This is a genomic window from Floridaenema aerugineum BLCC-F46, assembly GCF_041929345.1.
GTDB classification, from domain to species: Bacteria; Cyanobacteriota; Cyanobacteriia; order Cyanobacteriales; family Aerosakkonemataceae; genus Floridanema; species Floridanema aerugineum.
The window spans coordinates 112,300-165,795 of the sequence record NZ_JBHFNQ010000052.1; the positions used below are offsets into that span (position 1 = coordinate 112,300).

Consider the following 53,496-nt stretch of genomic DNA (forward strand, 5'->3'; position numbering starts at 1 on the left):
ATTGCTGCGATCGGGGCACGAAGTTCATGAGAAGCATTAGCTGTAAAACGTTGTAATTGCTCATAAGCATTTTGTAACTTTTGTTCAGCTGCTACTTGAGCTTCTAAAGCTGCTTCTAGTTTCACATTACTTGCTTGTAAATTCCCTCTTTCCCAAGCCAGTTCTCTTTCCAAGCGCGAGAATAAATGAACTGTTAAAAAACCACCAAGAATTCCGATTAATGTCAAGCTAAATAAAGTTATCCAACCTAGAGTTTGATAAAAAGCTAAATGTTGTTTTCTCACTCGTAATAAACGTTCTTCTTCCGCCTCAAATAAAGCAATTTTGTTTCTCGCTGCATCCATTAAAACTTTGCCTTCTGCTAACCAATCATACAATTCGCTGTAGGAAAAGCGCCCTTGCAAAGGAGATTGATAATATTCATCTTCATCAATTTCTTCTCGTTCTTTTTGTTCTCTACTTCTCCATCCTCCGGGTACAACTTTCGCATCCATTTGCGCTAACTTTCTGTCCATTAGCGTCAAATTTTGCTGAACTAAAACTTGAATTTCTTTAATTTCTTTGGATTGATGAGGATTATCAGAAACTAGTAATTGCAGCATTTTTAAGTTTTTGGGAATGTTAGCGATCGCCTGACTGTAAGGAGCTAAAAAATCTGGTCTTCCCGTCATTGCATAACCGCGCATTCCCGTTTCTGCATCGATTAAACCAGCAACTAAACGCTTAGTTTCTAAACGCACTCTTTGCGTATGTTTTACCCAAGCTTCATCTTCTACCAAGCTAATTTTTAACCAACCAAAAGTTACCAAAGTGGCAATTAAACAGCTAAAAGGAATAGAAATAATTAACAGTCCGCGTTGTTTAACTGGTATCTTTTTCCAAAGATGATAATATTTAATCATCATTGATTTGGCTGGAGACGATAACCCATTCCATACACCGTTTCTATCCATTCGGAAGCACCAATATTTTGCAGTCTTTGTCTTAGTCGTCGAATCAAAGTTGTTACAGCATTACTTTCTGGTTCTTCTCCCCATTGCCAAAGATTTTGTTCTATTTGATTGCGCGTTAAAATTTGATTTGGATGGCGCATTAAGTACTCTAACATTTGAAATTCTCGCACCGAAAGTTGTACAGTTTTTCCTCCCCGTTCTACTGTCAAATTAGTTAAATTTAGTTGTAAATCAGCTAATTTTAGTGTATCACCTGTCCACAAAGGCGATCGCCTCCCCAACGCCCGCACTCTCGCCAACAATTCAATCACATCTACAGGTTTTACCAAATAATCATCAGCGCCAGCGTCTAAACCTGTGACTTTATCTGCGATCGTATCTTTTGCTGTTAGCATTAACACTGGCGCAGTTTTCCCCATTTGGCGATAATAGCCACAAAGTTCTATACCGCTAATTACGGGTAACATCCAATCTAAAATTAGCAAATCATAGTCTTTTTCCGAAATTAACCACTTCGCAGTTTCACCATCTTCTACTCCATCAACTAAATGTCCAACTTGAGTTAATGCTACCGCTAGAGGTTCTAATTGTTCTGCATCATCCTCTACTAGTAAAATTCTCATTTTTCATCAAGACTTGTGCTATTCATTAGCAACTAATTCTTGCATATATTTGAGATAAACATCAGCTTTCTTCACCTGTTCTTTAACTTCGGGAACTAATGAATTAAGCGCTTGAATTAACTTAGTTTTAGCTTCAATAGAAAGCTGTTGGTCTACTTGCGCTTGTTTTAAACTATTGCGGTAGTTATTCAAGTAAGCATCTAAATCATTAAAAAAGTCATCAATCCTTTGCTGAAAATCTTCATCCAAATATTGACTGATTCCGTTTTTAATGTCATTAATTCTTTGGTCAATCAACTTGTTAATCTCATAAATTATTCCTTGCAAAGAAACAGTGTAAAAATTCTCGGTTTTATGGGGTCTTTTGACTTTCTCGGTAATTTCAAAAGGAACTAACCACAGGAAATGCAAAAACGATCGCTTCGTCCTGACTACTTCACTGTAACCTTGATCGATCGTCCGAGTATGGCGAATTACTAAAGGTTTATTTAAATCAATATAGTAATCCGAATGAAATCTGAGATTAGGCAAAGAAAGATTCAAATTAAAATTTTCATTCAATCTTTCCCTAGCTCGTTCTATAATTGGTCTGGTTTGCTCATCTAAGAAATTCATCATTTTTTGCCGAGCTTCATCAATTACTTGACCAGTATTTTCTTGCACTTTTTCTAATAATAAATCTACTCGGCGCTTGGCATAAGATACAGCTAAGGCGGCGAATTCTTCCGCTTCCCTTAAAGTAGTAAATTCCATTGAACTCAGTCGCTTCGACTCAGTTGCTACTTCTTGTTTTTGTTGCGATATCCAGTTAGCGAAAATCCTGCCAGTTGTGCCACCTTTCTGAACAAAATCACCAACTTGTTGCTCGTCTTCCAGCAGATATGTTTCTACACTCAATTTGCCTTCTTGTTGCAACTTTTCTAAAATACTATTCAATTGTTCCTGCAAATCACTTTTGATTTGTTCAATTTCTTGTAAACTGTTACGGCAGTTTTCAATGCTATCAATATCTTCATCTAATGCTGCCACTTCTAAACGCAGTTTATCCCCATCTTCATTAATCGCCCGACTGCGTAATTGTGTATCTTCTAAAAGTTCTAACAACCGACCTTTAGCGATTTTCAAAGAAGAAGTAATACATCTGGGTGCTGCTTCGGTCATTAAAGCATTGACTGCATTAGTTAAAAAGGCATCAAAGCCAGATTTATTCCACAGTTTTTCGGCTTTCTTTTTTAGTTGGGCGACTGTAGTTTCTTGTAATTCTTCTTCCCAGTCTAAAGGAAAAACATCTTGAGCTAGCGATCGCGCCGTCTTCAACTGCATCACATCCGCACCCGGATTTTGCTGCGCCTCTCCCAAAAAATTAGCCGCAGAAAACGCCCATCTTGCCGAAATTTCAAACACGCGATCGTTCTGTGCCCCTTCCCCAATCCCGAACTCAGCTGCTACAAATTGACGCACCTGTTCGGGAGTCATATCCCCCTCTTTCCGCTGATCGACCTTATTCACCAAAACATATAAATTATCCTTTCCCCGCAATTCAATTACCCGTTCTACATCCTTTTTAATCTCCTCTTCCGCCTTCGTATTTAACTCCGTAAAATTCAGCACAATTAAAATTACCGAACTCGCCTGTAATTGTTCGGCAACCACATTTACCAGCTTTAAATTTTCCCCCGCTTCATTCGGCCCCGGAGTATCCACAATTACCAATTTACCAGCAATATCTGCTTTTTCTGTAATTCCCGATCGATAAAAAGGAGTGTAAATTCTTGGTACATCCATCAGCGATTGCAAAGGATCGGAAAGCGGATCTAAAACACTACAAAGGCGAATAATATCATTCAAAGCCCGTAAACTATTAATAATCGACAACCGACCAGAAATTTTGCTATCAATAGCAATTCCTGTCATTCCCTGAATTTTTTCCGGCAACTTTGCTAAGTGCGGATATTGCGCCATTCTTTCCTGCACTCGGCTTAAACCTAACTCAGCAATTTTGCGCTGTAAAGCCGAAAAAGTATCACGAAAGATATCTTGAATTTGAGGAGTTAAAATTAAAACTGGCTCGGCTAACTGCGGATCGAAAATGATCTCCGTAGGCAAAGTCGTCATTGCTGCATTGCGACTCGGCAATAATTCTTGACCAACAATAGCGTTAATAATCGTAGATTTACCCGCTTTCATCGGCGCAACTATTGCCATTCTCAACTCCAAATCTGAAACATTCCGAGTCGCATCTGCGACTTCGCGTTGAAACTTAGCATACTTTTCACTAGCACTATCCGAACTCAGCGCCGTACTAACACGATGTAATAACGAACTAACTTGTCCTAACAGACCAACAGCATTTGTTTGCAAGCTCTGCATATTAGCTTTTTGTACGTAAGCAACCATGAGACTCACTCCCCCGAAAAATGTCTAACCGAAAGAAAACGTTCTGATTAAAGTTAGATTTTTTTATTTTGTCTGAAACTCAACTATATCTAAAAAAACTCCTGTTGTTATCATTAGTTGACGATCGTTTTGCTAAGATGACCCCGAAGAATATTATGTGGATGCAATCTGCCTCTGGCACAAATGAGGTAAGCACTGCGTCTTTCACAAAGACTAGCCTTCTATTAACCTAACAATAGAGGTGCGTGCCTGTGATCTCCAGTTGATTTCTCTGTAAAAACACCATGCGTAACCCTATCCTCAATTCCGATCGTTTTTCAGGTGCAACACCAACTTTCAGGAAACTCTTCGTTTCTAGCTTAGTTTTGGGCTTAATTGGTACATTTAGCACTAATCTTGATATTTTGCCATCAACAGCACAGCCAACAGCACAAACCAAACAAGCTACAAACCCCATTAACCAGAAATTGGTGGGAAGTTGGCAAAGCCGAGTTTCTTCCACTCAGAATCTTACTTTTATTTTTGGGCCTGATGGTAAATTGTTTATTGTCTTGCCTTCTAGCTCAGACAAAGCTCAAGCTTTACAACTGCGATACCGCGTTGCTTCCACAAGTAGCAAACCCATGCAATTGGATTTGACGACAAGTAACAATAAAACTGCACAAACGATTTTTGAGTTTACTTCTGACGGTAAACTGCGAATGGAACTACAAGGCATTGAAGCGGGAAAACCCAGACCAGCTGCTTTTGGTAAAGGGGCTTTGGTGTTTAATAAAGTTTCTGATAGCACTAATTTGCCTGCTAATGCCCAACTTAGACAAACTGATAACCCGAATAACGTCATGCCTAAGTAAGTTGTCACACTTCATTGCGGGCTCAGGGGGCAAGGGGCTCCAGAAGATAATTAGCTGTTCGCAATAACAGCCAAAAAATCCTGATTTTGACTGTAAATATGGGAAAGCTTGTCTGCCCAGATCCCCGACTTCTTGAAGAAGTCGGGGATCTACAGTACTTACTACTACAAATTTCAGCCTTAGCGCTGTTAAGATGTGGTTAATTTTGATGCTTGACTTCCATGACTGACACCGTTCTCGATGTTCGCAACTTGCAAGTTCAGTTCCTGGCCAAAGGTACAGGTAAAACGCCTGTAGTTACGAAAGCTGTTGATAATATTTCTTTTCAGGTGAAACCAGGGCAAACTCTGGGAATTGTCGGTGAGTCGGGGTCTGGTAAATCAGTCACTTCCTTAGCTGTCATGGGTTTGGTGCCGAGTCCAAGCAGGGTGTCAGGTGAAATTTGGTTTCAAGATTCAGTGGAAGGTGCCGAAGCTGTGAATCTGCTGCAATTGCCGGAAAGGAGAAAGCAGCAGTATCGAGGCGGTGAGATTGCCATGATCTTTCAAGAACCGATGAGTTCTTTGAATCCAGTTTATACTATTGGTTTTCAGATTACAGAAGCAATTCGATTGCACCAAAATGTTTCGCAGGCGCAATCAAGAAGACTGGCGGTTTCTCTGTTACAAGAGGTGAAGTTGCTTCCTAGTGATGAGGTGTTGCAGCAACGTTTTTTGGAAATTAAAAGACCAGAAAAATTTAATACTCCTGCGGCTGGAGAGTGGGCGGTTGATATTAGCGAAAGGGAAATTAATCAGTATATTAATCAGCAGAAATTGGCAATGCTCGATCGCTATCCCCACGAACTTTCCGGGGGTCAAATGCAGCGAGTTATGATTGCAATGGCGATTTCTTGCAATCCCAAAGTGTTGATTGCTGATGAACCGACTACTGCTTTAGATGTGACTGTTCAAGCAACTATTTTGGAACTGTTGCGGGAGTTATGCCGGAGTCGGGGAATGTCGATGATTTTTATTACTCACGACTTGGGCGTAATTGCCGAAATTGCTGATACTGTGGCTGTGATGTATCGGGGGAAAATAGTTGAGTATGGCCCAGTTTGGCAAATTTTTTCCGAGCCTAAACATCCTTATACCAAAGGTTTGTTAGCCTGTCGCCCCAGTTTGGAGCGCAATATGCGCTATCTGCCAACGGTTTCTGATTTTATGGAAGTGGTGGAAACTGCTAATGGGGAATGGAAAATTGCGGAGAAAAGCAAAGATTCAGATGCACAAATAGGAGTTTCACCAACTCCATTCCCAGTTTCTCGTCCTCCGTCACCAGTCCATACTTCTGACTCACCAATTTTATCGATCAAAAATCTTCAGGTGGGTTTTCCGGTGCGGGGAATGTTTGGCAAAACGAAACGCTATATTATGGCTGTAAATGGCATTTCGTTTGATGTTTATAAGAGTGAAACTTTGGGTTTGGTGGGAGAGTCCGGTTGCGGAAAAACTACTTTAGCCCGGACTTTGTTACGATTAATTGAACCAATAGGCGGTCAAGTTTTCTTTGAAGACCGCGATATTACGAATTTGCGTGGTACACCTTTACAAAAGTTGCGCCGGGAGATGCAAATTGTGTTCCAAAATCCCTTTAGTTCTCTCGATCCTCGGATGAAGATTGGGGATGCGGTAATGGAACCTTTGCGAATTCATGAAATAGGGAAAAATGATAAAGAAAGACGCGATCGCGCCGCTTATCTGTTAGAAAAAGTCGGTCTAAATCCTGACTGGATGAAGCGTTACCCGCACGAATTTTCTGGGGGACAAAGGCAAAGGATTTGTATTGCTAGGGCTTTGGCTTTAAATCCGAAGTTTATTATTTGTGATGAGTCTGTTTCGGCTTTGGATGTTTCTGTACAAGCGCAAGTGTTGAATTTGTTAAAGGAAATTCAGCATGAGTTTGGCTTGACTTACATTTTTATTTCCCACGATCTGAGTGTGGTCAAGTTTATGAGCGATCGCATCATGGTAATGAATAGCGGCAAAATTGAAGAAATTGATATTGCCGATATCATCTATCGCGAACCGAAAAAAGAATACACTCGTCAGTTAATTAATTCTATTCCCACAGGCAGTTTGGCAAGAATTAAACAGCGGCAACAACAGCGATCGATCGCAATGTAAAGGCAGAAGGCAGAAGAAAGCCTTGTAGAGACGTTGCATGCAACGTCTCTACAAGGCTTTTTGAACTAGCGAGTTTTCATCCAATCAACACACTTTTCCATCTGCTTTTGCATGGTTTCTTTGTCAGCATGATAGCGTCTACCATGTCCGGGCAATACCCATTCAAACTGATAATTTGCTAATTTTTCCATTGACTTAATTAGTTCTGTCCAAGAGTACCAACAATGCTCGCGGAAAGCATATAATTGGTTTAATGTTTCCGACCAAGCTAAGTGATCGCCTGTGAATAAAAAGCTGTTTTTGTAAAGTAAAACTGTGTGACCTTTGGTGTGTCCGGGAACGGGAATAATTAACAAATCTGGGGCAAATTCAATTGGATCGGTCCCAGAAATTTGAATTTCTACATCACGAGTTCCAGTGTTAATTTCATCTTGGTGTAAAATGCGATCGCAACCAAAATGTTCTTGAAACTTTTGATGATCTGCTACATCATCTCTGTGAGTTAAATACAAATAACGAATCCCACCCATTGCTTCAAAACGTTTGACAAGGGGCGGCGTAAACCGAGGGGAATCTATTAAGATATTCCCTTCGGGGCGAGTAATGAAATAACTGGCAGCAGCAAAGGATTTTTCGGAATGATAGCCGCAATGATAAACATTTTCGGCGACTAAAATCGGGAAGGTTTCTTGAACTTCTTTAATATCTGTTGGTTTTTCAACTGTGCCAATGGAAGCAGTGGGACAGGACAATAAAGCCTGCATTGCTTTGACTCTTTCGCTGAGATTGGCAGGTTGATGATAAACTGCTGATTGTTCTCCTGCTTCATAAAAAACTTCCGGTGCCATCCACCGACAAGTATCGCAGTCAATGCAGGTGCGATCGACATAAAAATCGCCGTTCACATTTTCGGAACGACGTTGGTGGAGATGTGCCATTTTGCAACGTCTTTATTTGCGAGAAAAATTGCTCAATAAAGCTTTCCAAGCAAACAGGGGTAAAGCTAACATTCGCCGCCAGCGCCAAGGTTCTTGGTAAAGCCGATATAGCCATTCTAGATGATTTTCTCGGAACCACGCGGGGGCACGAGTTTTCGTTCCTGCCCAAATATCTAAACTACCACCTACACCGATCCAAATTGCTTTAGGACAAAGGTGGCGATGTTTGGCGATCCAAAGTTCTTGGCGTGGTACTCCTAGCCCGACGAAAATTAAACTTGGTTGTTGTTCTTTTAAGGTTTGGTGTAGTTGTTTTTCTTCTTCAGCTGAGAGATAACCGTTTTGAGTGCCTGCGATCGCCAATTTTGGACATCTCTCCTGCCACATTTCGGCAGCTTTAGCTGCTACCCCCGGCGCACCACCAAAGAAAAATACAGGCATTGGTTTACTTAATTGTCCCGCATATAACAGCAGAGTTTCTGCTAACTCAATTCCTGGACAACGCTTCACTTTTTTACCTTTCAACCACAGGTAAAGGACGACTCCAGAACCATCAGGAATAACTAAATCTGCTTGCTTTATAATTTGGGCTAAAGTGGCGTTCTTTTCCGCCTGCATCGTCATTTCTGCATTTAACGTAATGACCTGCCCGCCTACTTGCTGGTGCAACTGCGCGATTAGCCAACCTGGGTAATCATCTAATAAGTGTACTGGCAGTCCCAGTACAGAAAAGCTAAGCGTGTTAGTAATGATTTGTTCTTGCACAAACTCTCCTCACGTTCTCTATGCAGCATAGTTTACCTTGACGCTGCATTGCTGTGTAGTTCTTCAAAAAATTAAAGTCTGTTTCCGTTACTTCTTCTTCAATGTTAATAGTTTAGTGACCTTCAGACCGCCTTTTTTACAGAACCATCAGCATAAAGTTCCAAAGGTACTAACTCCACTTTACCGTTAACTTTCACTTTCGAGTAAACAATTCGCAAAAAAGGAGAATTATTTTTATTGTATTTAGTACACATATCGCTCACCTGCTTTTTATTCTCGGTTGAACACTTTAACCATTTCTGGGGCTTGAATTGTTTTTGTTTCCTACTTATCTTCTACAAAACTGTCCTTTAAGTTACCGGAAATATCAGTTGATTTTTTAGAAAGATTATGCAAAAATTTAGCAAAATAGATTTAAAAGTATCCGCCCAATCCTTAGTAATTGAAAAACTCGGATAAACTAGTACCAGGAAAAAGGCTAAAAATTAAGCTATACCCATGAAATCCGGTGTGCTTCTACTCAATTTAACTTCAAGCCAAGGGGCAAATATTCCGCAAAAATCGCCAAAAATATGATGAAAAACCAGCTTTCTGAACTGCAAGCACGCTTAGATTATTACTATCAACAAATTCAGACTGTAATTCTCGATCGGCAAAATCCGATTACAGGTTTACTACCAGCCTCGACAGCCATAAATGCTCATGGAGATTATACAGATGCTTGGGTGAGAGACAATGTTTACAGTATTTTGGCGGTTTGGGGATTGGCATTAGGATATCGGAAGTTAAATGATGACTTTGGACGTAGTTATGAGTTAGAACAAAGCGTCGTGAAATTGATGCGGGGATTGTTATTTTGCATGATGCGTCAGTCTCACAAAGTCGAAAAATTTAAAGAAACTCAATCTCCTTTAGATGCTTTACACGCCAAATACAATACCAATACAGGTGATATTGTGGTTGGTGACGATCAGTGGGGACATTTACAGTTAGATGCAACTTCGCTGTTTCTCCTGATGTTGGCACAAATGACTGCTTCAGGATTACACATTATTTATACACTGGATGAGGTGAATTTTGTCCAGAATTTAGTTTATTATATCGGGCGGGCTTATCGCACACCAGACTACGGTTTATGGGAAAGAGGTAATAAAATTAATCACGGAAACCCAGAATTAAATGCTAGTTCTGTGGGAATGGCAAAAGCAGCTTTAGAAGCAATTAATGGGATAAATTTGTTCGGAATTAGGGGAAGTCAAGCTTCGGTAATTCACGTTTTACCAGATGAAATTGCTAGGGCTAGAATTACTTTAAAGTCGATTTTACCAAGGGAATCTAGCTCAAAGGAAGTGGATGCTGCTTTATTGAGTGTAATTAGTTTTCCGGCGTTTGCGGTTGAGAACGAACAGTTAGTGGAACGCACTAAAAAGAAAATTATCGACAAATTAGCAGGTCGTTACGGTTGTAAACGTTTCTTGAGAGATGGACATCAAACAACGATCGAAGATCATACCCGTTTACATTATGAACCTTGGGAATTAAAGCAGTTTGAAAATATAGAATGTGAATGGCCTTTGTTTTTCACTTATCTATTTTTAGATGGGTTGTTTCGCGGGGATAAGGAACAGGCGCAAGATTATAAAGAGAAGTTAGAAGGTTTGTTGGTAGAAAGGGAAAGTTTGCGGTTATTACCTGAACTTTATTATGTACCAAAGGATAAGATCGAGGCTGAGCGATCGCACCCTAAAACCCAAACTCGCCTACCTAACGAAAATGTTCCCTTAGTTTGGGCGCAAAGTCTGTATTATTTAGGACAGTTATTAAATGAAGGGTTAATTGCGATCGGAGATATCGATCCTTTAGGCAGACATTTGTGTAGAGGGAAAGAATCTAAACCTTTAGTTCAAATTGCCCTTTTAGCAGAAGATGAAGACTTACAAATTAAATTAGCAGATTACGGAATTCCTGCTCAAACACCCCGACAAGTAGAACCAATTCAAGTGCGCCAAGCAAGTGAATTATCCACAATTTACACGCAAATTGGACGTAATGATAAGTTAAGTTTAACAGGCCGTCCGGTGCGAAGATTACGGAGTTTAACTACTTCGAGAATTTTCCGAGTTCGCGGAGAAACAATCGTTTTCTTACCCGCATCTTTGGATAAACAACAGTTTTACTTGACCTTAGATTACCATTTTCTACTAGATCAAATTAGAAGCGAATTAGCTTATATTCAGCGCAACTGGATGGAGTTGGGAAGACCAACAATGACTTTGCTGTTAACTCATTCCATGCTGGAAACGGGAAGTGAAGCATTGTTGGCATTAATGCAAGAACTCAATTCTGGTTATTGCAATGGTGTGCAGATTAAATTGGGCAATTTGCAACAATTTCTGCAAACATCTGCTAAAGAAAGAATTGATTTTATCCATGATTTTGAATTCACTCAATCTCCGGTTCAAAATACAGCATCAGTTAAGTATTACTTGATTTACAACCCGGAAAAAAACTGGCCTTTGGGTCATACTCAGGAATTCAAGTTAGAGTATGAAACTGATACCAGATTTCTGATTAATTGTTTGCGAGATTCGCAAAATATTTACGAACAAGTTGAGTTACTGCAAACATTAACTCGGTTGAAAAGTGTAAATTTTGACACTGGTTTAGGAGGGCCAAAACATCCAGTCACCGTAGCAGATTTACTCAATGAAATTTACGAAAAAGCAGTCAGAGGTGTAGCGGATAAAACATTTAACCAGTCATCAATTCACTGGACGGTAATTCGTCGCGCCGCAGGTTTAAGGGGAATGGTGGATATTGGGTTATCGGATGCAGTGACAGATATTTTAGTACGACAAAAACAGATTTCTGTGGGTAAAGCTTATAGTGAAGCTTCCTTAATTACTCGACCAATGTCGCATCATGAAATTGACGAAAAGATTAAAGAGTTTTGTGGGGAAGATATTCGCGATCGCGTTCTCACCCAAGAAATTTTAATCTATATTGGTTTATTAATCAAGTCAGAACCAGACTTGTTTAACGGTTTGCTAACCTTAAGAGTTGGGTATTTAATTCTGTTAATCACCAGCGAATTAGCACAGGAATTAAAAATTACCCAAGACGAAGCGCACGAATATTTAATGACATTAAGCCCCTTTGAAGTAAAAAGCCGTGTGCGTGAAGTAATTGCTGGTTATGAAGGCATGAATCAGTTGTTACGACAACAAGAATCTTTGCACGTCAAACAATCAGAAACAGATATTGAATGGGTTGTACTTCCTGAAAAAGAAGAAGAATCACAAACTGATAAATGGTTGCAGAAACGCCAAAGAGATGGCGCTTTAAACCGAGTTCCAAAAGATTTTTATCCTCGCGTTTGGCAATTGTTGAAACATTGCAAAGGTTTAGTAATTGGGGATAAATTGGAGAGACGCAACCGTTTAGATAGTGAATGGTTGCTAGCAGAAATGACTCCGGGAGAAAAGAACTTTGCTTTGCAAATTGAGCATTTGTTGAATAAGATTGTTGCGCCAGAGTATCGCCAGGTTAATATTGAAACATTGATGGAATTATCGGCAATTGCGGAACGTAACCCGGATTTAAGAATAGAAGATTACATTGTTTTAGATGTGTTAATTGGTCATGCTGTCAGGTTAGCATTTTTGGATAAGTTTCCTGAAAAAGGCGATCGCTATGATGAGTATAAAGCAGCTGCTTGGCGGTCTTTTTATGAAACCTCTCCTTATACCTGTGCTACTTTTGTAGTGAAAGCGTTCCGCTTCTTAACTCAGTTTGGAAAAGCGAGTGCAGCATGAGTAAAACTTTGTACGAAACAGATTATTTGAAATGGATTGAAACCACCGTAGCGAAGTTGCGAATGGGGGATTATTCACACATTGATTGGGAAAATTTGATTGAAGAAATTGAGGACATGGGAAAAAGTGAACGCAGGAGTTTAGAAAGTAATCTAACAGTAATTATGACTCACTTACTGAAATGGCAATATCAGCCAGAATTCCGCAGTGGTAGCTGGAGAGGTAGTATTAATGAACATCGTAGACGCATTCGCAAAGCTTTGAAAGATTCGCCTAGTCTTAAACCTTTTTTAGCAGAGGTTTTTGCCGAATGTTATGCGGATGCAGTGGAACAGGCGATCGCAGAAACTGGACTTTCTGTGGAGGTGTTTCCCGAAATTTGTCCTTATAGTTCTGAGGAAATTTTGAGTAGTGAATTTTTGCCGGAGTGAGCGATCGCACTTAAATATCATGTACATAATGTAGAGACGTTATATATAACGTCTCTACAAGGTTTTGAGTTATACCTAATCTAGAGTAAACCTGTCTAATTTAGCTTGCTTAAGTTATTTACAAAAGTTGTGTCTTATTAAGAACTCACTTAGCAATCGTTCAGCTATTTCTATAGCTTTATTTAGGTAAGAGAGAACTTTCTTAATATTATCTGTCTCTTTTTGATTAGCTTGAGAATTGATGTTTAATTCAGATAACCTGTCTTCATAGGAACGAATAGAATTTCGGAGTTTTTGAATCAATTCTTTTGCTTCAGCTTTAATTTGTGTGCAAGGAACGTTTTTCTGAGCCAAAATAATATCATTGAAAGCTACTAGAAATTTAGCAGCTTCAGGTATTACTAACTCTGGCGATTGAGTGAAAAGCGCACCGACTCCAGTTCCCGCACCTACACCAAGAATTGCTCCACCACCTACAATCACGGCAACTCCACCTGCCATGCCAAAACCGCCTGCTGCGATCGCGCCTCCACCAAGCGCAGCAAGAACAGCAGAAATAGCCGCTGCTCCCGAAAGTCCAGGTGCAAGCAAAGGAGCAAGTACCGCAATAACCAGAGGCATAGCAACAGCAGCCGCTACAGCTACTACAACTGCTCCAATCAATCCGCCAAAAATAAGATTTAGGGGAAACTGTTGTTCTTGCAACTCACTCATAAATTTCTTGTAGCTGGATTTGAAAATTGTTACAAGATATTTTTCCACTTGTAAGATTTTGGCGTATGATTCTAGAGTCTGAACAATCCTAGAACGGAACTTATCGCTAAGTTTTAATTTTGCATATTGTTCGTCCTCTTCAACACCCAAAGGATGATAAATAACAAAAAGTGAAAGATTTAACAAAACCAGTTTTGGGATTTTCGGAGATTCTAGGTTAGATAACAGTTTTTCAACTTGGTTCTTAAGCTCAGTAAAGTCAGTAAAGATACGGAGTTCTTTTTCAGGTATTTTACTCTCCTGAACCTGACTCTGCAAAAAATTATTGATTGATTCTGTAAACTTACTCAACCAATGTTTCTTAAAGATTTTCTGTGCCGAATCTGTTTCATAGCGAATATCTTCTAGCGTCAAATGATATTCGTAGCTAAACATAACTATTGCCCACTCAAGGCTTAATCCAAATTCTTTCATGTGAAAGCTCCAAAGGATACTGATGTTCTTAGCTCAGTATGCCCAAAAACTTTTGTCAGCTAACATAACAGTTTTGATTTTTTGCAAATTAAAGGTAGGCTCAAAAAAGCCGCCCCCCAGCAGGATGTTCCAATCAGAGGTACGTTGTTGCGCTTTAGCGCTAAAGCGCAACAACGTACCTCTAATTGATGTAAATTCACTCCAACAACCAACCAAAAATTTGTCCAACAGTTAACTGTAAATCACTAGCAAAAGATGGTACAGGTAATTGTGCTGCTACTTGATCAAAAACTTCCGGTTGCTGATTAGCAAGATAGACAAATATTGTCTGTTCTTCAGGATCAATTAACCAACCCATTTGTGTTCCATTTTTCAAACATTGCAAAATCTTTTTTGTAACTTTCGTTTGACTTTGTTCCGGTGATAAAATCTCAATTATCCAATCAGGTGCAATGGTAAAAATATTAGCAACTTCGCCATTTCGATCGCGAGGTATTCTCTCCCAAAGAAACACAGATACATCTGGCACTATTGACTTTTCTGCAAAAGTACATCGCAGTTCGGGAAAAGCACGAGCAATTTTTCGGGGTTTTAATACTGCATTAATTACCGAAACTAACTCACCTTGAATTATACTATGTTTTCCTTTTGGCATTGGTTTTTGAATAATTTCTCCATTAATAAACTCACTAGCTGGTTCGGTTTCTGGTAGTGTGAGAAACTCGGCTAATGTTAGAGATTTATATGGTATTTGTACCATTTAACGCTTCCCTAAAGTGTTTGGAATAATTTAAGTTTGTTGTTTTTGGGGAGCGATCGCAACTCCCCCTCTAAATTATGACAAATAAATTTGCCGTAAATCTTCTAAACGCTCAACTGTTAACAAACTAGCTGTTATTCTTTGCAGCAAATTCAGATCGTCAATGGCAGAAATTTCTCCGAAAATATCTAATCCTTGATTGCCAAACTTAAGCTGTAAACCTAACTGAATACCTTGCAATAACGCTTGTTTTGTCTGATTTTGCGATGCTGTTAACTGGGATTGAGTTTCAGTTAATTGTGATTGAGTTAGAATTAATCTAGCTGCTAATTCTTCAACTGTGGGAATAACATTTCCTTCAGCATCGCACCAACGCAACCAAGTAGCATTAGCACTTTCAAAAATGCCTTGCCAAAGAGTTAAACCTAAACCTACTAAAGGGAACCAAAGGTCTGTTTTTGGTACGTAACGTCCAGCTTGTAATTGAAAGATTTGTAAGGGGGAATCGCTCAATTCACCTAAAGGATCGTAAACTACATAATACATTACACCCATTCGGGCATAATCGGTGAATTTGCTACCCAGTTCGTTACCCGGAGTTTGCGAAACTATTTCAATGACAATTTCTGGAGGTTTGCCAAATTCCCAGAGTAAATAGGAACGGATATTTCGGTTTAACCAATCATCTGGAATGCTGACATTTAAGCTGAGGAATACATCAGGAACTATCGCGGGAAGACGGGAATTACGGAAGATTCCTACGTTAGCAGCTACGATAAATTGAATACCATCATTTAACTGATAATTAGAGAGAACTTCCGTGAGGAGTCGCTGTTGTTTTTCGTTAATGAAACTATCCAAGGGAGTATCGTCTTCCTGTAGGATTTTGCTATTATCTGGGTATTGACTGGGGTCAAGAATCAGATTTTCAGACATGGCTGATTTTAGGATGATTGGATAATAGTGGGAAATCGCGATCGCAACATCTTGATTAGTTCATCAATTTGATTATGGCAAAATTTTACTCCTTATTCTCTGAATTTATTTCAACTAAGTAACGCTTTTTCTACTAAAACTAAGCAACTGAAGCGGTTCAAAAAAAGCTTTTTTTGGTAGTCATACCCAATATCACATATAGTTAAACTTGTCAAACTCAGCCATAAATCGTTTACACAACTTTACTTTTCCCTTTCAGCTTTATTGAGGGTCAAATCCTGAAATTTTGCTTAAGTCTCTACGCAATTATCAACAATTTGACTATATTAGTAATATAGGAGATGTTTGTAGTACTAATAAAGGGTATAGATAAAGTAAAAATATCACATTTGTTAGTTTAGTGAAAAAAGCCTTTTTAGTCAATCCCTCGCAAACGACCTAAACTCGTAAAATTATTGAGAATTAATCTCAGCCAACTTGTCATGATTTCATGATGTACTTAAAAAAGCCTGATAAATGGTGAAAAACCGAAAAGCAGAGATTATAATTAAGAAAAAACTCAGCAGACAAGCAAACTTTTCGCTGAAGTTTGGGTAAAATTTAACTATTATATGTTTGATTTAGAAAGTACTGCTTGCTTACTGATAGCCAATGTTTCAAACAACTCGCCGCCGTTTAGCTATTTGGTACGCCGCTGTTACTGCTGTGTTATTACTATTATTTGCTACAGGCGTTTATCTTTATGTTCGTAACACTTTAGTAGAAAGAGTTGATGATACATTAAATCATGTAGTGGAAGTAGTAGAACGATCGCTAGTCATCGAATCAAACACTACAGAAAACAAATTCCGCATTAACTTAGAAGCTAGTTTTCGAGATAATACGGATACTGTAGATGACGATCGCATTGACTTAGAATGGTTTAGTCCTAATGGCGAATTACTGTGGTCAACATTTTCTGAACCTTTGAACATTCCCATTCATGCTAACTGCACTGGAGAAACAGTAAGAATTGAGAAAAAAGCTGATACCAATTCCCCTAATATTATACTTTTACGCCAAATCACAGAAAGAGTAGAAATTGGGAGACAAGTTATTGGATATTTGCGAGTTAGTCATCCTTGGTTTGAAGTTACTAAACCCAGTCGTCAGTTAATCTTAGACTTGAGTTTAGGCACAACCTTTATGGTAACTTGTGTAGCAGCAATTGGTTGGTTGCTTTCCGGTTTGGCAATGGAACCAGTCAAGGAATCTTACCAAAGTTTAAAGCAATTTACCTCAGATGCTTCTCATGAATTGCGAAGTCCGATCGCCATGATTCAAACCAACGTCCAAGTAGCATTAGCAGATCCAGAATTAGAGTTAGGAACCCATCAGCAACAGTTGAAAGTAATCGAAAGATTAACCCAAAGATTAGGACGTTTGGTAGATGATTTACTATTTTTAGCAAGGCAGGATAGTGGGATTGTCCAACCTCGGTTTTCCGCTTGTCCATTGGATGCTTTACTAATGGAAGTAGTAGAAGAACAACAGTTAATTGCACAGGAAAAAGAGATAGAACTTTCCTTAGATTTAAAAGAGGAGATTGGCGGATCGGGAATGGGGAAAAAGTATTTAGCAGAAACTGAAGAAGACTTTTTTAACCTTTTGGGAGACTGGGATCAATTAGCACGATTATTTACCAATTTGATCGGTAATGCGCTGCAATATACGCCAGCTAAAGGTAAAGTAAAGATAGAATTGCAGCGAGTTTTTCGGCGGGGTAATCATCCTCAGCTACAAGTCAAAATTATTGATACTGGAATTGGTATTCCAGAAGATGCTTTACCTCATCTATTCGATCGCTTTTATCGCGTCGATCCGGCACGCAGTCGGGGAACAGTTACAGGTTCGGGTTTAGGATTAGCGATCGCAGCTGCCATTGCCCAAAATCACGACGGCAACATTCGCATTGATAGTGTTATTAATCAAGGAACAACTGTTACTGTCACTCTATCTCAACAGCGTTTAGAAACATTCAATTCTTAATCAATTATTGGTAATTCCTGCTTAATTTTTATCGGGATTTCATCTACCTTAAGTCAGGGATAAACGAAAAATTTAACACTATAATCAATTAAGACAATTCACAACGGAATGTCTCCTGTGACAGAGGAAATGGATATAAATTTCATATTAGCCTCAAGGCATGAGTCGAGTGATTAGGAGACGTTTAATAGCAATATGACAATTGGAATAAGAGAGGATGTTGTCTATATAATGCTGAAGAAAATCAGCGAAACTGATAGCAACGACGGGATGCACGCAGTTAACTTCAATGAAGCAGATTTTGTTGGTCGAGAACTTACACCAGCAGAATTCTTAGGACACTTGGATTATTTAAATCAAAAGCAATATATCAACGCTGAATTTAGCGGCAATGCTTACGGTAATCAGGAAGATGTTCCTGATGCAGTTAACCCAAAAGAAGTGGATGTCAGAATTGCCAACACTTATGGTGCGCCAGATGGCCCTTTGCCTCATTTAATTACTTTTAAAAAGGCAGAATTAACCGAAAAAGGTCGCCAAGCGTTAGCAGAAATGGAGGCAAATCCTCCTGAATCTTTAAAGAGAGGCCCAGCAGTACCAATTGCTGATAAAGATATGCCTTTCTTGCAAAAAGTCATGCTCAAAGGTGGCTTATCAGAACCTTATGATGCCAGAGATTTGACTGAAGTCGTGTATCGAGTAATGCGCGATTTAATGACAACAGATGCAGCCGATCGCGTCGCCGCCGAACTCCACGAAGAAGCGATGCCAACAGATGATAAAGCGCTGCAAATGGAAATTAGCGATTTGTGGAGAGATACTAATCCGATTGTCGGATTTTTAAGTCGGGTTCGTCCACCTTGGCAAGGCCCGGGCATCTTTAGAATTAACGACGATCGCTTTTTATTCCGCGTCGCCAACGAAGGTGGAATGCCGCCAAATGTCGATCGCGAACAAGTCGTTAAAGCCGTATTTTCGGCAACAAAAGATGAATTGTCCCAAGAACGAATTGCAGAAATAGCTGAATGGCTACCGGGAAGAGTTCGCCAATTGTGGGAAGAAGCATAAAAGGGCTAAGAATTTTTCGTGACCAGGTTGAACCTGGTCACGAGATCGAAGAGGTTTAACCTCCCCTTTCTTAAATAGTTTCACTTTTTTAATAAAAACTTGGGGGAAAAATGAATTTACAAAATCGAGAAGTTAAAAAACAAATTGGATTAGTAGGAGCAGTTTTTGGCAGTTTGATTTTTGCCTTTCCAGCAGTTGCTCAAATAAACCCGACAATGCCGGGAAATATGAATCCAACACCCGGAAATCAAATACCTAATAATGATGAATTATCTCCAGTAGAACGCAGTCGGATCTGTGCGGAATACATGAATAGTACGATGCGCGATCGGCAAAATGTTCCTTCAACTCTTGGTCAAAGTATTCCTAATCAAAATAGCGATCGACCAGCTTCCATTACCCAAACTTTACCTTCCGGTAGTGTCAATGAACCACCTGAAGTTCGTGATGGTAGTTTTCCTGCTCCCTCGGAAGCGGAGATGGAACAACTTTGCGCTAACGAAATCATGCAACGAAATCGCCGTGCATTGGAAAAACAAAATACAAGTCACATAATGATGTCGCAAAATTACAGATATGGGCAACCTTATCTTAATCGCCGCACCATCATTCCCACACCAGAACAACAACAAGCGGCAACTACTAGTGTTAGACCAGTCAACGGATTAGTAAATTTGAGGTTAGTTAATAACTCTGGTGCTGATATTACTTATCAGGTAATTGGTGAAACTCAACCTCGTTATTTACGGGGTAACAATAGAGTTACTTTACGGTCAATAGATACACCCACAACTCTCACTTTTTATCGTCCAGATGGCGGCTTTTTAGTTGTTAATCCTCAACCTGTTTCTCCCGGAGTTTTAGAAGTGAGATTTGACCCCACCAGCAGTTTTAGTTTGGATAAATCTGCCCTGATGATACAACCAACAGGTGCAGTTTACTTGAATTAATCATTAACGGGAATTTCCAGCAATTCTCTTAACAATTCCGCCACTGCTTGAGTTTCATTTAATTCTTGAGCCAAACAAATTGCCTGATGTTGTACCATTAGCGCTTCCATATTCTTACCTTGTTGTCGGTAAAATTGACTTAATAATCGGAGTGATTTCAACTCTTGGTAAGGATTTTCGGAAGCGCGAGCTAGTTTTAAACGTTCCTCTAACAAATCTAAAGTTCTGGTGTAATTTTTCGCGCAATTGTAGGTATTAACTAATCCATCAATAGCGCGAAATTGATTTGGGCGATCGATCGCCAATCGCGCCACTCTCAAAGCCGCACCATAAGCCCTAATCGTATCCCAAAAATTGTCAGTAGCCCGATAAGCATCACCCAAATTATTATAAGTATTTGCCTCTCCCACTGGGTCACTAGCACGACTGCGATAAATCAAAGCTGACTCATATCTTTTAATCGCTTGATTATAATCTCCCCGACTTACTGCGACTAAACCCAAATTATTTAAAGATAACCCAATCCCAGCCGGACTGTTAGTAGCACGAGCCAGAGAAAGTGCTTCATTAAATGTTGTTTTCGCTGCCGAAATATCACGTTTCTTCAGCAAAAGTGAACCAACATTATTCAAGCCAAAAATTTGCCCTTGCCAATCCCTATTTAACCTAGCCACTCCTAATCTTTTTCGCAGCGCATCTTCTGCTTGTCGGAATAAACCTAAATCAGCATAAGCTAAACCCAAATAATCATAAGTTCGACCAACCGCCTCTTGATCGCCTATTTCAGAGTAAATAGTTAAGGCTTTTAACCAATAGGGAATAGCCTTATTTAACAATCCTTTTTGTTGTGCTTGACCTCCCAACCGCACTAAGCGATCGGCTTCGTCTCGACTTTCTCCCTGCGTCCCATTATTAATCCGAATATCCAATTGTTCATTTAAATCAGCCGCACCTAAAAGCAGAAAGTAAAAAGGCAGAATTAAACAAAGAAAAAAAATTCTATTTCGCTTAACTTCTCCCCGCATCTTATGAATTTTCGCTAATCTTTTAGATGCCAAAACTGTAGACAGAGGTGAAACTTTTACCCCTCTATTATTCTTGCCAAATCGCCATTCGTCAATCCCTTTCATAGCAAAGATTCCTGCTTTTCTACCGTACCCTCTTCACCTAGATAAATCTCCCGAATATCAGCAGGTAAAGAGCGTTGTAATTCTTGCAGACCAGAGATTAACAAAGACCTTACCTGATGAGGTGAAACTGTTTCTCCTTCACTTTGCAAATAAGCAGAAATTCGCGCCTCACTCCAATGAAAAGTTTGTGACATTAACACAATTAACCGTTGCAAAGGAGGTAAAAAATCTAACGCTTGATGGGTATAACACCAAAGAGGTGGAGAAGCAGCTGACAAAGAATAATGAATAGACTCCACAGGCGGAACATCAGCTTGGTTAATACAAAGTGCCGTCATATTAATTAACCAATTTTGCAAGTTAAAATCTTCCATTCCGGGAACACTTGAACCGCGCAAATCTAATTCCATCATTGCATAATAGATATGTCGCCAAGTCAGAGCAAACAAATAATCAACCTGCACCGGAGAACGTCCAGAGTGGGCAATTAGAGTATAGACGATCGGACTATATCGACAAAAAATAGCCGTAAAATATTTTCCTTCTTCGGGATAGCGTTGAAACAAAGTCAGTAGTTCCCGATCGCTGTAATGCGACAGAGACTTGACCTGTGGATGATCGGTTTCAGCAAAATAAGGAATTTGCACAACTTTACCCTTTAGCTAATCAATCAAATCATCAGATTTTACCAAATACTAATTTAAGTTGCTAGTTATAAGCTGAGGCTTTTTGCTCCCCATTATGCCCCTGACAAAGGAGGACTTTGAATGTAGTTCCCCCCGAAATGTTAATAGCGTTAGCTTCCGCTGGTTCCCCCCTTGATAAGGGGGGCTCCAGGGGGATCGAGTAATCAATAATTTGTAACTAACAACTTGAGTTACTATACTGCTGAAGCGAAAATTTTGAGTTGGAAAATTTAACTTTTAAGTTTTACGTTGATCAACCTCCCCATCTCTGAGGAACTCGATCGCACTCCTTGAGGCTTGGTAGACTAGAGTTAGATATCATTCACCCTTTGTAAATTCATGGTTCTAGCAGTCAACCTAATGACCTCTGTGATTTCATCCCTTCCTCATAACACTCTTTTACTTTCCTTACCTTTCGATGCCTTGTTTTCCACCCAAGGAATCATGGTAATGCTGCTGGTAGCTTACGCAGGCGCGATGTGGATGTTCCTCACCAGCGCCCCCAAAGTACACACAATTATGGTGTCAGATCTGGAGATTGCCCGTCAATTTTATGAAGGCGTGCTAGATTTGCCCGCAGCTGACGTACCTTTACATTACTATTACAACTACGAGCAAACAATTGGCACGGCTGCGATCGACCCACTTTATAATATGTCAACAGGCCCCAGTCTGACTGCTACTAACAAATTTAATGAATCCGACGGACTGTGGTATCAACTGAAAAAAAATACTCAATTGCACGTTATTTCTGGTGCTAGTTTAGGCGCAAAAAATCGCCAACGTCATGTTTGTTTCGATCGCGAATGTTTAGAACAAGTCTTAATGCGAATCCAAGTTCGAGGTTTGCGATTTAAACTGCGTACAGAAAAACCATTAAACTTCTTAGTAAAAGATTGGGAAGACCGGACAATTGAAATCGCTGAAGTGGATAGTTAATTTGATTTTTTCCCTCTTACTACAACCGACAATTTAACTTGTATATCACTATTTGTGGGGTCATTTGATTTTCAACTTAAAATTGACCCCAATGATTAATTTGGTAATCTCAGTATAATTATGGACAATTTGCCTATAATAAAACTACCAATCCGGCAAGAATTAAAAACAGGTGAAATAGTAGAACTAGACTGGATGCTTCCCCAAGAAACAGAAGCAGTCAGAGCATTATTAAATCAAGTAATAGTTGCAGGGCAAACTTATCCGCAAGAACAGCCAGTTTCCGAAGCAGAGTTTGCCGCTTATTGGTTAGCTAAAGATGCTTTTGTAGTTAGAGAAAGCAACACAAAGGAAATTTTAGGAGCTTTTTATATTAAACCCAATTTCCCCGGACGCTGTAGCCATATTTGCAATGCAGGTTTCATCGTTCAACCAGAGCAAAGAGGTAAAGGCATCGGCAAATTTATGGGCGAAAAAATGTTAGAAATTGCCCCCAGACGAGGTTATGCAGCAGTCATGTTCAACCTAGTATTTGAAACCAACATTGCTTCCCTAAAACTATGGCAATCTTTGGGTTTTGAAACTATTGGACGTATCCCCGCCGCCGTACATTTGAAAGATGGCAGATTAGTAGATGCCTTAATGTTGTACCGAAAACTTTCCCCTTCATGAAAATCGCCAAACTCATAACAAAAAATATAAACCCCCATAGACAGGGTTCTATGAGGGGTTCGTTTCTGTATAGGATTTTAAAGATATTAACCTTAGCTCTCTATCATTATGCTTCCATCTCAATGTAAGTGCATCAGGATAATTGCGGAATTTTCAGGGGTGTAGGCAATTCTGCTTTCAGTGTTTTCCCAGACTTGGTTAGACAAATTCTCTAAAAAGCTCTAAAAATAACTCTACCTGTCCCTTGTCCCAAGAGTCCCCTTGTCCCAAGAGTCCCAACTTTCCCCTGAGACCCTGTAACAGTGCTACGATTGCGACAGATAAAGAATGTGATAGTGAAGGATCGAATGGTAGAGTTAGACAAATCGATATCCTTTGACGGGAGGGATATTAGATTAAAGGTTGGCCTCCTTGCTCCACAGGCTGGTGGTTCCGTTCTTATTCAATCAGGTGATACTTGTGTATTAGTGACTGCGACGCGGGCGGCAAGTAGAGAAGGTATCGATTTTCTCCCCTTGTTAGTGGACTACGAAGAAAGACTTTATGCTGCTGGGAGAATTCCTGGTGGGTTTTTGAGAAGGGAAGGTCGTCCACCAGAAAAGGTAACTTTGACAGGTCGTTTGATAGACCGTCCCTTGCGTCCTTTGTTCCCCAGTTGGTTACGGGATGACATTCAAATTGTTGCTACTACCTTGTCAATGGATGAGCAAGTACCACCGGATGTTTTAGCGGTAACAGGTGCTTCCATTGCGGTGATGTTAGCGAAGATACCGTTTAATGGGCCAATGGCAGCAGTACGGGTTGGTCTGGTGGGAGATGATTTTATCATTAATCCTACTTACGCGGAAATCGAAGCTGGGGATTTAGATTTAGTAGTTGCTGGTTCCCCAGAAGGCGTGATTATGGTGGAAGCTGGGGCGAACCAATTGCCGGAAGCTGATATTATTGAAGCGATCGATTTCGGTTACGAAGCAGTACTCGACTTAATTGCCGCCCAAAAAGACCTGCTCAAAGAACTGGAAATTGAGCCAGTTCACGAAGAAAAACCAGTTACAGATAGTGACTTGGAAAATTATATCCGCGATCGGGCCACCGACCCAATCAAAGAAATCCTCAAGAAGTTTGATTTCGACAAAAACCAACGCGATGAAGCATTAGACGAAATTAAAGCTGGCATCGAAGCTGGAATAGCCGAACTGCCAGAAGAAGACCCCATCCGAGTCGCAACTACTAAGGATGGCAAAGCCTTGGGCAACGTCTTCAAAGATATTACCAAGAAACTGATGCGCCGTCAGATTGTCGAAGAAAACGTGCGCGTCGATGGTCGTAAACTTGATGAAGTCCGACCTGTTTCTTGTCGCGTCGGAGTCCTACCTCGCCGAGTTCATGGTAGCGGTTTATTCAACCGGGGACTCACCCAAGTCATGTCTATTGTCACCTTGGGAACACCCGGAGACGCGCAAGAACTCGCCGACGACTTGCACCCAGAAGACGAAAAACGCTACCTGCACCACTACAACTTCCCTCCCTTCTCCGTAGGCGAAACTAAACCCTTACGTGCCCCCGGAAGAAGAGAAATTGGTCACGGTGCTTTAGCAGAACGTGCCATTGTCCCCGTCATCCCACCAAAAGAACAATTCCCCTACGTGATTCGCGTAGTTTCGGAAGTGCTTTCTTCCAACGGTTCAACTTCAATGGGTTCTGTTTGTGGTTCCACTTTAGCTTTAATGGATGCTGGAGTTCCGCTGGCAAAACCAGTTAGCGGTGCTGCAATGGGATTAATTAAAGAAGGTGAAGAAGTCCGCATCTTAACAGATATTCAAGGAATTGAAGATTTCTTAGGTGATATGGACTTCAAAGTAGCAGGGACAGATACAGGAATTACCGCCCTACAAATGGATATGAAAATCAATGGTTTGCCTATAGAAACCATTGCTAAAGCTATTCACCAAGCACGCCCAGCCAGATTACATATTTTAGAAAAAATGCTGGCTGCCATTGACCAACCACGCAGCGAAATGTCGCCTTTTGCGCCACGTTTACTAATCATTAAAATCGATCCAGAATTGATTGGTTTAGTAATCGGCCCTGGTGGTAAAACTATTAAAGGAATTACCGAAGAAACTGGTGCCAAAATCGATATTGATGATGATGGTACAGTGACAATTTCCGCTATTGATGTGGAAAAAGCGGAACGCGCCAAGGGAATTGTCCAAGGTTTAACTCGCAAGTTAAATGAAGGTGATGTTTACGTTGGTCGTGTAACGAGAATTATTCCCATTGGTGCTTTTGTGGAATTTTTGCCCGGAAAAGAAGGCATGATTCACATTTCCCAATTAGCAGATTACCGTGTTGGTAAAGTGGAAGACGAAGTGGGAGTTGGCGATGAAGTGATTGTCAAAGTGCGGGAAATTGACAACAAAGGTCGGATCAATTTGACTCGCTTAGGCATTCACCCAGATGAAGCTGCTGCGGCTCGTTCGGCGGCGAATCGTTAACAGGCAAAGGTAAACTAGAAAGGCGGTTGCAATATTTGGCGATCGCTTCGCAATTTGCGGATATCATAATTTAAAATATCCGCAACATTTACCCCCATTTGGAGCAGAGAGGCCCGAAAAAAGAGATAATATAAATAGGGTTTTTATTATGACTCATAATTTATCAGAAGTTGAATATCAAACCAGCGAATTATACGAAACTGATTTTTATGCTTGGACTGTTGAACAAGCAAAGTTTTTGCGAAATGAGGATTGGAATAATTTAGATATTTCTAATTTAGCTGAGGAGATAGAGTCTTTGGGTAAACAAGACCGTAGAGAGTTGAAAAACCGTTTAAGAGTTTTGATTGGGCATTTGCTGAAGTGGGAATTTCAAGCTAACAAACGTTCTAATAGTTGGTCAAATACTATTGATGAACAACGTTTTCAAATTTTAGGTCTGCTGCAAGAAAGTCCTAGTTTAAAACCTTACTTACCTGATGCTATTAGCGAGGTTTACAAGTACGCGCTTAAATTAGCTATTGGTGAAACTTCTTTATCTAAAGAAACTTTTCCTCAAGAATGTCCTTATAGTTTAGAGCAAATATTAGATTTTGAATTTTTGCCTGGTGAGTAATTATAGAAATCTTAAATGTAGTTATGAAGCTTAGATTAAAAAAGTATTTTTTACAAATCAAAGAGGACTAGTTTATGACTCAAAATTTATCAGAAGTTGAATATAAAACCAGCGAATTATACGAAAGTGATTTTTATGCTTGGACTGTGGAACAAGCAAGGTTTTTGCGAAATGAGGATTGGAGTAATTTAGATATTTCTAATTTAGCTGAGGAGATTGAATCTTTGGGTAGGCAGGAACAAAGTCAGTTAGAAAGTCGTTTAGAAGTGTTAATTGGGCATTTGCTGAAGTGGGAATTTCAACCAAGTAAACGCTCTAAAAGTTGGTTTTTCACTATTCGGGAACAAAGACGCAAAATTTCTAGACTTCTCCAAAGAAATCCCAGTCTCCAACCTTACTTACCCAAAGCTTTAACAGAAATTTATCCAGATGCTTTAGATTTAGCTTTACGAGAGACTTCTTTAAAAGAGGAAATCTTTCCCCAAGAATGCCCTTACAGTTTAGAAGAAATATTAAATGCTGAGTTTTTTCCTGGTGAACAAGTAGAAATCGATCCAAATTAATAGCATATTTGTAGGGTGCCTCAGACAGGATAATTTTAGGCTTGTAGAGACGTTGTATACAACGTCTAATGTAGAGACGTTGTATACAACGTCTCTACATTTTAAGCCGCAACTTGAGTTGATTAAAATAATGATGGTTGGATGAAGGTTTCCATTTCTTTTTCTGGTTTTCTAAAGGTGATATCTCCTAAACTCATATCAAAGTATTCTGGACGTTTTCTTTTAGTTAGTAGATCTTCGATCGTTAAAATTTGAATGCGCGGATAGTCTCTACCATTTCCAGCTTGATAAAATCCCGCTTTTGCCGCTTCGGTTAACATTGGTTTAGTTGGTTTGGTTAAAGTTATTAATAAACCAATATCTGCTTTGTTATTTTGCACTGTCCCAATTAAATCTCTGACCATTGCCGCGTTAACATTATCACCACCTTTAACACTGACAATAATTTTACGTTTAATTTCTTTACCATTCTCGAAATCACTAATATATCGCAAGCCATCTATTCCACCATCAGCACCTTTTTTCTTACCTTGATATGGGGGAACTTCCACCAAAGAACAAGCCCACCATTGGAATTGATATTTGTCACGTTGGGCTAAATCTTTAGCACCTTCTAAATCTTTTGGTGTGCCATAAACATCAAATTCAATACCAGGAAAAGCGGCTCTGAGACGGCTTTCAATTAAAGCAATGGCGAGGTGAGTAATATCAATTCCAATCCATTGACGATTTAGTTTTTGGGCGGCGTGTAAAGCAGTTCCACAACCACAAAAAGGATCTAAGATAATATCATCAGGATTTGAACTAGCTTGAATGATTCTTTCTAAAAGAGCTACTGGTTTTTGTGTCGGATAACCAAGACGTTCTTTAGCTTGAGAATTGATAGGCGGAATATCATCCCATAAAGCTTGTAAAGGAGTTCCTACTGTTTCATCAAGGTATCGTTTTAATCTAATGCCTCCAGCTTTAGTAAAATGCAAACGACCTTCACTATCTAGACGTTCCATAGTTTCAATTGGACAGCGCCAAAGAGAAGTGACTCCTTTATATTCATAAGTGTATCCACCGCCAGATAAACCTTTAGCAGTCAGGTTATCATCTGTCCAGCGACGACCATCTGGGTCAACATTTCTAAATCGTGCTTTATATTTTTCCTCATGAGCTAGATAGATTTGATTCCAGCAATATTGGTCACTTTTTACGTAATATAAAATTACGTCTACATTTGCACCATACTTTTTTGGGTCGTTATGGGCGCTGGTGCGTTTCCAAGTAATTTCATTTCGGAAATTCTTCGCCCCAAAAATCAAATCTAAAATAATTTTTAGATAATGGCTAGCAGTTGGATCGCAATGTAAATACAAACTTCCAGTTGGTTTTAAAACTCGGTGCATTTCCAGTAAACGCGCTGCCATCATTACCAAATAAGCTGATAAATCATTGTGTCCTAATCTGCGAATTAAAAGATCGATGACTTCAGCTAATTCCCCATTTTTCTGAAACAACTCATTTAATGTTCGGCTTGACTCATCGTTCCAGTGCCAAGTATCCTCAAAAGCAGTAATCTGAGCATGAGATGTACTTCCCTGTTTTCGTCCACCAAAAATCACATTGTAATCAGCGCTGGAATTGAACGGTGGATCGAGATAAATCAGGTCGATGCTTTCACTAGCAATGCTCTCGCGCAAAACATCCAGGTTATCACCGTAATAAAGTCTATTCATTTCAATAAAAACAATTCGTCAATCAACTTTTATACTGAAGAATACCCAGATTAGAAGCCGCAAAAGCTACTTCCCAAAAAATAGATATATTTCTTTTTCTTCCCTGCTTCTCAACGTCCGACCACCCACTACCGACCACCCACTACCCAACTAGTTAGCAAAACTGACCCCAGAAGCCGTAAACTGGAGTTTACCCTATAATGTTTGTCCCTACAAAGTAACTGTGCGAAAAAAAGTTATCGCTGGCAACTGGAAAATGTACAAAACTCAGGCGGAAACGTCGGAGTTTTTACTGAATTTCTTACACACCTTAGAAGAAACCCCGGAAGATCGGGAAATTGTTCTGTGTGTTCCTTTTACTGATTTGGGCATTTTATCCAAGAGTTTGCATGGTAGTCGCGTGCAACTGGGTGCCCAAAATGTTCACTGGGAGGAACAAGGCGCTTATACTGGCGAAATTTCAGGCCCTATGCTCACGGAGATTGGGGTACGATATGTGGTTATCGGTCACAGCGAACGCCGTCAGTATTTCAATGAAACTGATGAAACTGTGAATTTGCGGCTGAAAGCAGCGCAACGTTATGGTTTGACTCCGATTCTTTGTGTTGGTGAAAGTAAGCAACAAAGAGATGCTCTTGAAACTGAATCTTTGATTATTAGTCAGTTAGCGAAAGGTTTAGTTGATGTCGATCAAAATAATTTGATTATTGCTTATGAACCGATTTGGGCGATCGGTACTGGTGATACCTGCGAATCGATCGAAGCTAACCGAGTTATTGGGTTAATTCGCTCTCAATTATCTAATCCTGACGTTCCCATTCAGTACGGCGGTTCTGTTAAGCCTAATAATATCGATGAGATTATGGCTCAACCAGAAATTGACGGTGCGCTGGTGGGAGGTGCTAGTCTCGAACCTGGCAGTTTTGCCCGAATTGTAAATTATCAGTAAAGTCAAGTGTCATTGGTCATTAGTCATTAGTCATTGGTAATTAATCATTTTTCAAGAGCTAATGATAAATGGCGAATCACAAATGACCAATGACAAATAACAAATGACTAATGACGAATTAATTATTTGCGATCGCACTTTCACCTGGAAAAAACGCACCTATTTAATGGGTGTTCTGAATGTCACCCCAGATAGTTTTAGTGATGGCGGAGATTTTAATAATTTAGATGCGGCTCTCTCCCAAGCAAAATATTTAGTAGAATCAGGTGCAGATATTCTCGATATTGGTGGTCAATCAACTCGTCCAGGTTCGGAAGAAATCTCTTTGTCAGAGGAACTAAATCGAGTTTTACCTGTGATTAAAGCTATCCGTAAAGAGTTAACAATTCCGATTTCTGTAGATACGACAAAAGCAGAAGTTGCAAAAGCGGCTGTTCTGGCTGGAGCAAATATTGTTAATGATATTTCTGGCGCTACTTTTGACCCGGAAATGTTGCCAACTGTGGCTGATTTGGGTGTACCAATTGTGTTAATGCACATCCGGGGAACACCACAAACTATGCAAAAACTTACTGATTATCAAGATTTAATTGGCGAGATTTTGCAGTTTCTTAAACAGCAAATTAATGCTGCTATAGCTGCTGGAATTGACCCTAGTAAAATTATTATCGATCCGGGGATTGGTTTTGCCAAAAATTATCAGCAAAACTTGGAAATTTTACGGAGATTATCGGAATTTAAAAGTTTAAATTGTCCGATTTTAGTAGGAGTATCGCGCAAAAGTTTTATCGGACATATTTTAAATCAACCTGATGCGAAACAAAGGGTTTGGGGAACTGGTGCAGCTTGTTGTGCTGCGATCGCTAATTCTGCCGATATTCTCCGAGTTCATGATGTTAAAGAAATGCGCGATATTTCTTTAGTTGCTGATGCAATATGGCGAGTTTAGTTAAATACCATTATTATTATCATCATTATTTTTCATCAACTCTGCTAATGCTTCATTTAAAGCTCCTGGATTCATAAACACAATTTTAGAATTCGGACTTTCACCCAGTTTAGTGTTAGCATCTACATATCTTTGAGCTAACAAAAAGCTTAACGCTTCCTTCCCGTCAATCTCTGACTTTTTCAGCGCTTCCGAAACCAATTCTATGTAATTTGCAACTCCCTTTGCTTCACTAATAGATGCTTGTTTTTGAATTTCCGCTGCTTTCTCTTTTTGCAAAGAATCTAACACTGCTTGAACTGGTTTGATTTCCTGAATTTCTACGCGCATCACCTTGACACCCCAGTTCACTGTAGCATCATCTAATTCATTTAATAATGCCTGATTAATTTTCCTTCTATTAGAAAAAGTGTCCTTTAATTCCATGCCACCAATTTCGGATCTTAGCGTCGTAAAAACTAAGTTTTTGATTGCTGCTTCCAAATCTTCAATTTCATAATAAGCTCTCTTTAAATCTATTATCCTCCAATATACAACAGCATCAATTGTCATAGAAACGTTATCTTTAGTAATAGCTTCCTGTGGTTTAATATCTAAAACCTGTTCCCGCATACTTTCTTCCCAAACGATCGTATCCAAAAACGGCACAATAAAATTTAAACCAGGTTTCAAAGTTTTCTGATATTTTCCCAGACGTTCTACTAATGCTTCCGAACCTTGATTAATCACCTTTGCCGAACTGACTGAACCGACAGTAGCGGCAATAAGTAGCAAAAAAAATGCAGATATGATAGCTTCCATAATAATTGGTTCTGAGTTTAACTTAAATTTTCCTCCCCTTCCTCTCCTATTTTAACCTTGGTTAATTTTTCTGGGATTTAGCAGCAAACTTTAACCATTGAGAAATACTTGATGGTAATTCCCTATTTATCCGTAATGCTAATTTAGGAGTAGAAAGAGATTGAGCATAGATTGGGCTTAAAAAAGGTTGGTAAGTAACAGCTTCTGGGGTAAATTGTTTGATAAAAGCTAGACTAACACCCCGTACTAATTGCCGTAAAGGTTCAACTTCTTCTCCGGTACGTTCTCTAAGCAAAGTAATTTGTTGAGCTAAGTTTTCGGGATTTCCTACACTTAAATGTGTCGCGCCTACTGCGGTGATTAAATACTTGTTACCTCCCAATTGCTGAAAGGGTTCTAATTGATGAGTAATTGCTGGAGTAAAAGCATCTTCTGTACTAGCTAAAGTTATGGTAGGAATCCTGACTTTTCTTAACCCTGTTTCGCCAAAAAGTTGACCGACAACAGGATTCAAAATAATCGCACCAACTATCCGCGAATCACCTATTTTTGGCGCTTTTGACAAATCAGTAGCAGCACATTGTAACCATTCACCGGGAGATTGTAGCAGTGGCACAACTGATTTACAAGTTTGGCGTAATGCTGGTAAATTTAATTCGGCTCCCGCTAAAGCTAAAGCAGTGTAACCGCCTAAAGAATGACCAATTACAACTACTTGTTTGGGATTAAATTTGCCTTGTAATTCACCAAAGTTTTGATTTCTTTGTGCTAGTTCATCTAGTAAAAAGCTCACATCTTTTGGTCGATCGACAAACTCTGATGCAGGCATTAAATCTTGTGGTTTATCACTAATTGATGCTTGAGAAACCCAAGTAGCATTACTTCCTGGATGTTCTAATGCTGCTACAGTAATTCCATGCGAAGCTAAATGATGAGCTAAATAGTTTAAAAATCTGCGATCGGCCCCAAAACCATGAGACATTACTACTAACGGCCCTTGGGTATTTTGGGCATAATATAAATCTACTGGAATAAATCGATTTCTCTGGGAATCTCTCAAGTATAAACTTCGCTGTTCTACTGGTTCTGTACCTAATTCTGCTGGGTTTAAATTAGGATTAAATCTCGGACTAGCAACATCTAATTCTCGCCTTAATAAAGGGCCAAGGGCTTCACTTTGCCAATAAGAAGGGTTAAACTGTAAAGCCAGACCAATTAAAGAAGTAGCCTCAATTGTAACATTTTCTCCGGGAATTGCTCGTAATACCCCAACTAAACTTAACCCATTTGCTTGTCTAGCAGCTACAGAAATTGCCGCTTGTAAATCTGCAATTTTAGTGTCAGGAAAAGCACTGCCTAAAGTTTTGAGTAGCTGTTTTGACATTGGCGATCGCAACCACTCCTGTAACACTTTATCAGTCATTTGCGGATCGAGTTGCAATCGTTGCGAAAGTAATTCTTGCACTCTAGGAGTAAAAATTACAGATAATGGTTTAAGATTTCTAGGTAATTCGCCTGTTTTGGCAAAGCGTTCTAAATCAGATACAGTAATAGATTGTTGAAATGGCCCTAATTGTAAAGTTAATCTTTCTACTGCTCTCGCTGGTGTTCCGATTCCCCAACTTAACAAGAACCCAAGAAACAACTGACTCAAACTCAGACGCAACCAAGATAATTTTTTCATCTGATTGAACTTTATAAGTGTAAGATTTAAGTTCAAATTCTAGGATAATCAATGCTTAGATTTTTGTGTGAATCATTTCAATTCCCGATCGTTGTTCCTACTCTCGCGTGGGAATAGCGCTAAAGCGCAACAACAAACCTAATTGTTCGTTGTTCCCACTCTCGCGTGGGAAATAGCGCTAAAGCGCAACAACGAACTGAGTTAATTGCTGTGGCAAATTTGTTGTAAAGTTGAGGTAAAATTCGGGTAGGAAATGGCAGCTGCTTCGGCGCGATTAATGGTAGTAACACCTTGAGCATTTAAAGCGGCAATTGCTAAACTCATGGCAATTCGGTGATCGGTGTAACTATCAAGATCGACACCAGTTAAAGGAGTTCCACCAGTAATTTCTAAACCGTCTGGTAATTCAGTAACTTTTGCTCCCATTTTGTTTAATTGAGATGCCATAACTGCAATTCGATCGCTCTCTTTCACCCGTAACTCTTCGGCATTGCGAATTACAGTTGTGCCTTCGGCAAATACAGCAGCTACCGCCAGGATCGGTATTTCATCTATTAATCTAGGAATAATATCCCCGGCAATTTCACAACTTTTCAATTTGCTATATTTAACTCGTAAATCTGCCACAGGTTCCCCGGCAACAATTCTTTGATTTTCTTGTTGAATATCTGCACCCATCATTTCTAAAACTTCTAAAATTCCGGTGCGAGTGGGGTTAACGCCAACATTTTCCACTAACAATTCTGAACCAGGAACGATCGCACCCGCCACCAACCAAAAAGCAGCAGAACTAATATCCCCCGGTACAATTACTGTTTGTCCTTGCAGTTTCGCGCCACCAGAAACAGTTACACTAATTCGTTCTGGATCTACACTCAATTTTGCTCCGAAAGCTTGCAGCATTCTTTCGCTATGATCTCTTGAAAGTGCAGGTTCAATTACAGTAGTTTCTCCATCTGCCATTAAACCAGCTAACAGAATGCAAGATTTTACTTGTGCCGAAGCAATAGGAGAATGATAAGTAATCCCTTTTAATTGTTTACCTTGAACTGCTAAAGGTGCTAGAGAAGCGCTTTTGCGTCCCCAAATTTTCGCACCCATCTCTTGCAATGGTTTTACCACACGGGACATCGGACGCGATCGCAAAGAATTATCCCCCGTCACCGTAAAAAATCTCCCCAAATGGGAAGCTAAAATTCCTAACATTAACCGCAAAGTTGTGCCAGAATTACCTGCATTCAAGATATCCAAAGGTTCGAGCAAATTACCCAAACCAATACCTTGAACCCTCACTAACTCAGTATTTAACGGGGAAATTTCTGCACCCAAAGCGCGAAAGCTTTCAGCAGTACTGCGCGGATCTTCACCTAAGAGTAATCCTTGAATTTGAGTTTCGCCTTGAGCAAGAGCACCTAACATTAAAGCGCGGTGAGAAATAGATTTATCTCCCGGTATTTGGATTTTGCCAGATAGCGACAACCCAGAGACAGGTTTTTCAATTTCCAAAGATTGCTGATTTTCTATAACTTTTAGCCTGACGAAGGGAACTGACATTGGGATAGACTGGTGGTGGTGGACTGTGATGTTAGATCCTACCCTTTTCTTTGCCCAACTGGGACATTTTTCACTTAGATATTCTCTTTTTCCTCTATTATGCTGACGCATCATCGCAAACCTGTGTGTCTATCCTTAGTTTCTACCGATCTGCCAATTTGGTCGGTAGTGGAAACTTCAGCGACGCTGTACCAAAAAGACCGCCTCCGCTTTCATCTGCTGCTTACAGAACCTGGACTGGGGATGCAACAAAATGCTGATTCATCAGCGATCGATCCCACTCTCCCAACCTCCTCCCCCCGTCTTTTGTGGTTGGAAATTTCTCCCAATCGCGTAATTATGACCATGCAGGGAAATGGCAAATTAAGCTACCGCCATTTTTGGGAACGGGGTGTTTACGGTTTGAGTCGTTATTGGTTAAATAATGATTCCTTAAAGACTAACTGGCAATTGCGCTTACGTAACTTCACCCGCAGCTTAGTTTTAGAAGGACATCCTTTACCAGAACATCTGCGCCTAGAATACGATTTATGGTCAGAAAAAGTGCAATTAGGTCGCTATATTTTGAATTTGCAAATTCATCATTAATCGCTTATAATTCTTGCAAAAGTTCATATCTTTAGTATATTCATCTGTGTAAATCTCGTGTTTATCTGTGGATATCTGTGGCTAGAAAAACCAGATTTAAAACTTTTGCAAGAAGTCTATATATTGATGAAGAGCTTTTTTATCTAAAGAGCTTTAAAGCTTGAGCGAAAATTGGTTTTTCGACCGCGCAAACTTTAACGATCGCTTGCACAAATTCGATCAGTTCTTGGTTAGGAAACAGGTCAAATTTCACAATTTTACTGGCGGGATAATGGCGATCGCCACAACTCATCTCATTAGTTACTCCAGTTTTCAAATCAGGTTCACTTTCGTCCCAGGAAACAACATTTCCTTGCCAAGTAAATTGAAACCAAACAATTTCCTCATTTTCGACTTTAAGGAATACATCAAAGTAGACATCTTTACCCTGAAACCAGAAGCGTCCCGGTTCTTTAGTTTTAATTCGATACAGAGACTCTGCGAGTTCTCTAATTTTTTGCTCATCTGTGACAAATTTTACCATGTTCATGTTTATCAAATTCACACATTAAATTCTTGGTTCAAAAACAGCTAAACTGGGAATAACGGCTATCATGTTTAGTCACGGAAAACTAATTTAGAAAGTGTCTGTCTTAGCACTTGGCGATCGGGCGTTAGCCGATTCATTCCCACTATCTTAAATTGTATAGTGCTTCACTCGCATCAAGTATGAAGGGAAAGATGTCCCGCTTCTACATAGAGAATTTGCGAAGCATTCAGCCAAACCGGATCGAAGGCGCTTAAATGAGTAGTAGTGATTAAGGTTTGAAATCGAGCTTGGATAGTTTCCAACAATTGATGTTGACGGGTTAAGTCTAATTCTGCCAAGACATCATCCAATAACAGCAGCGGCGGTTCACCAATCACTTCTTCAATTAATTTTAATTCTGCTAGCTTCAAAGCTAACACTAAAGTCCGCTGTTGTCCTTGAGAACCATATTGTCTAGCGGGAGTTTGGTTAATAGAAAACGCTACTTCATCCCGATGTGGCCCTACTAATGTAGTACCTTGATGTTGTTCTGGAATACTTCGTTGTTGAATTTTCTCCAAAAAAGCTTGTTGTAACCATTCTAAATCATCTTTTTCCATCCCGACATTAGGTAAATATTTAATTTCCAATTTTTCTGTACTACCGCTAATAGCTTGATGCCAGTTGTGGGAAATCGGTGCTAACCTTTGTAAAGCTCTGGCTCGACGACGCATCACCCGCACTCCAGCTGTAACTAATTGTGCATCCCATAAAGCTAACTCGGAACGGGAAGCTGTAGAAGTAGACGCATCATTGACTATTCCTGGTTCCCGAAATTTTTTTAATAAAGCGTTACGTTGTCTAAGAATTTGATGATATTGCTGTAAAATATGAGCATAAAAAGGCTCTAATTGAATTACTAAAGTATCTAACCAACTGCGGCGATGTTCCGGGCCACCTCTGACTAAATCTAAATCTAAACTGGAAAATTGTACAGCGTTAATTGTACCCAAAAAATCTATTTGTCGTTTCAGAGGTTCACTACCACGACTAACAGTACGACGACCATTCCGACGTAAAGTTAATGATAAATCAATTTCGCCTGTTTGTCGTTCCAGTGTAGCAACAATTCTACTCCATTCTGCGCCTTCTTGTACTAAATCGCGATCGCGTGTCACCCGATGACTTTTCAGCGTCGAAAGTAACTCCACCGCCTCCAACAAATTAGATTTTCCCTGTGCATTATTACCCACCAAAATAGTTTTTGGCGCACCAAATTCCACCAATTGATCTTTGTAATTGCGGAAATGAAGCAAGTGTAAATTCTTTAAGTACATTCTTGGGGACTGGGGCGGGGTTAGGGGTTAGGGGTTAGGGGTTAGGGAGATGGGTTCGGTTAGGGGAGGTAGGTTCGGTTAGGGGAGGTAGGGAGAGTTTAGAGTTTTGAGTTAAACTTCCCCATCTCCCCATCCCCCCATCTCCCCATCCCCCCATCTCCCCATCTCCCCATCTCCCCATCTCCCCATCTCCTTAACGTCTGGTTTTGCCAAACCAGCGGATGAACAGTTTTTCTAGTTCGATCCAAACGAACATTAACATACTAAAACCAAGACAAATTAGTAATTCTCCGAAGTCGATAAACTGAGTACCAAAGAAAGCTCTTAAAGGTGGAACATAGACCAACATCAACTGCAAAATAGTGGTTAAAATCACCGCACCCCAAACGTAGGGGTTAGTCATGGGATTTATTTCAATTGTTAGTTGGGTGTTGGAACGAATGGCGATCGCGTGACCCATTTGCGCTAAACAAAGAGTAGTAAACACCATTGTTTTCCAACGCTCTGGATCGCCACTTCCTTGAGAATGAGTATAAGCCCATTCCATCAGAATAATTGTGAGAATAGCAAAGACAATTCCAATTCTCACCATGTACCAACCTAAACCTCTGGAAAAGATACTTTCACGAGGGTTAAAAGGCGGACGTTTCATCACATTTGGTTCTGCTGGTTCTACCGCCAAAGCTAATGCTGGAACACCATCTGTTACTAAGTTCATCCACAAAATTTGTAACGGTGATAAAGGTACTCCGCCCATTGGCAGTAAAATTGGTGCAGCTGCAATTGTCAGCACTTCCCCAATATTGGAACCGAGAATGTATTTAATGAAACGACGAATGTTAGTGTAAACTACTCGTCCTTCTTCTGTCGCAGCAACAATGGTGGCGAAGTTATCATCTAACAACACCATATCACTAGCTTCTTTACTCACATCAGTACCAGTAATACCCATTGCAATACCGATGTCAGCTTGTTTCAAAGCAGGTGCATCGTTAACACCATCGCCAGTCATTGCCACAAATTTACCGCGATTTTGTAATGCTTGCACAATTCGCAGTTTGTGTTCGGGTGCAACACGCGCATAAATTGAAACTTGATCGACTTCGCGTTCTAATTCCTCTTGGCTAATTTTTTGTAATTCTTGACCTGTGAGGACTCGATCGCCTTCTTGCGCTATACCTAAATCATAAGCGATCGCCTTAGCAGTCAACTGATGATCGCCAGTAATCATTACCGGACGAATACCAGCTTGTTTACATTTTGCCACCGCATCGCGCACTTCTGGTCTGGGTGCGTCGAGCATTCCCACTAAACCTAACCAAACTAATTCTTGTTCTAATTCATCTTCCGATAAATCTCCTGAAGGTTTGTTGTTCATTGGTTTATAAGCAAACCCTAAAACCCGCAAACCATTCGCCGCCATTTGGTTGTTTTGTTCCAGAATTTCTGTGCGCTGACGTTCTGTTAATTGGGCATTTTGCCAACCTTCTAAATATGTTGTGCAGCGTTGCAAAACTAATTCTGGGGAACCTTTAGAGAACAGGAGATAGTTAGAAGAATTCTCAATCAAAGATTTTGATTCATCTTTGACAATTACACTCATGCGCTTCCGTTCCGAAGAGAAAGGAATTTCTTCCACTCTTGGCATTTGCTGGTCGAGATTTTGTTTTTGCAAATCACCTTTACCCGCTAAAGTTAATAAAGCGCCTTCTGTCGGATCTCCTAAAATTTTCCAGTTTCCACCACTACTTCCCGGTGCATTGTTTGCTTCACATTGCAACTCAGCATCATTACATTCCACACAGGCAAGTAACAGAGTTTGTAATTCTGGATATTGCGAAGCATTTACTGGTTTATAGTCTAATAAAAATTCACCTTTGGGAGTGTAACCTTCGCCAGTAACTTGGAATTTTTGGTTAACTGTTGCTACCTGCTGCACGACCATTTTATTTTGGGTCAAGGTGCCAGTTTTATCGGAACAAATAGTAGTTACCGAACCCAAAGTTTCCACAGCTGGCAATTTCCGAATTAAGGCATTGCGCCGCACCATGCGCTGTGTTCCTAATGCCAAAGTTACTGTAATTACGGCAGGTAAACCTTCTGGTACTACCGCAACTGCCATACTTAAAGAAACTTCTACTAAAGCAATAAAATTAGGGAAACTCCAACCTGTGCGGAGCAGACCAACTAAGATTACTACAACCACTAGCACTAAAGAACTAGTGACGAGAACATTACCTAATTGAGCCATTCTTTGTTGCAAAGGTGTGGGTTCACTTTCCACTGCTTGCAACATTTCGGCAATGCGTCCTAGTTCGGTTTTCATTCCAGTATTGGTAACTAGAACTTTGGCACGACCTTGGACAACTTCTGTACCTTGAAATACTAGGTTAATCCGATCGCCTAACGGAGTATCTTCACCTAAATGTAAGTCTGCTTGCTTTTCGACGGCGTGTGCTTCTCCGGTTAATGCTGCTTCCCGAATTTGCAAATTTGACTCTTCAATTAATCTTCCATCTGCTGCTACTTGTACCCCTGCTTCTAACAGCATGATATCGCCGGGAACTAATTCCTTGGCGCTGACTTCTAATGTTCTGCCATCACGAATGATTCGCACTTTCGGCGAAGACATTTTTTTCAAGGCGGCGAGAGCTTTTTCAGCGCGACTTTCTTGGAGATAACCTAATACGCCGTTGAGAATTACAATTAACAAAATGGCGATCGTATCTTTAAAAGGAACTTCTCCCGGTTTTAAATTTCCTTGTTGTAATTCAACAATATCCAAGAAACCAGAAACAAAAGCTACCCCAATCAGCATTAATAACATAATGTTTTTAAACTGATCGAGGAGAATCTCCCAAGAATTACGTCCGGCAGTTTCTTCTAGTTCATTGGGACCATACTTTTGCAATCTTTCTTTTACTTGTTCGCTGCTTAAACCAGTTTGGCGATCGCTATCCAAAAGCCGCAAACTTTTATCAACATCTAAAGTGTGCCAAGCTTCACCTACTTCTCTAGCGGCGCTTGCACTTTTAGCAGTTGCTAATAACTCTCGCTTTTGTTTTTTTCTCGATTGCAGAAACCCAGCTAACCACAAAGCTGCACCCAATATTAAACAGATTATAGGGAGAAAATTTATTAGTTGAGCTAGCCCAGCGTTAATGACAGTACCGCTACCTGGTGAACCTAAAATGCACTGCTGGCTTGTTTTAGCACAATTTATACTTCCCGAAACAAAGGAAGCAATCAATCCTATTAAACCAAACAGTACCGCTGTTAGCAATAAACCCGATCTTTTCACTATTTACCTCTCTGTTTTGAAATCTGACTAGGTTAAAAAATTCCAACTATTAAGGCATTTCTACATTACGCAGTTGCTTTTGGTTCAGATGAATTTTTGGTTTTTACGGCAAAGTTTGTCAGTTAAATAATCATAGCCAATTTCTTGAGGCGGGGCGAGTATTTGGAGTTTCCAGTTTTGCATATCTAAGTGTTTAAAGGTGTTGAGGGAGCGAAGAAGAAGGACAAAGCCTATAAATATTAATCATAAGGCTTTAACGGGGCGATCGGAGCTTGTCTTTAGGCAAAAGGTATTGATTGGATAATCATACATAAAACCTATGCTTGTGGGACAATTACAGGCAAAGCTTCAGGAATCAGCAGGAACTTAGCCGGAGTATAGGTAGTAATCTCACCATCTGTGTTAATAGGGTAAGGTCTGCGAGTATGGATTTCTATTTCCTGCCCTTCTAGAGTAAGTACACCGGGTAAATTTCCCTGCTTACCCCGTATAATTGCCGGAATTAGCGGAAAAATTTGCCACCAATGCCGAATTTCCAAGCTATAAAGATCCAATTTCCGGTCTTCAATAGTTGCGTCATCATCAACGACCATACCACCACCGTAATAACGCCCGTTACCTACAGCTATTTGCACTGTTCGCACTTGGATCGATCGATCCAAATAGCAAATTTCTGCCTTAAAGGGTCGAGTTCGGTAAATTACTTGTATTGCAGCGATCGCATAAGCTAACACTCCCCACCGCCGCTTCAAATCTCCGCTTAGTCGCTGCGTAATTTGCACGCTTAAGCCTAGACTAGCAACGTTGAAAAAATGTTTGCCATTCACCCAACCTAAATCTATGCGTTTGACTTGACCATTAGCAATAATTCGGCAAGCTTCTGGGATAGAGTTGGCAATTCCCAAAGTGCGAGCCAAGTCATTAGCAGTTCCCAGAGGTAAAATACCCAAAGGCAGTTGAGTATCAACTAAACCTTCGATCGCCGCGTTGAGAGTACCATCTCCACCACCAATTATTACCAAGTCAACTTGATGGCGATACTGACGAATCAGGTGCGGTATTTGTCGTGGTTGCGCGGTACTTTCTTCTATAAGATGAAAGTTTTGTTGCAATTGCTTGACTACCTCAGAGAAGCTTTCTTGACCACGCCGAGAGAAACGATTGACCAATAACAAAGCTCGACGACTCATCAATTTTGTCAAATTAATTACATATTTTCTAAATCCAGCATATACTGAGATCAGAGCACTATTCTCAACAAGACTTGAAAAACCGGGTTTCTTCACGAAAAACCGGGGCTTTCAGATTTAGTTATTTGCTCACCTCCCGGTTTTTAGTCCGGGTGCAAGATCTGAGTCAACCTAATAACTAGTAACTTGCCTTATTAGTTGCTGATATTTCAGCAAAAATACGGTAATTATCTACTCAGGGAATACTGGCAAAATTACTGGTTATTTTTGCCAAAAAATAGGAGATAACTACATTTAATTACTTCTAATTTCCCAGTTGTGGTGTTATCTATGACTTATTCCTTGAGAGTCGCCGATCTTCCTATTAGTGAACGTCCGCGAGAACGTTTATTAGCTAATGGAGCGAAACATTTGACCACAGCTGAATTGATTGCCATTTTATTAGCTACAGGTCAAGGTGCGGGCAAACTTTCTGCGATCGGGCTAGGTCAACATATTTTGCAACGATTAAGTCAACATGGGCGAGATCCCTTAGTGGTATTACGGGATGTTACCGCAGCTGAATTAATGGCAATTCCCGGAATTGGCCCTGCCAAAGCAACTACAATTTTAGCAGCGATCGAACTGGGAAAAAGAGCTTTTGCCACTCGCCCGCAAGAACGTACCTTAATTGATAGTCCCGCTGCTGCCGCTGCCACCCTCAGCCACGAATTAATGTGGCAACCTCAAGAAAGATTCGCTGTCATACTACTAGATATCAAACATCGGTTGTTGGGTACGATCGTTATGACGATCGGTACAGCTACAGAAACATTAGCCCATCCCGGTGAAATTTTCCGCGAAATCCTTCGCCAAGGTGCAACTAGAGTCATTGTGGCCCATAATCATCCTTCGGGAAGCATGGAACCAAGTCAAGACGACATTAATTTAACTTCCGAATTATTACAAGGAGCGCAATTTTTAAAAGTTCCCGTTTTAGATCACTTAATCTTAGGTAACGGTGAATATTTAAGTCTGCGTGAAACTACTAACTTATGGGAACTATATCCCCAACCAGAATAAATTAGGTCAGTTGTGAGGACTTTAGTCCTCTGATTTTCCCTGTTTAACTGAGTAGTTCACTATTTGGCGATACTTTATACCTAATGTATAGGTTATGCTCAATAAATTTTTACAGGTTTGTCAGATGAGTTATGAGTAAAATTGCTCTTTTTTGTAGGTTAAGGAGTAACTTCGATGATGATTTCAGAATTGACCCCATAGATAAATCTGGGTGTTTGAACTAAGGTGAAAAGATTTTTTCTCTCCATGACTTAAGTAAGAGCCGCTGGATCTGTTTTTGGTTTTAGTCAACTCCGGCTAGGAGTTATACTTCAGTTGTAGTATTGGTAAGGATGTAATTTAGTTAACAGATGTTCCAGAGTCAGAGAACTGATTACAGACAATATAAAAGGATGATGTTTTCTTAACTTTTTGTGGAAAACTTACAAAATATCTGTGGAAAAGTAACTAAGTCTGTGGAAAACTACCTGGATTTTCGGGAGAGTCGTATGTAATTCGATCGCTCTTATAAGCAGGCGGTTCCACATGAATCAGAACTCTGGCAGGGGAAAATCTGTCTTGCAAGCGTGATTCTACTTCCTCAGTAATTCGGTGTGCGGTTTCCACATCGGGAACTTCCACAATCAGGTGCATTTCCACAAAGACTTGTCTACCCACAACTCCGCGAGAAGCGATTTCATGACAGTTAATTACGCCTGGTACTTCCATTGCGATCGCATATATTGTCTCAGGTGCGATCGCCATTTCATCAACCAACCAAGGCAAATTTTCCTTTAACACCTCCCAACCACTCCAAAACACTAACAGAGTCACCGGAAAAGTTAAAACAATATCTAACCATTGCCAACCCATCCATACCCCAACTAACCCAGCAATCACCAATACAGTAATCCAAATATCTCCTAAAGTATGCTGGGCATCTGCTACCAAAATGCCGCTGCCAATTTTTTTGCCGACACTTCTTTCATAGATAGTGACAAAAATATTCACTGCCAATACTACCAGCATTAACCATAATACGGAAGCTGACATTTGCACAGGTTTACTTCCCATCAGCCATCTTTCGATCGCAGCTTGCAAAATTTCCACACAAGCTACTAGTAAAAAGGCGGCGATCGCTAATGCTCCCACTGCATCGTACTTCAAATGTCCGTAGGGATGATCGCGATCGGGCATAGGCGAAGCAAAACGACTAATAAATAATCCCAACAAATTACTCGAACTATCAACCACACTATGTAGCGCATCCGCTAGCAAACTCAGAGAATTTGTTGACCATCCCACCGTTGCTTTCAATGACATCACAAATAAATTTAACAACAGTGTAATTAATAATACTCGTCGCACTTGAGAGCGATTATCTTTAACCATAATTCTCCTGCTAATCGCAGTGAATTCTCTACATCTAGTGTAGAACTAAAGCTTGGGTAAAATTACTGAAACTTTTGTCGATCGCTCTGAAATTAACTACCATATTGACATTAATTTCAAATAATCACAGCCAAGATTGGTGAATTTGTCGCCATAATGCTTTCTTAAAGTAACCAAATCTTTTAGCATTAATAATCAACAAGTTAAAATAATCGCCCATGTCATCCTCACCAATTACATTCAACCTGATTGAAGGTTCTGTTTCCTTCAGCTTTACTCCCGCAGCCGCAAATAATTTAAAAGCAGCACTCCAAGAACTCACAGAACGCATGAAAGCCGCCAGCGCTAAAGTTGCCAGTGGCGGTGGCAAAGCCAGCCCCCAAGAATCAATGGAATATCAATATACTGGTGATGTCTTTCTGGAAATTTTCTGCAACCCCAATATCTGGGCAACTCCCTTCGCGGCTAAAGTCTTGATCACCCTGCGAGATGAGCGAATTCGCCTTTCTACCGAAGCGGAACTAACTCGCGTGATCGAAGATGTGAACCAGTATTTAGAACTGTTTTAATAAATTTTACCCAAAGTATTGTAAGATTAGCTCACTTGTTCTAGGGCACTCTTAACTTTTGCCGATGAACTCTGATTCACTGATCCAACTCCTACAAAATGGGTTTCGCCTCTCTGTAGGCGCAACTGCGGCTTTGGTTGAAAGCTTGCAAGACTCGCAAAAGCGAGAAGAATTTCTGGCTAAGTTGATGCACTCAGAACTTAGTGAACTAGCGGCAGAATTGATGAATAAAGGGGAAATTACTGAACAAGAAGCTAGGGAGTTTGTCGATTCTCTTCTGGCACGACAAAACCAGCCAAACCAACAAAATCAACCAAATCAACAAAATAGTCAAACGTCAAGTGATGTACCGGGAACATCTGCAACTACCACAACAGATAACCCGGTAGTTTCTCCTAACGTTCAGCAAGAGTTACAAGACCTCACAGCCCAAGTTGCTGCTTTGCGTGCAGAACTAGAAAAGCTGCGATCGGAAAATCCTCAGTCTTAAAAATTTTAGATTTTGAGTTTGTTCTTAAAAGTAAACCAGGTAGCTGGAACCCAATCTAAAATTGTTCAGTTAGCTTTTTGTCCCTAAATTCTCCAGGTAGTGAAAACAAACAAACCAAATGGCTAAAAAAGTATTACTAAAATTCTCCGAAAAACGGGTGTAACTAAAATCAGTTTTAGTCATTTTCCCATTCTTCATGTCCCATTAAATCTCCGATGCGATCGCGCAGCAAAAAGTTACTCTTCTCTAACTCACTTTCTACCCAAGCCCACTCACGGGCGGGAATATACTGACACAGGTTGTAAATAGGCTGTTGACGGCTGATAACACCCTTTTGCACAAGACGACGTGCTTCTTCCTTAATCACGTCTAAAGAGTACTGTACTGGTGTGGGAGAGATTATATTCACGCTCATTGTTATTCACTCTTCGGCTAGGAGGACTAGAAATAAATCGTTGGAAAAGCAGATAGTTTGTATTTCGCTATACTAAACGATTTTCATTTTTACGCTAACTGCTATCTTAATATATTAATAGATGTAAAAAAAGTCATCAAACCTTGACAATCAGGATTCCCTGACTTTAGCAGCTTCCCAATCAACCGCCTTTCTCCAGAGTATGCCTATAGGATTAGGAAATATTGACATACTCCCGGGTCACAGTAGGGGCAATTCATGAATTACCCCTACTGTGACCCGGGATTCTCCCAGAATCACTTCTTGAGATTACTGGCTCAACGAGACGACTCAAATCTTCAACATCTCTGTTAAAAATCTCTCTTGCCGACTCTCCCCAAATGAGAATGTTTTGCGATCGACTCCAGCAAACAAGCCGAAAATGTGAGTTTGCCGCCAGAGTCCTAGAAGTGATAATTACTATTTTATGGAATGATTATTGGTGAAAAGCAACTCTAAAGCGATCGCTTGTGCAGCCGGAATCTGCCCAAAAGAAGAGATACAGGGTATTTCCGGGGGTAGAAAAGGCAGGAATTGATTTTTGAGATAGGGACTGCCATAGATTACCAAAGCTTGCAGTTCACCATTGGTTAACAATGTTTTAAACCAGTCTTCAACTACCTGTGTTAAACCTGCACTACCGCGAAACGGATTACCACGAATGAAGATTTGCAGCAGTGTTGGTTGCTTCGTCTCGCCGCTAGAAATTACAGGCGAATTGCTACGGGAATCGCCCAACTGCGTCCGATAACCCAACTGCTGAGGTATCGTCACAGCGGGAGCTTGGCGAGAAAGATATTTACAGTCCAAAAGATCGTCCACCAGGATTAAGTTTCGTAAATTAATCAGTTTTTCTAGTCTTAAAGGTAAAGATCCAAAAGCTTGAGTAGAATCCCGCAAAATGTTATCCACCGTCTCAAAAGCCGCAGGTTGAGCGATTTGGTAAAGGGGACTGGGGACTGGGGACTGGGGACTGGGGACTGGGGAAGTTTTGAGTTTTGAGTTTTGAGTTTTGAGTTTTGAGTTAGGAACGAGTTGGAGAGTTTTAAGTTTTAAATTCTCCCCTGCTCCCTTGCTCCCCTGCTCCCCTGCTCCCCTGCTCCCTTGCTCTCCAAAAACCTTCCCCTTCGCTTGCCAAATGCGTTCTACAGAAGCGCGAATCCTTTCCGGGGGGATGCGTCCAGAGGTGACGGCATCACAGATAGCTCCAATAGCGGCTTCTGCATCTTGTGGCATTAACAAAATATCTACGCCAGCTTCTACGGCTAAAACTGCTGTTTCTGCCGCACCGTAGCGATTAGTAATCGCACCCATGACTAAAGCATCGGTGACAATTAAACCTGCAAATTGGAGTTTGTGGCGTAACTGTTGAGTCAGAATTTTGTGGGATAAGGTTGCTGGCAGGTTTTCATCCCAAGCGGGGATTAACAGATGGGCGCTCATTACGGCATCTACACCTGTGGCGATCGCACTCACAAAAGGCGCTAACTCAATTTCTGCTAACCTTTCCTCAGAATGGGGAATCATCGGTAATTCTAGGTGCGAATCTACAGATGTATCACCATGACCGGGAAAATGCTTGGCAACCGTTAAAGCCGGGTAAGTTTTAGCACCTTGAATAAAAGCCGCAGTTAGTTGACTGACAATTTCTGGAGTTTCGCCAAAAGCGCGGATGTTAATCACTGGGTTATCAGGATTGTTATTCACATCCACCACAGGCGCGAGTATCCAATTAATACCAACGGCTAAAGCTTCCCGAGCAATAATTGCCCCCATTTGTTGAGCGTAGAGTAAAGCTCGATCGAGGTTTTTTTGAGCAACGGCGCTTAATGCCATTGGTGGCGGGAACCAAGTTGCGCTTGAAAAACGTTGACCTACGCCTTCTTCAATATCAGCGGCGACGAGGAGGGGAATTTTCGCCCAACTTTGTAATTGTTGCGATCGCAAACTCAATTCTGCTGCACTTCCCCCCAGCAAAATAACACCGCCAACACCCAAATCAGAAATTAAATGCTGGAGGAAGGCGGCTTTAGGTTCCCATTGGGGATACTTAATTTCATGGTCGAACAGATAGCCGGAAGCTCGGACTACGATCGTTTGAGCTACCTGTTCTTTTAAAGAAAGAGTATCAATTTCGGGTAATTGAGAAGATTTCAAGCTGACTCGTCCTCTTCCTCTGCCGAAACTACATAATCTTCGTAATTATCATCATCCTCTGAGTCTGAGAATTTGCTCTCAGGTCGATCTTTGCCGATCTGGTTGAGCAAGGATAAAATGCGATCGCCACGTTCGAGCGATCGATCTTCGACAAACAACACTTCTGGAGTCCGACGCAGACGCACTCTTTGACCTAACTCGCTGCGAACATAACCAGTTGCAGCTTTTAGTCCAGCCATTGTCTCAGCTTTCGCTTCTTCCGAACCATAGATGCTAACAAAGATTTTCGCGTGTTGGAGGTCGCCAGAAACATCAACATCTGTAACGCTGACCATTCCTGCACCCACGCGATCGTCTTTAATGTCGTTCAATAGCATTAGACTGACTTCCCGTTTAATTAATGCGCCCACGCGGGAAACCCGACGACTCGTAGCCATAATAATCCGCTGCCTTCAGACAGTATGAGTAATGCTTTACAATCCTAGCTAAACCGAACTCAAGCCTAGCATCGCTCTCAGGGTTAAAGTGACAAAAGTTAAGGCTGCCACAAAAAAGCCAAAAAGCGCGATCACCGTAACCGGACGCTTGAATAATGGTTCTAACCACCCAAAGGTATTCACGAATACGCCTAGAATGATGGTTACAAAATAACGCGGGTAACGAGAGATATTCTCCCAAAATCCTTCAAACATTTGTCAACAACCTAATTGAGCGGTTTAGAAAGACTGCTTTTCTACTGGTAACATCTGTTAGCCAGTTTAGACAAGCCTGGAATTGGGGTGTAGGGGATGGGGAGGGGGGGAGGTGGGGGGATGGGGGGATGGGGGGATGGGGAGGTGGGGAGAGAAAAGTTATGAGTTATGAGTTATGAGTTTTAAGTGAGAAATTCAACTCAAAACTCATAATTCAACACTCAAAACTCTCCCATCTTCCCACCTCCCTATCCCCCGATCGCGGATTTATTTTACATACTGGAAATTTTTCAAACATATTACGCACGATCGACAAAAGCATCTTTAAAATTTGGACATAGTTAACTGGCGAATCAAGATGAACCACCCAGGAATTAAACTTTTGGAACTATATATTCCACTTTCAGGAGGAGTGTTCTTAGGATGGGTGCTCGGAGGCATCCTTCCGAAACAATCACCCATTTATTTAGGAAAATTTCTGTTTTGGATTGGCGCACCTATAGGTATATTTGGCTTTTTGCGCCGCGCCAATTTATCTGGGCCTGTATGGATTGCGCCTTTAGTATCTTGGACAGCTATTTTATTAGGAGCGGGACTAGCTTGGACTTGGCTAAAAATTAATCAACGCCTGGGAAAATTGCCGAAAAATGTTGCAAGTAAACCGAACCAAGGCAGCTTTCTCCTAGCATCAATGGTAGGAAATACGGGTTATTTAGGTTATCCTGTCACCCTAGCTTTACTGGGACAACAATACTTTGGTTGGGCCTTATTTTACGACCTTTTAGGCAGCATGGTTGGTACTTATGGTTTCGGTGTTGCCTTAGCTGCGCGTTTTGGTATGGGAGCCACCAGCTACAAACAAATAGCCATTGCTGTAATTAAAAATCCTGGTTTGTGGAGTTTAGGATTTGGACTCGCCTCACGAAAAGTACCGTTACCTGAAGTTGTAGAACTAACTCTGCAAATTATTGCTTGGACAGTAGTAGCTTTGTCTTTAATACTGATTGGAATGCGCTTAAGTCAACTAACTTCTTTGCGGGGATTGTCGCAAATATCGGTTAGTTTGTGCATTAAAATGCTGTTAGTCCCTCTAATTCTGGGCATTGGTCTAACAATGCTGGGGATGACTGGCTCTCCCCGGCTTGTTATGGTATTACAAATGTCCATGCCACCAGCTTTTGCCACGCTAATTTTAGCTGAGGCTTACAATCTCGATCGCGAATTAGCCGTAACTGGAATCGCCATTGGCTGTACAGGACTTTTCTTTACCCTACCTTTGTGGCTCTGGCTGTTTGGAGTTTGAATCAGCATTATAATTAGCAGCTAACTGGGTTAAATCCATATTTTCGTAACACTCAAATGGCTGATGCACCCAAGGATTATCCGGCAAATAATCTATATAATAATCGGGTGCGATCGTAGAGCAATCCTTATACCAAAGTACAGCTGTACGAATTTCTTTGACTCGATCGCTAAAATTCTGCTTCAGCCAAATCACACTCTGTTCTAAAGTCACTCCAGAATCAACTAAGTCATCTACTAACAAAATATGACTACCTAAAAGTGAAGTAGTCATAGTTATGTGACTGGAAAAAGTTAAAGCACCGCGCACTCGGTTGTCTGTGCCACCATAAGAGGTAGCCGCTAAAATCGCTAAAGGTAAGCGATAAATTCGCGAAAGAGTATCCCCTATTCGCAGTCCACCCCTAGCAAGGCAAACAATTTGGTTAAATTCCCAGTTGGACTGATAGATTTTTACAGCCAACTTTTCAATATTAGAGTGGTAATCTGACCAGGAAACGTAAAGATCGGACATAGCAAGGGTGATGTCTGGATATTAGAGAATGATACGACACCTTTCGTTACAAATGTTTAATATGAAATAGTTAAAGGATGGTTATTTGCTCATCAGTGTTCCCATGAACAATTAACCATCCTTTATTATCGAACTATAACTAACTAACGTTAGCTTAATTTGATACTGTACTTTCCTTTCTTCCCTTGCGTATAGCATTTACTCCTAAAGCACCCAATGTAAATAAAGCAATTATTGAAGAAGGTTCGGGAACTTCGGTTTGAATACTGCCATTGCGGGCTGAGAATACGTATCGTCCGTTTACATCGCTGTTTAACCTGTTGTAGATTAAACCAGTTGTGAGATTACTATCGAGGAAGGCACCATTCACGGCTGAGCCAGCCAATTCAAAAAATGAACCGGGCGCACCCGTACCATTAGAAAAGCCTACACGCGCAGGGCTTCCACCTAAACCATTAACTCCACCACTGGCACTACCAGCTTCCCACTGAACTCGATCGAAGTTGAATTCAAAGTCAAAGTTTCCTGCTCCTGTATCAGAGCGATCGACCATCACCAACTGGAAGCTGTTGGTTCTATTTGTACCATAAGAGAAATAACCAACGTTATCCCAGTTGACTGCGAAAGCTTGACGACCGTCTACAGTAGTACTTCCGTAGGTGACAGGGTTTCCAGACCGAGTATCAACATCACCGAAGAACGGCGCGATAATTTGGCTAGCAGTGCTAGTTAGACCGAACGGAGTAAATGTTGATAAAGCGCGATCGAAGGTGATGTTACCGTTGTTGTTAACGTAAAGTTGGTTGAAATTTAAACCAAAGAAGTTAGCTGTAAACCCGAGATCGACTCTCCCGGTACTGCCATCATCGTTACCTGGTAAGGTTTGCTGCGGGGTGTAAGTTAAGTCCCGCCGCATTGCCCCTGCATGAGCCGCTTGAACGCTAGCAACTGTCACCATTGTTAGTGTTGCCAATGATACACAGGCTGCCCGAACGCCAATTCTCAGTCTGGCTGTTGTCAAACTTTTGACTAGGTTTTCCGATTTGATAGCAATCATTTCGATCTCCAATTAACACACATTAGTTGATTAATTTAGAAGCTTATTTCTGGTAAAAATCACTTAACTCTTTTGGTATTGTGGAGATTCACTCAGGTTACTAAGCTTTTTTCCTTTCTTGATCCAAGTATTATTCAATGCTCATTGGTCATGCCATATTTTTTGGCAGTCTTTATTAAAGAAATATATTTGATTGGATAGATACAATTATTTATGTATTGCTAGAAGTATTGCTAATAAAGGGTTTTATGTTTTTAGATTATCTTTTTTAAGTAAAAATGAAAAATAAGATTTGGTAAATTCAGGGTTTCTAACGATGGCAAAAGTTTATTTAAGTATTCTAATATTTTTTAAATAAAATTACTTAAATACTTCTACGACTTTTTACTAACAACATCAGCACTAACGCCAAGAAAAGTAAGTAATTTCCCTAGCCCAATAGTTAATATTTTGTAATAAATCTGTTTCCTTTTCCTGCTAGCTGTACTTGTGCTAGAAAACCTTAGTGCAAGAAGGCTCCAAGGCAGAAGGGAAAAAGGCTTTTCTGTTGAGCTTTTGATCTTTTTTCAACTGATTGGTTATTTCTGCCGCACGGCACTAGTACTTCGGCTTGACTAATTCAACCTGTTTTGCCATACTTTTAAGTCTTCAAAAGTTTTAATTTTATTCTTTTCCCTTAGTCTTTCCCTTGTAACCTTTTCCGTAAAAATACAGTGATGCACAACCCATCTGACGATTTTGCTAGTGAAACGCCTGAAAGTGAAAAGCTGAGTCTGAGTACTAAACTCGCTTTTGGTGCGGGTGATGCAGGTTCAGCAATTACAGCTAATATCGGAGTCTTTTTCACTGCCATTTTTTTGACGGATGTTGCTGGTTTAAATGCAAATGTGGCAGGTATGGTGCTGTTGGTTGGTAAAATTTGGGATGCGATTAACGATCCAATTGTTGGGGTGCTTAGTGACAGAACTCAGTCAAGATGGGGTAGGCGATTGCCTTGGATGCTTTATGGGGCAATTCCCTTTGGAATTACTTTCTTTTTGCAATGGATTGTACCAAATTTTGGGGGAAATAATGCCAATAATGAGTCGTTATTATTTTGGTATTACGTAATAGTTTCAATTTTGTTTAATGCGTTTTACACAGTAGTTAATTTACCGTATACTGCACTAACCCCAGAACTAACTTCGGATTATGATGAACGCACAAAATTAAATAGTTTTCGCTTTACTTTTTCTATAGGTGGTAGTATTGTTTCTTCTTTTGTTGTATTGCTGATTCAGAAATTGATTCCTGATAGTCAAGATAAAATTGCTACAGACAGAATTGAATATTTAGTAGTTGGGTTGGTTTGTGCCGTAATTTCAGTTTTACCAACTTATTGGTGTATTTGGGGAGTGCGCGATCGCGTTTTGGCTGTAGCCGCCCGACATCCAGAAATTAAAGAACCTGTTTCTGTACCTTTATTGCAACAATTAAAAATCGTTATCAATAATGTCCCATTTTTATATGTGATTGGGATCTATCTTTGTTCTTGGTTAGCTGTGCAATTAACAGCAACCATTATTCCTTACTTCGTAGTTTCATGGATGCGATTGCCAAAAGATTTTATTGTCCTGTTAATTATCGCTGTTCAATTAACTGCAATGCCAATGTTATTTGTGTGGAGTGCTGTTAGTCAGCGCGTGGGAAAAAGAGGGGTTTATTTTATGGGTATGACTTTATGGATTATTGCCCAAGCTGGTTTATTTTTCTTACAGCCAAATCAAGTACCTTTAATGTTTGTGTTGGCAGTGATGGCTGGTGTTGGGGTTTCTATTGCTTATTTAATTCCTTGGTCGATGTTACCTGATGTGATTGAGTTGGATGAGTTGCGAACTGGGCAACGTCGAGAGGGAATTTATTATAGTTTTATGGTGTTGTTGCAAAAGTTTTGTTTAGCGATCGCAGTTTTCCTCGTTTTAAACAGTTTGGATTGGGCGGGATATATCACACCAAAAGCTAATAATCCTGTGCCAATTCAACCAGATGCAGTGTTGTTTGCAATTCGGTTTGCGATCGGTCCTTTGCCCACTTTAGCTTTAATTCTAGGTTTAGTTTTAACTTATTTTTACCCGATTACTCGCGAAGTTCACGCGGAAATTTTGCTCAAACTTAGAGAAAGAAAGATGAGTAAGTAGGTAGATATAAATAAAGTGAAAACTGAGGCGGGCAGGATGCCCACCCCACAAGAATTACAGCTTTCTTGTGGGGTGGGCATCCTGCCCG

General features: G+C 40.4%; 46 protein-coding genes (1 of these 46 only partly in view). 20 read left to right on the forward strand and 26 right to left on the reverse strand.

Annotated elements, in window-relative coordinates:
- The 3 genes in view from ACE1CC_RS06450 to ACE1CC_RS06460 are tightly spaced (at most 18 nt apart) and all read right to left on the reverse strand, a layout consistent with a single transcriptional unit that may run on beyond the window.
- Nucleotides 1-953: the 5' portion of a CHASE3 domain-containing protein gene (locus ACE1CC_RS06450; RefSeq protein WP_413269643.1), read on the reverse strand. Its footprint begins 610 nt before the window's first position; the window shows 953 of its 1,563 coding nt (coding positions 1-953); the start codon lies at nt 951-953; its stop codon lies beyond the left edge, outside the window.
- Nucleotides 902-1,576, reverse strand: a complete 675-nt coding sequence (rppA, locus tag ACE1CC_RS06455; protein WP_413269644.1) for a two-component system response regulator RppA — start codon at nt 1,574-1,576, stop codon at nt 902-904. Before rppA ends, ACE1CC_RS06450 begins: the two co-directional genes overlap by 52 nt.
- Before the next feature lie 18 nt (nt 1,577-1,594).
- Nucleotides 1,595-3,973: a dynamin family protein gene (locus tag ACE1CC_RS06460; protein ID WP_413269645.1), complete on the reverse strand. Its 2,379-nt coding sequence runs from the start codon at nt 3,971-3,973 to the stop codon at nt 1,595-1,597.
- Nucleotides 3,974-4,257: 284 nt separating this feature from the next.
- Here ACE1CC_RS06460 and ACE1CC_RS06465 point away from each other — a divergent pair, with 284 nt between their 5' ends.
- Together ACE1CC_RS06465 and ACE1CC_RS06470 are read left to right on the forward strand one after the other, a co-directional pair.
- Complete coding sequence (locus ACE1CC_RS06465; protein ID WP_413269646.1) at nt 4,258-4,827, forward strand: hypothetical protein; 570 nt, start codon at nt 4,258-4,260, stop codon at nt 4,825-4,827.
- 221 nt (nt 4,828-5,048) lie between these two features.
- Entirely contained in the window at nt 5,049-6,995 is a 1,947-nt protein-coding gene (locus tag ACE1CC_RS06470) for an ABC transporter ATP-binding protein (RefSeq protein ID WP_413269647.1), read from the forward strand.
- A 65-nt stretch (nt 6,996-7,060) separates the two neighbouring features.
- Here ACE1CC_RS06470 and ACE1CC_RS06475 read toward each other — a convergent pair whose 3' ends face one another.
- From ACE1CC_RS06475 to ACE1CC_RS06485, 3 genes are all read right to left on the reverse strand, one after another.
- Nucleotides 7,061-7,933: an MBL fold metallo-hydrolase gene (locus ACE1CC_RS06475; RefSeq protein WP_413269648.1), complete on the reverse strand. Its 873-nt coding sequence runs from the start codon at nt 7,931-7,933 to the stop codon at nt 7,061-7,063.
- Between the two features lie 12 nt (nt 7,934-7,945).
- Complete coding sequence (locus ACE1CC_RS06480) at nt 7,946-8,698, reverse strand: WecB/TagA/CpsF family glycosyltransferase (protein ID WP_413269649.1); 753 nt, start codon at nt 8,696-8,698, stop codon at nt 7,946-7,948.
- 122 nt (nt 8,699-8,820) lie between these two features.
- Nucleotides 8,821-8,952, reverse strand: coding sequence for a hypothetical protein (locus ACE1CC_RS06485; protein ID WP_265583098.1), 132 nt, complete (start codon nt 8,950-8,952; stop codon nt 8,821-8,823).
- Nucleotides 8,953-9,273: 321 nt separating this feature from the next.
- Here ACE1CC_RS06485 and ACE1CC_RS06490 point away from each other — a divergent pair, with 321 nt between their 5' ends.
- Both ACE1CC_RS06490 and ACE1CC_RS06495 read left to right on the forward strand, forming a co-directional pair.
- Nucleotides 9,274-12,513 carry a glycoside hydrolase family 15 protein gene (locus ACE1CC_RS06490; RefSeq protein ID WP_413269686.1) on the forward strand — a complete coding sequence of 1,080 codons (3,240 nt, stop codon included), beginning with the start codon at nt 9,274-9,276 and terminating at the stop codon, nt 12,511-12,513.
- A complete protein-coding gene (locus ACE1CC_RS06495; RefSeq protein ID WP_413269650.1) occupies nt 12,510-12,944 on the forward strand; it encodes a DUF29 domain-containing protein in 435 nt (144 codons plus the stop codon). The genes ACE1CC_RS06490 and ACE1CC_RS06495 overlap by 4 nt, the downstream gene beginning before the upstream one ends.
- A 114-nt stretch (nt 12,945-13,058) precedes the next feature.
- Here the strand turns inward: ACE1CC_RS06495 and ACE1CC_RS06500 are convergent, their stop codons facing one another.
- The 3 genes from ACE1CC_RS06500 to ACE1CC_RS06510 form a co-directional block, all read right to left on the reverse strand.
- Nucleotides 13,059-14,132, reverse strand: coding sequence for a hypothetical protein (locus tag ACE1CC_RS06500; RefSeq protein WP_413269651.1), 1,074 nt, complete (start codon nt 14,130-14,132; stop codon nt 13,059-13,061).
- A 196-nt stretch (nt 14,133-14,328) separates the two neighbouring features.
- Complete coding sequence (locus ACE1CC_RS06505) at nt 14,329-14,892, reverse strand: Uma2 family endonuclease (protein ID WP_413269652.1); 564 nt, start codon at nt 14,890-14,892, stop codon at nt 14,329-14,331.
- A gap of 75 nt (nt 14,893-14,967) precedes the next feature.
- On the reverse strand, nt 14,968-15,828 hold the full coding sequence (locus ACE1CC_RS06510) for a Uma2 family endonuclease (protein WP_413269653.1): 861 nt from the start codon (nt 15,826-15,828) through the stop codon (nt 14,968-14,970).
- A 651-nt stretch (nt 15,829-16,479) separates the two neighbouring features.
- On the opposite strand from ACE1CC_RS06510, the gene ACE1CC_RS06515 reads away from it, so the two are divergent.
- The 3 genes from ACE1CC_RS06515 (at nt 16,480) to ACE1CC_RS06525 (ending at nt 19,874) form a co-directional block, all read left to right on the forward strand.
- Nucleotides 16,480-17,856 (forward strand): sensor histidine kinase, encoded by a 1,377-nt coding sequence (locus ACE1CC_RS06515; protein WP_413269654.1) that lies wholly within the window; start codon nt 16,480-16,482, stop codon nt 17,854-17,856.
- Between the two features lie 195 nt (nt 17,857-18,051).
- The gene (locus tag ACE1CC_RS06520) at nt 18,052-18,924 is read left to right on the forward strand and encodes a DUF2267 domain-containing protein (RefSeq protein ID WP_413269655.1); all 873 of its coding nucleotides are present in this window, start codon (nt 18,052-18,054) and stop codon (nt 18,922-18,924) included.
- A 110-nt stretch (nt 18,925-19,034) separates the two neighbouring features.
- Complete coding sequence (locus ACE1CC_RS06525; RefSeq protein ID WP_413269656.1) at nt 19,035-19,874, forward strand: hypothetical protein; 840 nt, start codon at nt 19,035-19,037, stop codon at nt 19,872-19,874.
- Here ACE1CC_RS06525 and ACE1CC_RS06530 read toward each other — a convergent pair.
- Both ACE1CC_RS06530 and ACE1CC_RS06535 read right to left on the reverse strand, forming a co-directional pair.
- Nucleotides 19,871-21,004, reverse strand: coding sequence for a tetratricopeptide repeat protein (locus ACE1CC_RS06530; RefSeq protein WP_413269657.1), 1,134 nt, complete (start codon nt 21,002-21,004; stop codon nt 19,871-19,873). The two genes, ACE1CC_RS06525 and ACE1CC_RS06530, sit on opposite strands and share 4 nt — an antisense overlap.
- The gene (locus tag ACE1CC_RS06535; RefSeq protein WP_413269658.1) at nt 21,001-21,651 is read right to left on the reverse strand and encodes an RNA polymerase sigma factor; all 651 of its coding nucleotides are present in this window, start codon (nt 21,649-21,651) and stop codon (nt 21,001-21,003) included. Before ACE1CC_RS06535 ends, ACE1CC_RS06530 begins: the two co-directional genes overlap by 4 nt.
- Before the next feature lie 378 nt (nt 21,652-22,029).
- Between ACE1CC_RS06535 and ACE1CC_RS06540 the strand changes: the two genes are divergently transcribed.
- The 5 genes from ACE1CC_RS06540 (at nt 22,030) to ACE1CC_RS06560 (ending at nt 26,978) form a co-directional block, all read left to right on the forward strand.
- Entirely contained in the window at nt 22,030-22,629 is a 600-nt protein-coding gene (locus ACE1CC_RS06540) for a glyoxalase-like domain protein (protein WP_413269659.1), read from the forward strand.
- 120 nt (nt 22,630-22,749) lie between these two features.
- Entirely contained in the window at nt 22,750-23,301 is a 552-nt protein-coding gene (locus tag ACE1CC_RS06545) for a GNAT family N-acetyltransferase (protein ID WP_413269660.1), read from the forward strand.
- A gap of 347 nt (nt 23,302-23,648) precedes the next feature.
- Nucleotides 23,649-25,799, forward strand: a complete 2,151-nt coding sequence (locus ACE1CC_RS06550; RefSeq protein WP_413269661.1) for a polyribonucleotide nucleotidyltransferase — start codon at nt 23,649-23,651, stop codon at nt 25,797-25,799.
- A gap of 148 nt (nt 25,800-25,947) precedes the next feature.
- A complete protein-coding gene (locus ACE1CC_RS06555) occupies nt 25,948-26,415 on the forward strand; it encodes a DUF29 domain-containing protein (protein WP_413269662.1) in 468 nt (155 codons plus the stop codon).
- Nucleotides 26,416-26,489: 74 nt separating this feature from the next.
- Nucleotides 26,490-26,978, forward strand: a complete 489-nt coding sequence (locus ACE1CC_RS06560; protein ID WP_413269663.1) for a DUF29 domain-containing protein — start codon at nt 26,490-26,492, stop codon at nt 26,976-26,978.
- 122 nt (nt 26,979-27,100) lie between these two features.
- Here ACE1CC_RS06560 and ACE1CC_RS06565 read toward each other — a convergent pair whose 3' ends face one another.
- On the reverse strand, nt 27,101-28,702 hold the full coding sequence (locus ACE1CC_RS06565; protein WP_413269664.1) for a site-specific DNA-methyltransferase: 1,602 nt from the start codon (nt 28,700-28,702) through the stop codon (nt 27,101-27,103).
- Nucleotides 28,703-28,925: 223 nt separating this feature from the next.
- On the opposite strand from ACE1CC_RS06565, the gene tpiA reads away from it, so the two are divergent.
- Both tpiA and folP read left to right on the forward strand, forming a co-directional pair.
- Nucleotides 28,926-29,651, forward strand: coding sequence for a triose-phosphate isomerase (tpiA, locus tag ACE1CC_RS06570; protein WP_413269665.1), 726 nt, complete (start codon nt 28,926-28,928; stop codon nt 29,649-29,651).
- 103 nt (nt 29,652-29,754) lie between these two features.
- Nucleotides 29,755-30,600, forward strand: coding sequence for a dihydropteroate synthase (gene folP / locus ACE1CC_RS06575; RefSeq protein ID WP_413269666.1), 846 nt, complete (start codon nt 29,755-29,757; stop codon nt 30,598-30,600).
- Here folP and ACE1CC_RS06580 read toward each other — a convergent pair whose 3' ends face one another.
- The 3 genes from ACE1CC_RS06580 to aroA form a co-directional block, all read right to left on the reverse strand.
- Nucleotides 30,601-31,401 (reverse strand): SPFH domain-containing protein, encoded by an 801-nt coding sequence (locus ACE1CC_RS06580; RefSeq protein ID WP_413269667.1) that lies wholly within the window; start codon nt 31,399-31,401, stop codon nt 30,601-30,603.
- A gap of 61 nt (nt 31,402-31,462) precedes the next feature.
- Nucleotides 31,463-33,085 carry an alpha/beta hydrolase gene (locus ACE1CC_RS06585; protein WP_413269668.1) on the reverse strand — a complete coding sequence of 541 codons (1,623 nt, stop codon included), beginning with the start codon at nt 33,083-33,085 and terminating at the stop codon, nt 31,463-31,465.
- A 201-nt stretch (nt 33,086-33,286) separates the two neighbouring features.
- The gene (gene aroA, locus ACE1CC_RS06590) at nt 33,287-34,639 is read right to left on the reverse strand and encodes a 3-phosphoshikimate 1-carboxyvinyltransferase (protein ID WP_413269669.1); all 1,353 of its coding nucleotides are present in this window, start codon (nt 34,637-34,639) and stop codon (nt 33,287-33,289) included.
- Nucleotides 34,640-34,738: 99 nt separating this feature from the next.
- Between aroA and ACE1CC_RS06595 the strand changes: the two genes are divergently transcribed.
- Entirely contained in the window at nt 34,739-35,227 is a 489-nt protein-coding gene (locus ACE1CC_RS06595; protein ID WP_413261832.1) for a hypothetical protein, read from the forward strand.
- 139 nt (nt 35,228-35,366) lie between these two features.
- Here ACE1CC_RS06595 and ACE1CC_RS06600 read toward each other — a convergent pair whose 3' ends face one another.
- The 4 genes from ACE1CC_RS06600 to ACE1CC_RS06615 form a co-directional block, all read right to left on the reverse strand.
- The gene (locus ACE1CC_RS06600; protein WP_413269670.1) at nt 35,367-35,756 is read right to left on the reverse strand and encodes a hypothetical protein; all 390 of its coding nucleotides are present in this window, start codon (nt 35,754-35,756) and stop codon (nt 35,367-35,369) included.
- A gap of 173 nt (nt 35,757-35,929) precedes the next feature.
- On the reverse strand, nt 35,930-37,072 hold the full coding sequence (gene recF, locus ACE1CC_RS06605; RefSeq protein WP_413269671.1) for a DNA replication/repair protein RecF: 1,143 nt from the start codon (nt 37,070-37,072) through the stop codon (nt 35,930-35,932).
- Between the two features lie 193 nt (nt 37,073-37,265).
- Nucleotides 37,266-40,151 carry a cation-translocating P-type ATPase gene (locus ACE1CC_RS06610; RefSeq protein WP_459563812.1) on the reverse strand — a complete coding sequence of 962 codons (2,886 nt, stop codon included), beginning with the start codon at nt 40,149-40,151 and terminating at the stop codon, nt 37,266-37,268.
- Nucleotides 40,152-40,690: 539 nt separating this feature from the next.
- On the reverse strand, nt 40,691-41,563 hold the full coding sequence (locus tag ACE1CC_RS06615; RefSeq protein WP_413269672.1) for a lipid kinase: 873 nt from the start codon (nt 41,561-41,563) through the stop codon (nt 40,691-40,693).
- Between the two features lie 330 nt (nt 41,564-41,893).
- On the opposite strand from ACE1CC_RS06615, the gene radC reads away from it, so the two are divergent.
- Complete coding sequence (gene radC / locus ACE1CC_RS06620; protein ID WP_413269673.1) at nt 41,894-42,625, forward strand: RadC family protein; 732 nt, start codon at nt 41,894-41,896, stop codon at nt 42,623-42,625.
- A gap of 447 nt (nt 42,626-43,072) precedes the next feature.
- Here radC and cdf31 read toward each other — a convergent pair whose 3' ends face one another.
- A complete protein-coding gene (gene cdf31 / locus ACE1CC_RS06625) occupies nt 43,073-43,996 on the reverse strand; it encodes a CDF family zinc efflux transporter Cdf31 (RefSeq protein WP_413269674.1) in 924 nt (307 codons plus the stop codon).
- A 218-nt stretch (nt 43,997-44,214) separates the two neighbouring features.
- Between cdf31 and ACE1CC_RS06630 the strand changes: the two genes are divergently transcribed.
- Nucleotides 44,215-44,565: a hypothetical protein gene (locus tag ACE1CC_RS06630; RefSeq protein WP_413269675.1), complete on the forward strand. Its 351-nt coding sequence runs from the start codon at nt 44,215-44,217 to the stop codon at nt 44,563-44,565.
- Between the two features lie 64 nt (nt 44,566-44,629).
- Nucleotides 44,630-45,055, forward strand: coding sequence for a hypothetical protein (locus ACE1CC_RS06635; RefSeq protein ID WP_413269676.1), 426 nt, complete (start codon nt 44,630-44,632; stop codon nt 45,053-45,055).
- A gap of 175 nt (nt 45,056-45,230) precedes the next feature.
- Here the strand turns inward: ACE1CC_RS06635 and ACE1CC_RS06640 are convergent, their stop codons facing one another.
- From ACE1CC_RS06640 to ACE1CC_RS06655, 4 genes are all read right to left on the reverse strand, one after another.
- A complete protein-coding gene (locus ACE1CC_RS06640) occupies nt 45,231-45,470 on the reverse strand; it encodes a DUF4327 family protein (protein WP_413261822.1) in 240 nt (79 codons plus the stop codon).
- Between the two features lie 459 nt (nt 45,471-45,929).
- Nucleotides 45,930-47,666, reverse strand: coding sequence for a glycoside hydrolase family 3 protein (locus ACE1CC_RS06645; RefSeq protein WP_413269677.1), 1,737 nt, complete (start codon nt 47,664-47,666; stop codon nt 45,930-45,932).
- Nucleotides 47,663-48,103: a 30S ribosome-binding factor RbfA gene (rbfA, locus tag ACE1CC_RS06650; protein ID WP_413269678.1), complete on the reverse strand. Its 441-nt coding sequence runs from the start codon at nt 48,101-48,103 to the stop codon at nt 47,663-47,665. Before rbfA ends, ACE1CC_RS06645 begins: the two co-directional genes overlap by 4 nt.
- 48 nt (nt 48,104-48,151) lie before the next feature.
- A complete protein-coding gene (locus tag ACE1CC_RS06655; RefSeq protein ID WP_413269679.1) occupies nt 48,152-48,358 on the reverse strand; it encodes a DUF751 family protein in 207 nt (68 codons plus the stop codon).
- Between the two features lie 358 nt (nt 48,359-48,716).
- Between ACE1CC_RS06655 and ACE1CC_RS06660 the strand changes: the two genes are divergently transcribed.
- On the forward strand, nt 48,717-49,661 hold the full coding sequence (locus ACE1CC_RS06660; RefSeq protein ID WP_413269680.1) for an AEC family transporter: 945 nt from the start codon (nt 48,717-48,719) through the stop codon (nt 49,659-49,661).
- On the opposite strand, the gene ACE1CC_RS06665 is transcribed toward ACE1CC_RS06660, so the two are convergent.
- Together ACE1CC_RS06665 and ACE1CC_RS06670 are read right to left on the reverse strand one after the other, a co-directional pair.
- Nucleotides 49,629-50,174 carry a phosphoribosyltransferase gene (locus ACE1CC_RS06665; protein ID WP_413269681.1) on the reverse strand — a complete coding sequence of 182 codons (546 nt, stop codon included), beginning with the start codon at nt 50,172-50,174 and terminating at the stop codon, nt 49,629-49,631. The two genes, ACE1CC_RS06660 and ACE1CC_RS06665, sit on opposite strands and share 33 nt — an antisense overlap.
- Before the next feature lie 154 nt (nt 50,175-50,328).
- Nucleotides 50,329-51,231, reverse strand: a complete 903-nt coding sequence (locus ACE1CC_RS06670; RefSeq protein ID WP_413269682.1) for a nidogen-like domain-containing protein — start codon at nt 51,229-51,231, stop codon at nt 50,329-50,331.
- 716 nt (nt 51,232-51,947) lie between these two features.
- Here ACE1CC_RS06670 and ACE1CC_RS06675 point away from each other — a divergent pair.
- The gene (locus ACE1CC_RS06675) at nt 51,948-53,408 is read left to right on the forward strand and encodes an MFS transporter (protein WP_413269683.1); all 1,461 of its coding nucleotides are present in this window, start codon (nt 51,948-51,950) and stop codon (nt 53,406-53,408) included.
- Nucleotides 53,409-53,496: the final 88 nt, after the last annotated feature.

Excerpts from the sequence above, each read along its gene's own strand:
- ACE1CC_RS06540 (WP_413269659.1), top strand. The coding sequence starts at position 22,030 with ATGGTTCTAGCAGTCAACCTAATGACCTCTGTGATTTCATCCCTTCCT.
- ACE1CC_RS06505 (WP_413269652.1), bottom strand. The coding sequence starts at position 14,892 with ATGGTACAAATACCATATAAATCTCTAACATTAGCCGAGTTTCTCACA.
- ACE1CC_RS06525 (WP_413269656.1), top strand. The coding sequence starts at position 19,035 with ATGAATTTACAAAATCGAGAAGTTAAAAAACAAATTGGATTAGTAGGA.
- ACE1CC_RS06560 (WP_413269663.1), top strand. The coding sequence starts at position 26,490 with ATGACTCAAAATTTATCAGAAGTTGAATATAAAACCAGCGAATTATAC.
- folP (WP_413269666.1), top strand. The coding sequence starts at position 29,755 with ATGACTAATGACGAATTAATTATTTGCGATCGCACTTTCACCTGGAAA.
- ACE1CC_RS06640 (WP_413261822.1), bottom strand. The coding sequence starts at position 45,470 with ATGAGCGTGAATATAATCTCTCCCACACCAGTACAGTACTCTTTAGAC.
- ACE1CC_RS06500 (WP_413269651.1), bottom strand. The coding sequence starts at position 14,132 with ATGAAAGAATTTGGATTAAGCCTTGAGTGGGCAATAGTTATGTTTAGC.
- ACE1CC_RS06600 (WP_413269670.1), bottom strand. The coding sequence starts at position 35,756 with ATGAACATGGTAAAATTTGTCACAGATGAGCAAAAAATTAGAGAACTC.
- ACE1CC_RS06530 (WP_413269657.1), bottom strand. The coding sequence starts at position 21,004 with ATGAAAGGGATTGACGAATGGCGATTTGGCAAGAATAATAGAGGGGTA.
- ACE1CC_RS06475 (WP_413269648.1), bottom strand. The coding sequence starts at position 7,933 with ATGGCACATCTCCACCAACGTCGTTCCGAAAATGTGAACGGCGATTTT.
- cdf31 (WP_413269674.1), bottom strand. The coding sequence starts at position 43,996 with ATGGTTAAAGATAATCGCTCTCAAGTGCGACGAGTATTATTAATTACA.
- ACE1CC_RS06615 (WP_413269672.1), bottom strand. The coding sequence starts at position 41,563 with ATGAGTCGTCGAGCTTTGTTATTGGTCAATCGTTTCTCTCGGCGTGGT.
- ACE1CC_RS06585 (WP_413269668.1), bottom strand. The coding sequence starts at position 33,085 with ATGAAAAAATTATCTTGGTTGCGTCTGAGTTTGAGTCAGTTGTTTCTT.
- ACE1CC_RS06515 (WP_413269654.1), top strand. The coding sequence starts at position 16,480 with ATGTTTCAAACAACTCGCCGCCGTTTAGCTATTTGGTACGCCGCTGTT.
- ACE1CC_RS06465 (WP_413269646.1), top strand. The coding sequence starts at position 4,258 with ATGCGTAACCCTATCCTCAATTCCGATCGTTTTTCAGGTGCAACACCA.
- ACE1CC_RS06490 (WP_413269686.1), top strand. The coding sequence starts at position 9,274 with ATGAAAAACCAGCTTTCTGAACTGCAAGCACGCTTAGATTATTACTAT.
- ACE1CC_RS06550 (WP_413269661.1), top strand. The coding sequence starts at position 23,649 with ATGGTAGAGTTAGACAAATCGATATCCTTTGACGGGAGGGATATTAGA.
- ACE1CC_RS06660 (WP_413269680.1), top strand. The coding sequence starts at position 48,717 with ATGAACCACCCAGGAATTAAACTTTTGGAACTATATATTCCACTTTCA.
- ACE1CC_RS06595 (WP_413261832.1), top strand. The coding sequence starts at position 34,739 with ATGCTGACGCATCATCGCAAACCTGTGTGTCTATCCTTAGTTTCTACC.
- rbfA (WP_413269678.1), bottom strand. The coding sequence starts at position 48,103 with ATGGCTACGAGTCGTCGGGTTTCCCGCGTGGGCGCATTAATTAAACGG.
- radC (WP_413269673.1), top strand. The coding sequence starts at position 41,894 with ATGACTTATTCCTTGAGAGTCGCCGATCTTCCTATTAGTGAACGTCCG.
- ACE1CC_RS06675 (WP_413269683.1), top strand. The coding sequence starts at position 51,948 with ATGCACAACCCATCTGACGATTTTGCTAGTGAAACGCCTGAAAGTGAA.
- ACE1CC_RS06665 (WP_413269681.1), bottom strand. The coding sequence starts at position 50,174 with ATGTCCGATCTTTACGTTTCCTGGTCAGATTACCACTCTAATATTGAA.
- ACE1CC_RS06520 (WP_413269655.1), top strand. The coding sequence starts at position 18,052 with ATGACAATTGGAATAAGAGAGGATGTTGTCTATATAATGCTGAAGAAA.
- ACE1CC_RS06635 (WP_413269676.1), top strand. The coding sequence starts at position 44,630 with ATGAACTCTGATTCACTGATCCAACTCCTACAAAATGGGTTTCGCCTC.
- ACE1CC_RS06510 (WP_413269653.1), bottom strand. The coding sequence starts at position 15,828 with ATGTCTGAAAATCTGATTCTTGACCCCAGTCAATACCCAGATAATAGC.
- ACE1CC_RS06495 (WP_413269650.1), top strand. The coding sequence starts at position 12,510 with ATGAGTAAAACTTTGTACGAAACAGATTATTTGAAATGGATTGAAACC.
- ACE1CC_RS06655 (WP_413269679.1), bottom strand. The coding sequence starts at position 48,358 with ATGTTTGAAGGATTTTGGGAGAATATCTCTCGTTACCCGCGTTATTTT.
- ACE1CC_RS06630 (WP_413269675.1), top strand. The coding sequence starts at position 44,215 with ATGTCATCCTCACCAATTACATTCAACCTGATTGAAGGTTCTGTTTCC.
- ACE1CC_RS06460 (WP_413269645.1), bottom strand. The coding sequence starts at position 3,973 with ATGGTTGCTTACGTACAAAAAGCTAATATGCAGAGCTTGCAAACAAAT.
- ACE1CC_RS06470 (WP_413269647.1), top strand. The coding sequence starts at position 5,049 with ATGACTGACACCGTTCTCGATGTTCGCAACTTGCAAGTTCAGTTCCTG.
- ACE1CC_RS06670 (WP_413269682.1), bottom strand. The coding sequence starts at position 51,231 with ATGATTGCTATCAAATCGGAAAACCTAGTCAAAAGTTTGACAACAGCC.
- ACE1CC_RS06485 (WP_265583098.1), bottom strand. The coding sequence starts at position 8,952 with ATGTGTACTAAATACAATAAAAATAATTCTCCTTTTTTGCGAATTGTT.
- ACE1CC_RS06545 (WP_413269660.1), top strand. The coding sequence starts at position 22,750 with ATGGACAATTTGCCTATAATAAAACTACCAATCCGGCAAGAATTAAAA.
- ACE1CC_RS06580 (WP_413269667.1), bottom strand. The coding sequence starts at position 31,401 with ATGGAAGCTATCATATCTGCATTTTTTTTGCTACTTATTGCCGCTACT.
- ACE1CC_RS06555 (WP_413269662.1), top strand. The coding sequence starts at position 25,948 with ATGACTCATAATTTATCAGAAGTTGAATATCAAACCAGCGAATTATAC.
- recF (WP_413269671.1), bottom strand. The coding sequence starts at position 37,072 with ATGTACTTAAAGAATTTACACTTGCTTCATTTCCGCAATTACAAAGAT.
- rppA (WP_413269644.1), bottom strand. The coding sequence starts at position 1,576 with ATGAGAATTTTACTAGTAGAGGATGATGCAGAACAATTAGAACCTCTA.
- aroA (WP_413269669.1), bottom strand. The coding sequence starts at position 34,639 with ATGTCAGTTCCCTTCGTCAGGCTAAAAGTTATAGAAAATCAGCAATCT.
- ACE1CC_RS06565 (WP_413269664.1), bottom strand. The coding sequence starts at position 28,702 with ATGAATAGACTTTATTACGGTGATAACCTGGATGTTTTGCGCGAGAGC.